The organism is uncultured Sphingomonas sp. (assembly GCF_937871615.1).
Lineage (GTDB): Bacteria > Pseudomonadota > Alphaproteobacteria > Sphingomonadales > Sphingomonadaceae > Sphingomonas.
This window is the reverse complement of the sequence record NZ_CALMPA010000026.1, coordinates 1-55,003: the sequence shown is the minus strand read 5'-3', so window position 1 is coordinate 55,003 and position 55,003 is coordinate 1. Positions and strand designations below refer to the sequence as shown.

48 protein-coding genes and 2 pseudogenes are annotated in these 55,003 nt (G+C 63.8%); 31 read left to right on the top strand and 19 right to left on the bottom strand.

The window, feature by feature from the left end; all coding sequences use genetic code 11:
* Nucleotides 1-62: 62 nt before the first annotated feature.
* The 8 genes from Q0316_RS07665 (at nucleotide 63) to Q0316_RS07630 (ending at nucleotide 9,696) form a co-directional block, all read left to right on the top strand.
* Entirely contained in the window at nucleotides 63-842 is a 780-nt protein-coding gene (locus tag Q0316_RS07665; protein WP_298671019.1) for a fumarylacetoacetate hydrolase family protein, read from the top strand.
* Nucleotides 839-1,270, top strand: coding sequence for a RidA family protein (locus Q0316_RS07660; RefSeq protein WP_298671017.1), 432 nt, complete (start codon nucleotides 839-841; stop codon nucleotides 1,268-1,270). The genes Q0316_RS07665 and Q0316_RS07660 overlap by 4 nt, the downstream gene beginning before the upstream one ends.
* Nucleotides 1,267-1,806, top strand: coding sequence for a 3-hydroxyanthranilate 3,4-dioxygenase (locus Q0316_RS07655; protein ID WP_298671016.1), 540 nt, complete (start codon nucleotides 1,267-1,269; stop codon nucleotides 1,804-1,806). Before Q0316_RS07660 ends, Q0316_RS07655 begins: the two co-directional genes overlap by 4 nt.
* Nucleotides 1,807-2,030: 224 nt before the next feature.
* Nucleotides 2,031-4,301 (top strand): TonB-dependent receptor, encoded by a 2,271-nt coding sequence (locus tag Q0316_RS07650; RefSeq protein WP_298671014.1) that lies wholly within the window; start codon nucleotides 2,031-2,033, stop codon nucleotides 4,299-4,301.
* A 108-nt stretch (nucleotides 4,302-4,409) separates the two neighbouring features.
* Entirely contained in the window at nucleotides 4,410-5,786 is a 1,377-nt protein-coding gene (locus Q0316_RS07645) for an amidohydrolase family protein (protein WP_298671012.1), read from the top strand.
* Nucleotides 5,783-7,558, top strand: coding sequence for a hypothetical protein (locus tag Q0316_RS07640; RefSeq protein ID WP_298671010.1), 1,776 nt, complete (start codon nucleotides 5,783-5,785; stop codon nucleotides 7,556-7,558). The genes Q0316_RS07645 and Q0316_RS07640 overlap by 4 nt, the downstream gene beginning before the upstream one ends.
* A gap of 111 nt (nucleotides 7,559-7,669) precedes the next feature.
* On the top strand, nucleotides 7,670-8,683 hold the full coding sequence (locus Q0316_RS07635) for a bile acid:sodium symporter family protein (RefSeq protein ID WP_298671009.1): 1,014 nt from the start codon (nucleotides 7,670-7,672) through the stop codon (nucleotides 8,681-8,683).
* A 155-nt stretch (nucleotides 8,684-8,838) separates the two neighbouring features.
* Complete coding sequence (locus Q0316_RS07630; protein WP_298671007.1) at nucleotides 8,839-9,696, top strand: discoidin domain-containing protein; 858 nt, start codon at nucleotides 8,839-8,841, stop codon at nucleotides 9,694-9,696.
* Here Q0316_RS07630 and Q0316_RS07625 read toward each other — a convergent pair.
* Complete coding sequence (locus tag Q0316_RS07625) at nucleotides 9,693-9,905, bottom strand: hypothetical protein (RefSeq protein ID WP_298671006.1); 213 nt, start codon at nucleotides 9,903-9,905, stop codon at nucleotides 9,693-9,695. The two genes, Q0316_RS07630 and Q0316_RS07625, sit on opposite strands and share 4 nt — an antisense overlap.
* A 35-nt stretch (nucleotides 9,906-9,940) precedes the next feature.
* Nucleotides 9,941-10,801, bottom strand: a complete 861-nt coding sequence (locus Q0316_RS07620) for a CapA family protein (RefSeq protein WP_367179658.1) — start codon at nucleotides 10,799-10,801, stop codon at nucleotides 9,941-9,943.
* Between the two features lie 362 nt (nucleotides 10,802-11,163).
* On the opposite strand from Q0316_RS07620, the gene Q0316_RS07615 reads away from it, so the two are divergent.
* From Q0316_RS07615 to Q0316_RS07590, 6 genes are all read left to right on the top strand, one after another.
* Entirely contained in the window at nucleotides 11,164-13,998 is a 2,835-nt protein-coding gene (locus Q0316_RS07615; protein WP_298671005.1) for a TonB-dependent receptor, read from the top strand.
* 28 nt (nucleotides 13,999-14,026) lie between these two features.
* Nucleotides 14,027-15,427, top strand: coding sequence for a hypothetical protein (locus Q0316_RS07610; protein WP_298671004.1), 1,401 nt, complete (start codon nucleotides 14,027-14,029; stop codon nucleotides 15,425-15,427).
* Nucleotides 15,428-15,429: 2 nt separating this feature from the next.
* Entirely contained in the window at nucleotides 15,430-17,277 is a 1,848-nt protein-coding gene (locus tag Q0316_RS07605) for a CocE/NonD family hydrolase (protein ID WP_298671002.1), read from the top strand.
* 3 nt (nucleotides 17,278-17,280) lie between these two features.
* Nucleotides 17,281-18,210 carry a LysR substrate-binding domain-containing protein gene (locus Q0316_RS07600; RefSeq protein WP_298671000.1) on the top strand — a complete coding sequence of 310 codons (930 nt, stop codon included), beginning with the start codon at nucleotides 17,281-17,283 and terminating at the stop codon, nucleotides 18,208-18,210.
* Nucleotides 18,211-18,748: 538 nt separating this feature from the next.
* Complete coding sequence (locus Q0316_RS07595; protein WP_298670998.1) at nucleotides 18,749-19,018, top strand: Arm DNA-binding domain-containing protein; 270 nt, start codon at nucleotides 18,749-18,751, stop codon at nucleotides 19,016-19,018.
* Between the two features lie 11 nt (nucleotides 19,019-19,029).
* On the top strand, nucleotides 19,030-19,638 hold the full coding sequence (locus Q0316_RS07590; RefSeq protein ID WP_298670996.1) for a hypothetical protein: 609 nt from the start codon (nucleotides 19,030-19,032) through the stop codon (nucleotides 19,636-19,638).
* Here Q0316_RS07590 and Q0316_RS07585 read toward each other — a convergent pair.
* Complete coding sequence (locus Q0316_RS07585) at nucleotides 19,596-20,522, bottom strand: LysR substrate-binding domain-containing protein (protein ID WP_298670995.1); 927 nt, start codon at nucleotides 20,520-20,522, stop codon at nucleotides 19,596-19,598. The two genes, Q0316_RS07590 and Q0316_RS07585, sit on opposite strands and share 43 nt — an antisense overlap.
* Nucleotides 20,523-20,641: 119 nt before the next feature.
* On the opposite strand from Q0316_RS07585, the gene Q0316_RS07580 reads away from it, so the two are divergent.
* From Q0316_RS07580 to Q0316_RS07560, 5 genes are all read left to right on the top strand, one after another.
* Nucleotides 20,642-21,508, top strand: a complete 867-nt coding sequence (locus tag Q0316_RS07580) for a pirin family protein (RefSeq protein WP_298670993.1) — start codon at nucleotides 20,642-20,644, stop codon at nucleotides 21,506-21,508.
* 125 nt (nucleotides 21,509-21,633) lie between these two features.
* Complete coding sequence (locus Q0316_RS07575) at nucleotides 21,634-22,512, top strand: pirin family protein (RefSeq protein WP_298670992.1); 879 nt, start codon at nucleotides 21,634-21,636, stop codon at nucleotides 22,510-22,512.
* Nucleotides 22,509-23,465: a zinc-binding alcohol dehydrogenase family protein gene (locus Q0316_RS07570; RefSeq protein ID WP_298670990.1), complete on the top strand. Its 957-nt coding sequence runs from the start codon at nucleotides 22,509-22,511 to the stop codon at nucleotides 23,463-23,465. The genes Q0316_RS07575 and Q0316_RS07570 overlap by 4 nt, the downstream gene beginning before the upstream one ends.
* A gap of 26 nt (nucleotides 23,466-23,491) precedes the next feature.
* Nucleotides 23,492-23,830: a GNAT family N-acetyltransferase gene (locus tag Q0316_RS07565; protein ID WP_298670988.1), complete on the top strand. Its 339-nt coding sequence runs from the start codon at nucleotides 23,492-23,494 to the stop codon at nucleotides 23,828-23,830.
* Nucleotides 23,827-24,387: an NADPH-dependent FMN reductase gene (locus Q0316_RS07560; protein WP_298670987.1), complete on the top strand. Its 561-nt coding sequence runs from the start codon at nucleotides 23,827-23,829 to the stop codon at nucleotides 24,385-24,387. The genes Q0316_RS07565 and Q0316_RS07560 overlap by 4 nt, the downstream gene beginning before the upstream one ends.
* A gap of 210 nt (nucleotides 24,388-24,597) precedes the next feature.
* On the opposite strand, the pseudogene mobQ reads toward Q0316_RS07560, so the two are convergent.
* Nucleotides 24,598-25,098, bottom strand: a pseudogene (mobQ, locus tag Q0316_RS07555) (MobQ family relaxase); the annotation flags it as partial.
* 152 nt (nucleotides 25,099-25,250) lie between these two features.
* Here mobQ and traD point away from each other — a divergent pair.
* From traD to Q0316_RS07510, 9 genes are all read left to right on the top strand, one after another.
* A complete protein-coding gene (gene traD / locus Q0316_RS07550) occupies nucleotides 25,251-25,556 on the top strand; it encodes a conjugal transfer protein TraD (RefSeq protein WP_298670985.1) in 306 nt (101 codons plus the stop codon).
* Between the two features lie 381 nt (nucleotides 25,557-25,937).
* Nucleotides 25,938-26,936 (top strand): MBL fold metallo-hydrolase, encoded by a 999-nt coding sequence (locus tag Q0316_RS07545; protein WP_298670983.1) that lies wholly within the window; start codon nucleotides 25,938-25,940, stop codon nucleotides 26,934-26,936.
* A gap of 10 nt (nucleotides 26,937-26,946) precedes the next feature.
* The gene (locus Q0316_RS07540) at nucleotides 26,947-27,888 is read left to right on the top strand and encodes a fumarylacetoacetate hydrolase family protein (RefSeq protein WP_298670982.1); all 942 of its coding nucleotides are present in this window, start codon (nucleotides 26,947-26,949) and stop codon (nucleotides 27,886-27,888) included.
* Entirely contained in the window at nucleotides 27,885-28,763 is an 879-nt protein-coding gene (locus Q0316_RS07535) for an SDR family NAD(P)-dependent oxidoreductase (protein WP_298670981.1), read from the top strand. The genes Q0316_RS07540 and Q0316_RS07535 overlap by 4 nt, the downstream gene beginning before the upstream one ends.
* A gap of 20 nt (nucleotides 28,764-28,783) precedes the next feature.
* Complete coding sequence (locus Q0316_RS07530; protein ID WP_298670980.1) at nucleotides 28,784-29,605, top strand: TIM barrel protein; 822 nt, start codon at nucleotides 28,784-28,786, stop codon at nucleotides 29,603-29,605.
* The gene (locus Q0316_RS07525; RefSeq protein WP_298670978.1) at nucleotides 29,602-30,498 is read left to right on the top strand and encodes an enoyl-CoA hydratase; all 897 of its coding nucleotides are present in this window, start codon (nucleotides 29,602-29,604) and stop codon (nucleotides 30,496-30,498) included. The genes Q0316_RS07530 and Q0316_RS07525 overlap by 4 nt, the downstream gene beginning before the upstream one ends.
* A complete protein-coding gene (locus Q0316_RS07520) occupies nucleotides 30,495-31,562 on the top strand; it encodes a nitronate monooxygenase (protein ID WP_298670976.1) in 1,068 nt (355 codons plus the stop codon). The genes Q0316_RS07525 and Q0316_RS07520 overlap by 4 nt, the downstream gene beginning before the upstream one ends.
* 18 nt (nucleotides 31,563-31,580) lie before the next feature.
* On the top strand, nucleotides 31,581-32,783 hold the full coding sequence (locus Q0316_RS07515; protein WP_298670975.1) for an acetyl-CoA C-acyltransferase: 1,203 nt from the start codon (nucleotides 31,581-31,583) through the stop codon (nucleotides 32,781-32,783).
* Entirely contained in the window at nucleotides 32,780-34,345 is a 1,566-nt protein-coding gene (locus tag Q0316_RS07510; RefSeq protein ID WP_298670973.1) for a FadD3 family acyl-CoA ligase, read from the top strand. Before Q0316_RS07515 ends, Q0316_RS07510 begins: the two co-directional genes overlap by 4 nt.
* On the opposite strand, the gene Q0316_RS07505 is transcribed toward Q0316_RS07510, so the two are convergent.
* The 7 genes from Q0316_RS07505 to Q0316_RS07475 form a co-directional block, all read right to left on the bottom strand.
* Entirely contained in the window at nucleotides 34,346-34,801 is a 456-nt protein-coding gene (locus Q0316_RS07505) for a nuclear transport factor 2 family protein (protein ID WP_298670971.1), read from the bottom strand.
* Entirely contained in the window at nucleotides 34,798-36,351 is a 1,554-nt protein-coding gene (locus Q0316_RS07500) for an AMP-binding protein (RefSeq protein ID WP_298670970.1), read from the bottom strand. The genes Q0316_RS07505 and Q0316_RS07500 overlap by 4 nt, the downstream gene beginning before the upstream one ends.
* Complete coding sequence (locus Q0316_RS07495) at nucleotides 36,348-38,186, bottom strand: acyclic terpene utilization AtuA family protein (RefSeq protein ID WP_298671021.1); 1,839 nt, start codon at nucleotides 38,184-38,186, stop codon at nucleotides 36,348-36,350. The genes Q0316_RS07500 and Q0316_RS07495 overlap by 4 nt, the downstream gene beginning before the upstream one ends.
* Before the next feature lie 23 nt (nucleotides 38,187-38,209).
* On the bottom strand, nucleotides 38,210-40,345 hold the full coding sequence (locus Q0316_RS07490; RefSeq protein ID WP_298670968.1) for a TonB-dependent receptor: 2,136 nt from the start codon (nucleotides 40,343-40,345) through the stop codon (nucleotides 38,210-38,212).
* A gap of 116 nt (nucleotides 40,346-40,461) precedes the next feature.
* The gene (locus Q0316_RS07485; protein WP_298670966.1) at nucleotides 40,462-41,406 is read right to left on the bottom strand and encodes an alpha/beta hydrolase; all 945 of its coding nucleotides are present in this window, start codon (nucleotides 41,404-41,406) and stop codon (nucleotides 40,462-40,464) included.
* 1 nt (nucleotide 41,407) lies between these two features.
* Nucleotides 41,408-42,235: a Coq4 family protein gene (locus tag Q0316_RS07480; protein WP_298670964.1), complete on the bottom strand. Its 828-nt coding sequence runs from the start codon at nucleotides 42,233-42,235 to the stop codon at nucleotides 41,408-41,410.
* The gene (locus tag Q0316_RS07475; RefSeq protein WP_298670962.1) at nucleotides 42,228-44,060 is read right to left on the bottom strand and encodes an acyclic terpene utilization AtuA family protein; all 1,833 of its coding nucleotides are present in this window, start codon (nucleotides 44,058-44,060) and stop codon (nucleotides 42,228-42,230) included. The genes Q0316_RS07480 and Q0316_RS07475 overlap by 8 nt, the downstream gene beginning before the upstream one ends.
* Nucleotides 44,061-44,179: 119 nt before the next feature.
* On the opposite strand from Q0316_RS07475, the gene Q0316_RS07470 reads away from it, so the two are divergent.
* Entirely contained in the window at nucleotides 44,180-45,499 is a 1,320-nt protein-coding gene (locus Q0316_RS07470; RefSeq protein ID WP_298670960.1) for an MFS transporter, read from the top strand.
* Nucleotides 45,496-46,284, top strand: a pseudogene (locus Q0316_RS07465) (SDR family NAD(P)-dependent oxidoreductase). The gene Q0316_RS07470 and the pseudogene Q0316_RS07465 overlap by 4 nt, the downstream one beginning before the upstream one ends.
* A gap of 3 nt (nucleotides 46,285-46,287) precedes the next feature.
* Here Q0316_RS07465 and Q0316_RS07460 read toward each other — a convergent pair.
* The 4 genes from Q0316_RS07460 to Q0316_RS07445 are packed head-to-tail and all read right to left on the bottom strand — an operon-like array spanning nucleotide 46,288 to nucleotide 50,395.
* Nucleotides 46,288-46,764, bottom strand: coding sequence for a nuclear transport factor 2 family protein (locus Q0316_RS07460; protein WP_298670958.1), 477 nt, complete (start codon nucleotides 46,762-46,764; stop codon nucleotides 46,288-46,290).
* A gap of 3 nt (nucleotides 46,765-46,767) precedes the next feature.
* Nucleotides 46,768-47,922 (bottom strand): NADH:flavin oxidoreductase, encoded by a 1,155-nt coding sequence (locus Q0316_RS07455; protein WP_298670957.1) that lies wholly within the window; start codon nucleotides 47,920-47,922, stop codon nucleotides 46,768-46,770.
* Nucleotides 47,919-48,707 (bottom strand): SDR family oxidoreductase, encoded by a 789-nt coding sequence (locus tag Q0316_RS07450; protein ID WP_298670955.1) that lies wholly within the window; start codon nucleotides 48,705-48,707, stop codon nucleotides 47,919-47,921. Before Q0316_RS07450 ends, Q0316_RS07455 begins: the two co-directional genes overlap by 4 nt.
* Nucleotides 48,704-50,395: a class I adenylate-forming enzyme family protein gene (locus tag Q0316_RS07445; RefSeq protein WP_298670954.1), complete on the bottom strand. Its 1,692-nt coding sequence runs from the start codon at nucleotides 50,393-50,395 to the stop codon at nucleotides 48,704-48,706. The genes Q0316_RS07450 and Q0316_RS07445 overlap by 4 nt, the downstream gene beginning before the upstream one ends.
* A gap of 134 nt (nucleotides 50,396-50,529) precedes the next feature.
* Between Q0316_RS07445 and Q0316_RS07440 the strand changes: the two genes are divergently transcribed.
* Nucleotides 50,530-51,408: an amidohydrolase family protein gene (locus Q0316_RS07440; RefSeq protein WP_367179657.1), complete on the top strand. Its 879-nt coding sequence runs from the start codon at nucleotides 50,530-50,532 to the stop codon at nucleotides 51,406-51,408.
* Between the two features lie 43 nt (nucleotides 51,409-51,451).
* On the opposite strand, the gene Q0316_RS07435 is transcribed toward Q0316_RS07440, so the two are convergent.
* Genes Q0316_RS07435 through Q0316_RS07420 form a run of 4 tightly spaced genes read right to left on the bottom strand, consistent with a single transcriptional unit; the run spans nucleotide 51,452 to nucleotide 54,937 of the window.
* Nucleotides 51,452-51,916, bottom strand: coding sequence for a MaoC family dehydratase (locus Q0316_RS07435; RefSeq protein ID WP_298670952.1), 465 nt, complete (start codon nucleotides 51,914-51,916; stop codon nucleotides 51,452-51,454).
* On the bottom strand, nucleotides 51,913-52,689 hold the full coding sequence (locus tag Q0316_RS07430; protein WP_298670950.1) for an SDR family oxidoreductase: 777 nt from the start codon (nucleotides 52,687-52,689) through the stop codon (nucleotides 51,913-51,915). The genes Q0316_RS07435 and Q0316_RS07430 overlap by 4 nt, the downstream gene beginning before the upstream one ends.
* An 8-nt stretch (nucleotides 52,690-52,697) precedes the next feature.
* The gene (locus Q0316_RS07425; protein WP_298670948.1) at nucleotides 52,698-53,888 is read right to left on the bottom strand and encodes an acyl-CoA dehydrogenase family protein; all 1,191 of its coding nucleotides are present in this window, start codon (nucleotides 53,886-53,888) and stop codon (nucleotides 52,698-52,700) included.
* Nucleotides 53,879-54,937, bottom strand: a complete 1,059-nt coding sequence (locus tag Q0316_RS07420) for an acyl-CoA dehydrogenase family protein (protein WP_298670946.1) — start codon at nucleotides 54,935-54,937, stop codon at nucleotides 53,879-53,881. The genes Q0316_RS07425 and Q0316_RS07420 overlap by 10 nt, the downstream gene beginning before the upstream one ends.
* Nucleotides 54,938-55,003: the final 66 nt, after the last annotated feature.

Here is a 55,003-nt window from a genome sequence, read left to right as displayed (position 1 = left end):
GGCGGCCAGGAAGACATGATCGTCGATGTCGCACTCGATATGCTCAAGGAACGGGGGGAAGCATGAGCGATATTGCCGCACTCGCCGCCACGCTGGACGATGCGGCCGTGCGATCGAGCGCGGTCGCCCAGCTATCGGTGGGGCATCCGACGCTCGGCGTGGCCGACGCTTATCGTGTTGCGCGCGCTTCGATCGACCGGCGCGTCGCGCGTGGTGAGCGGATCGTGGGGATGAAGATGGGCTTCACCAGCCGCGCCAAGATGGCGCAGATGGGGGTGGACGACCTGATCTGGGGCTGGCTGACCGATGCGATGATGCTGGACGACGGCGGCAGCGCGCCCGCCACCCGCTTCATCCACCCGCGCATCGAGCCGGAACTGGCGGTGCGGCTCAAGGCGCCGCTCGCCGGCCAGGTCACCGCGCTGGAGGCATGGGCGGCGGTCGAGGCGGTCGCGCCGGCGCTGGAGATCATCGACAGTCGTTACCGCGATTTCCGTTTCTCGCTGGCGGACGTGGTTGCGGACAATGCCTCATCCTCCGCATTCGTGGTCGGCGGGTGGCAGCGGCCCGATATCGACGTCGCCAACCTCGGCATGGTGATGAGCATCGACGGCGCGCCCGTGCAATTCGGATCGAGTGCCGCGATCCTCGGCCATCCGCAACGCTCGCTGGTCGCCGCCGCGCGACTGGCGGGGGAGGCGGGGTTCGTGCTTGAGGCGGGGTGGACGGTGCTCCTCGGTGCGGCCACTCCGGCGGAGGCGATCCGCGCGGGCAATCGCGTGCGGCTGGAGACGCAAGACATGGCGACGGTCGATATCGCGCTGGAGGGCGTGGCGGCATGAGCGGCGAGGGCCGCGTCATCCCCGGCAAGGCGACGCCGCGCGGGCGCTTCCCGCATTTCCGCCGTGCGGGGGATTTCATCTTCGTTTCAGGTACTTCATCGCGCCGACCGGACAATAGCTTCGTCGGCGCGGAGGCAGACGGGATGGGCACCGTCTCGCTCGATATCCGCGCGCAGACCCGCGCGGTAATCGAGAATATCCGCGACATTCTGGAGGACGCGGGCGCGACGCTGGCCGATGTGGTCGAGGTGAGCAGCTATCTCGTCAACATGAACGATTTTGGCGGCTACAACGCTGTATATGCCGAATATTTCAACGAGAGCGGCCCGGCGCGCACCACCGTCGCCGTCCATCAATTGCCGCATCCGCATCTGCTGATCGAGATCAAGGCGGTCGCCTATGCGCCGCGACAGGGAGGAGCCCAATGAGCGAGGTTCTGCGTTACGGTCGTCCGTTCGATTTCAAGGGCTGGATCGAGGCGCATCGTGATCGGTTGAAGCCGCCGGTCGGCAATGCGCAAATCTGGCAGGATAGCGATTTCATCGTCACCGTGGTGGGCGGTCCCAACCAGCGCACCGATTATCACGTCGATCCGCTGGAGGAGTTCTTCTACCAGCTTCAGGGTGACATGATCCTGCGATTGTGGATCGACGGCAAGCCGGAAGACATGCCGATCCGCGAGGGCGAAATCTTCCTGTTGCCGCCCTTCGTTCCGCATTCGCCGCAACGTCCGGTGCCGGGCAGCATCGGGCTGGTGATCGAGCGCCAGCGACCGGAAGGGATGATCGACGCCTTTCAATGGTATTGCGGCAGTTGCGGCGAACTGGTCCATCGCGTTGAGGTGCGACTCAGGAGCATCGTCGCGGACCTGCCGCCACTGTTCGACGCTTTCTATGCCAGCGAGGCGTTGCGCACCTGCGGCAAATGCGGAACGGTGCATCCGGGGCGTGCGGCGGCCAAATAGGCTGAAACATTATATAAAAGCGAAAAAAATACTGAAAGGCGTCGTGCGCGGGCTACGCGCGCGGCGCTTTCCGGCGTACCGCGATCACGATCGCCCGACGCCGATCGAATATGACAATTCAGTTATATCAGCAACTCGATCTACTATTTGCTGATAATAGGCGTCTCTTTCAGATTTGGCTCAGGCCTTACCAGGCAAATACGGGGGCGGGGAGGATGAGCGAAATGAAACACAGGGTGAAATCGTCGTGGTTCTTGTCCACGGCAATCCTTTCCGGGCTTGGCGCTATTGGGGCGACTCCGGCCTTCGCGGAGGAGCAACCGGTGGCGACGCAGAGCCAGCCGGATGAGGCGGCTGCCGCGAAACAGGGCCAGGTCAGCGATATCATCGTGACGGCGACGCGGCGGGAGGAAAGCGCCCAGCGCGTCCCGGTCGCGATCACCGCGCTGTCCGCCGCCGACCTTCAGGCGCGGGGCATCCAGGGCACCAACGATCTGCAATTCCAGGTGCCGGGCCTGCAAATCTATTCGACCCAGGTTGGCATCACCAATTACACGATCCGCGGCCTCGGCAACGCCAACAACCGCTCGGCGACGGCGGACGGCGCGGTCGGCGTGTTCGTGAACGAGGCTTATATCGGCCGGCCGTTCCTGGTGAACACCGATTTCATGGATATGGAGCGCGTCGAGGTGCTGCGCGGTCCGCAGGGCACGCTCTTCGGGCGCAACACGATCGGCGGCGCGATCTCGTTCTACAGCACCAAGCCGGGACCGGAGACGCGCGCCGGCGGCGAGGTGACGATCGGCGATTACAACCAGCGCGATGCGGGCGGCTACATCTCCGGCCAGATCGCCGACAACGTCTATGCCAAGGTGGCGGTGACGACGCGCAACCATGATGGCTATGACTATAACACCACCACCCACACGCGGGTCGACGATCAGCGCTCGACCGGCGTGAGTGCCGCGCTGCGCTTCACGCCGACGAGCAATCTGGATATCACGCTGAACGTCGACACGACGGTCCGGCGCGGGATGGGATCATGGTGGGTGACCTGGGTGCGCGGGCCTTATTCGGGCGCACCTTATGCCGATCCGCGCGTCGGCAACGGCGCGAACGATAACGGCTTCGGCAATATCAACAATTCGGGCGGCAGCCTGAACGTCAACTGGTCGACGCCGATCGGCGATTTCACCTCGGTCACCGCCTATCGCTATGGCACGCTGGACTCGCGCGCGCCGTCGACCGGCACCATGCCGGCGCCTCCGGGGCCGCCGGCGGTGAATTCGGCGCTGAGCAATATCCTGTTCACGCAGGAGGATGATTACCGCACGCGGCAATATTCGCAGGAATTCCGGCTCGCATCGAACGGCGATTCTCCGTTGAAATGGTTGCTGGGCGCATATTATTTCCATGAAAAATCGGATCACACCGCGATCGTCGATTTTCAGTTCAACAATTACTACGGATATTCCGGCCGATCCCGTTATGATTCGATCGGATCGGCGGATGCGTTCGCACTGTTCGGGAACGTAAGCTACAACATTACCGAAAAGCTCAAGGTTCAGGCCGGTGTTCGCTGGAGCAGCGATCACAAGGAATCGATCGAAACGGTATCCGGCAAAAGCTATGGCGCCGGATTCAAGATCAACGGAGTTCCCGCTCCGAACGGATGGACCGGCAATGGCGCCAAGACCTTCCAGGCGGCGACGCCCAGCTTCACGATCAATTATCAGGCGACGCCGGCGGTATTCCTTTATGCCACCGTGTCGAAGGGCTTCAAGAGCGGCGGCTTCAACGATGTCTCGGACGAGAAGTTCGCGGCGCAGACCCCGTATCTGCCGGAAACGGTGTGGAATTACGAGGCCGGTTTCAAGGCCGACCTGTTCGATCACCATGCGCGCCTGAACGTGTCCGCGTTCCGGCTCAATTACACCAACCTTCAGGTATCCGAAGTCGTGCCCGCATTTGCGGGGGGGCCGAATATCGTCATCACCGCCAATGCCGGCAAAACCCACAATCAGGGTGTGGAGACCGAATTCCAGATCTATCCGGTCAGCAATTTCCAGCTTTACGGCAATTTCAGCTATCAGGATTCGAAGGTCGACCAGCTTTCGATGGTTGTTAGCGGGGTGACGCTCAATCAGGCCGGCAACAAGCTGCCGCTGGTGCCGAAAACGAAATGGATGCTCGGCGCGGCCTACACGTTCCCGATCGGCGACACGATCGATACCACGCTGCGCGGGGCCTATAGCAAGACGGGTGCCTACTTCGGCTATATCACCAATAACCCGCTCGAACTGGTGCCCGTTCAGTCCGATCTGACCGCGTCGTTGCTGTTCCAGCCGCGCGACAGTCACTGGAATGTCGAATTGTGGGGCAAGAATCTGGAGAACAAGCTCAATATCTCGCAGCTTTTCCAGATCTTCGGCGCTTCCTATGCCAAGCTCGGCACGCCCCGGACATGGGGTTTGACGGTGCGCTACAAATATTGAAACGATCGGGCGCCCTCGCCCAGGTGAGAGAGGGCGCCCAAAAACAATTTTCGCAGCGGAGTGTGCCGCGTTCCGCCGGCTTCGATTGGATTTCAGGAGGAGGACGGAATGCCGGCTGACCGATACCGTGCGGGTCTTGCCGGCGTTGCGGCCTTCGTCGCTCTATCGGGGTCGCAGGCGCTCGCCCAGGCAGCGGTTCCCGTTCCCGTTGCGAAAGAGACGGAAACCATCGTCCATGCCGGGCATCTGATCGACGGGGTGTCCCGGAATGTTCGGGACAAGGTTTCGATCGTCATCCGCGATCGCCGCATCGTTGCGGTCCAACCCGGTTTCGTCACGGGTTCGCCGGGCGCGACGACCATCGACCTTTCCAGTGAAACCGTGCTGCCCGGATTGATCGACGCGCATGTCCATCTGACCGAAGCGAATGGTGGCGGGAACCGGATCGCGAAAAGCGTGACGATGACCCCGCTCGATATCGCGCTGCACGCGGTTCCTGAGGCGCGCCGGGAGCTGGAGGCGGGATTTACCTCGGTGCGTAACCTGATGGCGCCGGCGGGAGCCGATATCGCGCTCAAGAAAGCCATCGATGACGGCACGATCGCAGGCCCGCGTATGTGGGTTTCGGGCATGGCGCTCAGCGCGACGGGCGGCCATGCCGATCCCGCCGGCGGCCTGATTCCCGAACTGGCCCGCGCCGACATGACCGGCGCCTTCGAGCGCGAAGCGGTGGTCGACGGGCCAGACAGTGTTCGTCGCGCGGTGCGGTTGCAGCACATGCGCGGGGCGAATGTCATCAAGCTGATGGCAAGCGGCGGGGTAATCAGCCTTGGCGACGATCCCAACGCGCAGTTGATGGACGATGACGAGATCGCCGCTGCGGTGCATAGCGCGCACGAACTGGGCATGAAGGTTGCCGTCCATGCGCATGGCAAGCGCGCGATCGACGCGGCGGCCCGGCTGGGCGTAGATTCGATCGAGCATGGCAGCTTCGCCGATGCGGAAAGCCATGCCCTGATGAAGGCGCACGGCACCTATCTGGTGCCGACGTTGCTCGCGGGGGTGGCCGGGGTGGAGTTCATGGACAGCCATCCGGGGGTGTTCGAGCCGGCCAGCGTCGCCAAAGCGAAGGCGGTGGCCCCGGTGATGGTGCGCAATCTCGCGGCGGCCTATCGCGCCGGGGTGAAGATCGCCTTCGGCACCGATATGGGGCCGCACGGCCCCAATCAGGCGCGCGAATTCCAGATCATGGTGCGGCAGGCCGGCATGGCGCCGATCGACGCGATCATGGCGGCGACGGGCAACGCCGCCGATCTGCTCGGCGCGGCGGATGATATCGGCTCCGTCCGCGCTGGCAGATATGCCGATATCGTCGCGGTCCGCGGCGATCCGCTCGCCGATATCGGCCTGTTGCAGCACATCGGTTTCGTGATGAAGGGCGGCGCGGTCGTGATCGACCGGCGCCAGGGAAAGGTTGTGGAATGAGCAAGCGTCCGATCTGGTTGTGTGGCGTCGCGGCGGCGTTATTGATGACCGCGCAGGCGGGTTCGGCTCAGTCGAACGCGGGGCAGGCGGAGAAAACGTCGCCTTCCGCCGTTCCGGGCGCGCCGGGGCCGGAGATAAAGGATCCATGGCTGGCCGGGTGGCTTCGCCTCACGCCCGATCGCAAGCCGAAGCCGCTCGTCGCGGGGCGCGACTATGGCATGGATATGGCGACCGGCCAGTTCATCTGGCCCAAGGCGACGCCGGAGGTGCACGAAGGCCAACCCTTCCCCGGCGAGATGAAGACGTGGGACCAGAAAAGCTACGCCAAGAATGTCGATGTGCTCGGCTTTTATCGCGGGGTGGATTCGCCGTTCCACGCCTGGGCCAATATCGCGGATTTCGGCGGCAAGCGTTATCTCTACATCCACGATCGTGATTATCTGCGCATTCTCGATGTCACCGATCCGCGCCATGGCAAGATCGTTTATTCCAAGGGCGCGGTCTGGGGGCCGAAGGGCGGCAGCGAGAAATTCGACGCCAATAACGTGCACGACTATCTCGGCGGCGCGACGATCGTGTGGAATGCGAAGCTCGGCAAGCCGATCATGGTCGCGTCGTTCGAGATCGGCCGTTATGGCCTGATGACCGAGAAGATGGAGCAGCCCGACAAGGTCGCCGCGCAGCGCCATTACAATTCGCTCAAGGGTTTCAAGGTCTTCGCAATGGATGGGCCGTTGCCGAGCCAATGGCGGCTGCTCGCGACGCGCACGACCGATTATCAGCACCCGAACGCGCCGATCGGTGAGCAGCAAGGTTCCGGTTCGCTCGACTCGCCGGAATATTATGGCGGAAAATACATGATCCTGTCGGCCGCGCCGGACGATAGCTATGCGCTGACGGAATATGCCAATTATCTCTATTCGCCGGGTTATCAGGTCTGGGACATGTCAGATCCGGCTGATCCGAAATTCGTGTCGCAGATCACGGTGCCGGGGCAGATCCTGGGCAACAAGGCGCATGAGAACGCCTATCTGATGAATCCGCGCGCCGGCAATCGCACGTCGTGGATGGGATCGCGGATGCCGATCTTCCTGCCCAAGCCATTGGAGGAGGGCGGCAGAATCGGATTCGGTGCGATGGGCGGCCTGGGGCTCTGGTCGTTCGACCTGTCCGATCCGGCCAATCCGCGTGCGCTGGGCAATGTCAATACGCCTCCCGCCTTCGCCGGCACCGAGTTCGATAACGCAGACGTCAGCCAGTATGAGCGCACCGGCTATGTGCTGACCAGCGGCTACCCGATGAACCGGGACTGCTACGAGCCGTACAAGGACATTTTCGTGGTCGACGCGCGCGATCCGGCGCATCTGAAGGTCGCGGCGAAATTGCCGCAACCCGCAGTGCCTGAAGGCGCGCCTTTCACGCATTTCTGCCAGCGCGGCGGAAATTTCGGGCCGAAGCGTTCGAACTCGATCGGGCAGCCCGGCACCTGGCGGCAGGGGATCATTCCCTATTCATTCTACAATGCCGGTGTGCAGCTATTCGATGTCAACAATCCCGCCGATCCGAAGATCGCGGGCTATTTCATCCCGCGCCTCGCCGATACGACCGAGTTGCCCGAATATACGCTTGGCAAGGGCGTGTTGGCGATCTTCACCGAATATGATCGCAACATCATCTGGGCGTTCACCGAGAACGGGGCCTATGCCTTGTCCAGCCCGCTGCTTGGGGCACCGGTGTTCAAGGCGCCGGCAAAGGCATGGCCGCCGCGTTGAATTCCGGGCCGCCGACCGGGCGGTGCATGGGCCTGGCCTTGTTTGAACCTGCGTGACGGCGCGCCGGTGCGCGGTCGCGCGCGGGTTCGATGCGAATGAATGGGATGCAGCATGAAGATCGACGGTTTCCTGTTGGCGATGCTGGGGGCGATCGTGCTTTCGCTCATCGCGCCCGGATTGGGCACCCCCGCCGGGCCGCTGCACATGGGGCTGGTGACGACGCTGGGGATCGGGCTCGTCTTTCTCCTCCACGGGGCGAACCTGTCGCCGGATGCGCTGAAGGCGGGCGCCACCAACTGGCGCATTCACGCGGCGGTGCAGGGGAGCACTTTCGTGCTGTTCCCGCTGATCGGCTTCGCGATCTTCTTCGGGCTGCAATCGGTGCTGAGCTATGAGGTGCGCCTCGGCTTGTTCTTCTTGTGCGCGCTCCCCTCAACAATCTCGTCTTCGGTCGCGATGACCAGCATGGCGCGCGGCAATGTGCCGGCGGCGGTGTTCGACGCGTCTTTCTCCGGCATCATCGGCATGGTCATCACGCCGATGTTGATCGCGACGGTCGTGGCGGTCGGCGGCAAGCCGTTCCCGGTGTTGCCGGCGATCGCCGATATCGCGATGACGTTGCTGCTGCCGTTCGCGGTTGGGCAGGTGATGCGCCCGCTGATCGCGCGGTGGCTCATGGCCAACAAGCGCGTCATCAACCTGCTCGATCGCGGAGTGATCGTGCTGATCGTCTATTCGGCCTTCTGCGAATCCACCGCCTCGGGCCTGTGGTGGAACTATTCCCCGTGGGTGATCGGCGAGATCGCGTTGATCGCCGCCGCGCTGCTCGCGTTGGTGTTGTCGATCACCGCCGCAGTGGCGCGTGCCTGGGGATTCTCGCTGCCCGACGAGGTGACGACGGTGTTCTGCGGGTCGAAGAAGAGTCTCGCCAACGGCGCGCCGATCGCCAAAATCCTGTTCGCGGGCAGCCCGGCGCTGGGCATGATAATGCTGCCGATCATCCTGTATCACCAGTTGCAACTCATCGTCTGCTCGGTCCTCGCCCGCCGTTATGCCGCTCGTGCCGCAGGGGCGGCGGAGCACGCGGGAAAGAGCGCGGAGCCAATGCGCACCAAATTCAACTGATCGCGAACGCCGGGAACACCGTGAAGACAGCGGCGGCACCCGATCGTCGCCAATCGACAGTTCGATTGCCAATTACCTGAAGGGGATATGCCGAGATGAATCGCTTATTGTCCGCCAGTGCGATCGCCCTGATTTTCCTGGCCTCATGCGGGAAGGTGGAAAAGGAGAAGGCGGCGCAAACCCCGGCCCCCGCGGATGAAAACAATATCCTGCACATTAGCTGGGGCGGGATCGCAACGCCGGATTCCGGCGAGGAAAAGCGTCATTGGTCAAACTGGACGATCAACCTGCTCGACGGCAGCACGGCTTATGGGTGGACCTCGGACAAGAACATCACCTTCCCACATGACCTCCAGTTCGAATTGGCGGGAATCGGCAAAATCAAGGGTTTCGTCGTCGACACGCGCTTTACGCCGGTATTGCGTGAGGACGGTTCTTCCTCGCAAAGCGCCGAAGGTTCGCCGGTCCGCAAATTCGCGATCCTCGGTTCCACCGCGGGCGCCGACGGCCCGTATACGACCATCTTCCAGGGCGAGGCCAAGCCCGACACCCGCAATGAATTTACGCTGCCCAAGGAAATTTCGACGCGTTGGATCAAGCTGCAAATCGACAGCAATTGGGAAGGGAAGGGCGCGGCGAGGCTCGCAGAGTTCGAAGCGCTCGGCACGCTGGAGCAGCGCGGCGTGACGGATACCGCGGATGCGTCCGGGGTTTACTCGCACGAATATGGCCCGATCGCGATCCGCCAGAAAGGGAACGAAATCTTCGGCTGCTACAATAACGGCATGGGGACGTTGCGTGGCACGATCTATGGCCGGATCATGCGGCTTGCGTGGTTCTCGTCACAGGAAAAGAGCATCGGGGCGGCGACGCTCGTTCCCGCGCACGATCGGCTATACGGGTTCTGGTATCGCTACAGCGACAAGATGGGCAGCCCGTGGAACGCCTCGAAAATCGGCGGCCTGGAGAAAGCTGACCCCGCTTGCAGGAAGGCGCTGTATCCCGAAAGCTAGCTGTTGACCGTTTTAGGATTGGCAATGTTATAGACCTCGACCGGCGCCGGTGCGGTCGGACCGCAGCCGGCCTGACCGCCCTGGACGCGTTCGAGCAGAGACTTTAGGGGCCGGCAATATCCGGTCGAAGGACAAAATTCGGAAACCGATTCGCACAGCGGCGGGAAAATGCGCTCAAAGCCAGGTTGCTTGCGACCGTCTTTTTGCATCGGTTCGCTTGGCCGGAGATCGTCCGAGGGAACTCTCACGTGGTGCTTGCAGCGGTGATGGTCGGCACCCCCCAGGAAAATCCATCGCGCCTTGCTGCCTCCAATTGGATCTGGTGGAGCCGGAAGTCGATAAGGCGCCCTTCCGCGAAGCGCGCGTCGACGATCATCGAGCGCCACGTATCCGCACCATAAGCGCCATCCTCCTTCCGGGTCTGGAAGATGAAATTGCCGAGGCCGTGAAACAACGGTGCGCCACGATAGAATTCGTGTGCCTGCATCACGGGCGTGCCGTGTCCGACGAATGCCGATGCGCCCGCATCGATGCAGGCGCGTGCAAAATCCTTCTGCCACGCCGGCGTATCGCTTTGTACCGGCTCCCAATGGTGATTGTGGAGGCACATCAGCACCGTCGCGCCCGTCGCCCGTGCAGCGCCGATCGCGGCCAGCACGCGATCGACGTCTGCCGGTTCGAGCGTGCCGTCAGCGCGCCGGCGCAACTCATTGATCCCGGCGTGCTCGGTTGTGGCTGCTGCGCCTGGCCGGATTGCGCCTGCCGCGGCGGCGGCCAGCGCGAAATCGCCAGCGGGCGTGCGCTGGGTGGCTGAAGCGGCAGCCACTGCGAGATTCCGGCCCGATCCGGCATGGACGATGCCGCGTTGGTCCAGCGCCTCGATCGTTGATCCGATCCCGCCGGTGCCGAGATCCCAAGCATGGTTGTTGGCGGTCGTTACCATCGTGACGCCAAGCGATTTCAGGCAATCGATGACCGTCGCTGGCGCGCGGTGGAGCGTGGCGTCCGATCGTGTCGGTTTGCCTGCGCTGGGGCCGTCGATTGGCGTTTCGAGATCGGTAAATACCACATCCGCCCGCCGCAGCAGCGCGGCGATCGCGGTCATGCTGGGCCAGCCTTGGCGACATATTTCGCGCTGGATTAGCGATTGGCCGAGGAGCATCACGCGCATCGGGCGGCGACCGCGTGCTAACGCCACGGGCGGAAATAACGCCGTCGCGCCTATCGCCCCAATAACTCTACGCCGATTAATATTGCGCCACATCGCTATGATTTTCTCTCTGGTTCCGCGGCCATAATTGGCTCGCGTGCGATAACGGCAACCATATACCGATTTTGATATGGGGTGATGAAGTTACGCCATCAGCTATCGCGGCGCATCCGATCCGATAGGAATGCCGCGAATCGGTAAAAAATATGGGGGCTTTGGCCATGATCGAACGGGGAACTTCGAGGCGCGCGGGTGCGATGCTGCTGGGCGCGAGCCTGCTGACGATCGCGATGATCGCACCAGCTCAGGCACAGGAACTGCCATCGAGCGAAGGCGTGGCAGCGGCTGAAGACATCGTCGTCACCGGCTCGCGCATCCAGCGGCGCGACGCGGCGGCAGTCGGTCCCCTGCTCACCATCACGGCGGACGATATCGCCAAGTCGGGCAGCGTCAGCGCGGGCGATCTGTTGCAGAAGCTGCCGTCGGCGGGCGTCAGCCTGAATTCGAACGGCACACAGGGCACCTCTTATGGCGCCTCGTCGATCAACCTGCGTTACCTCGGTGGGAGCGAGGGCAGCGGCAACCGCGTGCTGGTGCTCGTCGACGGGCACCGCTGGGTCGATGCGGTCGGCCAGCGCGGCTTTCGTGATTTCGTCGATCTCAACACGATCCCGATGGGGATGATCGACGGCATGGAGGTGCTGAAGGATGGCGCTTCGGCGATCTACGGCGCGGATGCGATCGCGGGGGTCGTCAACATCAAGACGATCCGGCCGTTCGACGGCATTCGCGGTTCGACCCGCATGGGCGTAACCGACAAGGGCGACGGCTCAGAATATTCCGCGACGTTGAACCTCGGCAAGCGTTTTGGCCGTGCCTCGATCATCCTCTCGGGCAGCTATTACCAATCGCAGCCGATCCGCACCGACGCGCGCCCGCTCACCACCACCTCGCTCGTGCCGGTAACGACGCCGGGCACCAGCCCTTCCGGCCTCTATATCCTGCCGGGTCTCGCCTCGAATGGCTATTTCGGAACGCCCGCCGGGTTCGCCGGATCGAGCGCGCCGATAGCGCTCAATTCGCCGGGCACGCTTTTTGGCCCCGGTGCGAGCGCTGACAATGCGTTCCACACCGCGTCGCTGCCGGGTGATTATTACAACACCCAGGCGCAGGGCATCTATTCGGCCGGTCCGTCGCAGCGTTACGGCATCTACGGTCGGTTCGACTATGAACTCGCCGACAATATCAACTTCAAGTTCGAGGGGATGTATAACGAGCGCAAGTCGGATCAGCTTTTCTCGCCGGTGTTGCTCGATATCGGTGGGACCGCGGGTACGGTGCGCGGCTTCTATATTCCGAACAATCAGGCGTTCAATCCGTTCGGCACCGCCAATGGCGTGCCGGCGGCCAACGCGCTGGGCTTCGCGGCCAATTCGGCGTTTCGCGTCCGCAAGGTGATGAGCGATATCGGCAACCGCGACAATATCCAGAACGTCCAGACCTGGCGGATCGCTGCCGGGCTCGACGGGTCGTTCAGCCTGTTCGGCAACAACTGGCATTGGGACGCGTTCGGCAGCTATTCGAAGAACCATATCGATTCGACCGCGCTGAACGGCATCAACTACGACAATCTGTATCTGGCGCTGGGCAATCCGGCGACCTGCGCGGCGACGGCGGGCTGCGTGCCGGTCAATCTGTTTGGCCCGATGACGGCGGCGCAGGCGAACTATATCCGCTTCACCACGCGTGAATCGAACTATACCGAGTTGCTGAACGGCACCGTCAACGCCACCGGCACCCTGTTCAATCTGCCGGCGGGCGAGGTCGCACTCGCGGTGGGTTATGAATATCGCCAAAATCGTGGCGTTGACAATCCCGATCCGATCGCCAATGCGGCGTCGCTCTACCTGAACAACGCACTCTATACCAAGACCACCGCGCAGACCCGCACCGCGACCAGCGGCCGCTACGATCTGCATGAAGTTTATGGCGAATTGTCGGTGCCGGTGTTCAAGGATTCGCCGATCGGCAAGAGCCTCGACCTCAGCCTCGCGGGGCGTTATTCACGTTATTCGACGGTCGGCGGCAAGGCGACGTTCAAGGGCGGCGCGGGCTATCGTCCGATCGAAGGCGTGCTGCTGCGCGGCACCTATGCGCAGGGCTTCCGCGCACCGTCGATCCTCGAGCTTTATCAGGGCGCGCGGCAGACGAGCTTCCAGGGCAGCGATCCGTGCAATGGCGGCGCGGCGGCCCATGCCGGGCTGCCGGGATGCGCAGGCGTGCCGACGGGTTACAATCAGGCCAATTACAACCTCAACGGCCTGATCCCCGGCGTGATTAGCGGCAATCGCAACCTGCGACCGGAAACCTCCGACAGCATCAGCGCGGGCATCGCGCTGACCCCGCTTCGCGGGCTTTCGCTGACGGTCGATTATTACAACATCAAGATCAAGAACGCGATCGCGGCACAATCGGCGACACAGATCCTGCAACTCTGCGCGCAGCGTGCGGGCGTGTTCTGCGATCTCGTCCAGCGTGATGCGGGCACGGGAGCGATCCTGAACCTGTTGCAGGGGTCGCAGAACCTCAATTCGATCAAGACCGACGGCGTGGATGCGACACTGCGTTATGATTTCCCGACCTCGATCGGGCGGATCGGCGCGATGATCGACGCATCCTATCTTCACTCGTTCCGCACCGTCTCGCCCGATCCGGCGACCGGCGGCACCATCATCGATGAACGGGCCGGCAAGGGCGACCAGCCTCGCGCGACCTATCCGCACTGGAAGGGCGCGGCATCGCTCAACTGGGACGGCGAGGGCGCGAACGCCACGCTGCGCGCGCGCTATATCGGCGGCAGCACCGATGTCGTGAACGCGGTGAAGGACGCGCATACCAACGCGGTGACCTATATCGACGCGGAGATCGGCTTCGACGTGGCGGAGGGGCGCACGCGCTTCGGCATCGGCGTGAACAACCTGTTCGATACCCAGCCGCCGGCATCCTATGCCAACGCGCCGATCAACTACGACATCTACACTTATGACGCGCGCGGTCGGTTCCTCTACGCCCGATTCTCGGTGAAGTTGTAAGCGAGAACGGCAGCGGGGCGCTGATACGATGACGGGACCGGCGGCAGGCGGGCAGGGCAGGCATCACGGATCGCTCGATCCGGTGCTGATGATGCTGGCGGCGATGATCCTCGCGATCGCGCTGACCTGGATCATTCCCTCGGGCGAGCATCAACGCGTTTCCGACAAGGAAAACGCGCCGGTGATCGCGGGCACCTATCAGGGGCTCCCCAAGCCGGTGGGGCTCGACAGTCTGCTGCCGGGAAAGCCCCGCGAAGGCGAGGCGCGGCCGGTCAGCCCGGTTGCGCTCGCCACCTCGATCCCGGCGGGGCTGAAGAAATCCGCGCCGCTGATCTTCATGATCCTCGCGCTCGGCGGGATGTTTGGCGTGATGCGCTCCACCGGCGCGCTTGACGCGGGCATCCAGCGGCTGATCGGCGTCAGTCGTGGGCGGATGGTGATCCTCGTGCCGGTGCTGATGCTCGCCTTCTCCGCGGGCAGCACCTTCCTCGGGATGATTTCCGAATATCTGCTGCTCATCCCCGTCATGATCGCGCTGGCGGAGCGAATGGGGCGCAGCCCGATGTTCGGCTTCGCGCTGCTGACACTCGCGGCGAAGGTGGGATATCTCGCCTCGGTGACGAGCCCCGTGGCGTTGCTGATCGCGCAGCCGATCGTCAACGTGCCGGTGTTCAGCGGGCTGGGGTTCCGGCTTGCCATCTGGGTCAGCTTCCTGACGATCGCGATGCTCTATGTGTTGCGAGAGGCGCGCGTGGTTTCGACGCCCGCACCGATCGAGCATGAGCGGCTGTCCTCGCGGCATCTGTCGATCCTGCTGATCGCGGGCGCGACGCTGGTGGCGCTGGTGGTGGGGTCGCTCAAGTTCGGCTGGCACGATGGCGAGTTCACCGCATTGTTCATCACCGCCGCCGCCGTGATGTCGGTCGCCGCGCGGCTTTCGGCGCGGGCCGGCGTCGCGCTATTCGTCGATGGGATGAAGGCGATGATGCTCGCCGCGCTGTTGGTGGGCATGGGCCGCGCGGTGGAGGTGATCCTGCGTGACGGCCAGATCCTCGATACGATCATCGAAGCGGTGTCGTCGGGTATCCACGGCATGTCGCCGGTGATCGTCGCGCCGATCGTGATGGGCGTGGAGATGATCCTCACGCTGCTCATCCCATCGACCTCCGCCAAGGCGGCGCTCAGCATTCCGGTGCTTGGCCCGATCGCCGCGTCGGCGGGCGTGTCGGGGCAGACGACGGTGCTTGCGTTCCTGCTCGGCAACGGGCTGGTCAACATGCTCGCGCCGACCTCGGGCATGTTGCTCGCCTATCTCGCGGCGGCGGGTATTCCGTATAACCGCTGGTTCCGTTTCGCGGCGCCGCTGTTCGCGCTGCTGGCCCTGCTCTCGGTCGTGGCGCTGATGATCGCCGTGCTGATCGGATATTGACGATGACGGCGATTCCGCGCGCCCGCGAACTGGGCGATCGCATGGTGGCGATGCGCGACGGCGTGCATCTGGCGACGGACATCTATCTGCCAGAGGGGGAGGGGCCGTTCCCGGTGCTGCTGGAGCGCACGCCTTATGACAAGCGCGGCACCAACCACGGCGATTTCACCGCCGACAGCCGCGAGACGCGCTCCAAGCCGGAGATTGCGCGCTGGTTCGCACAGGCGGGCTATGCCTTCGTGTTGCAGGATTGCCGTGGCCGCTTCCGCTCGGAAGGCGTGTTCACCAAATATCTCCGCGAGGCGGAGGACGGGGCGGATACATTGGAATGGCTGCTCGCCCAGCCGTGGTGCGACGGGCGTATCGGTACGCTCGGCCTGTCCTATGGCGCGCATGTCCAGAACGCGCTGGCTTGCCTCGATCCGCCGGGGCTGGCGGCGATGTTCCTCGATTCCGGGGGCTTTTCGAGCGCCTATCACGGCGGCGCGCGGCAGGGCGGAGCGTTCGAGCTGAAACAGCTCACCTGGGCGCGCAAACACGCATTGCAGTCCCCCGAAACCGCCGCCGATCCGGCGCGGCGCGCGGCGCTGGAGCGCGAGACGATCGAGGAATGGATCAGCCGCCGCTGGCGCATCGGCCATTCGCCGCTGACCGCCGCGCCCGAATATGAAGCCTATATCGTCGAGCAGTGGGACAATGACCGGCTGACCGATTTCTGGAAGCAGCGCGGCATCTATGCGCTCGACAGCTACGATGATTATGCCGACGTGCCGGCGGTGCACATGTCGAGCTGGTACGATCCCTATTCGCAGACCGCGATCGACAATTTCACCGGGCTCGCGCCGACCAAGCGCGGGCCGATCAAGCTCGTGCTCGGGCCGTGGACCCATGGCCAGCGATCGGTAACCTATTCGGGCGACGCGGATTTCGGCGCCGCAGCGACGCTCGATGGGAATGCCGGGCCGGATTATTTCACGCTTAGGCGCGACTGGTTCGACCGGCATATGCTGGGCCGCGCGGATGCGCCCGAGCATCTGCCCGCGCCGGTCCGCATCTTCGTGATGGGCGGCGGCAGCGGACGGCGCACGCCGGAGGGGCGGCTCGACCATGGCGGCCGCTGGCGCGATGAACAAGAATGGCCGCCGGCGCGCGCGCGCGACGTGGCGATGTTCATGCATCGAGATGGCATCTTGCGCATGGTGCCGCCGGACGTCGGTGCGCCGCCGCTCTGCTATGATTTCGATCCAGCCGATCCAGTGCCGACGATCGGCGGCGCGATCGCGTCCGGCGCGCCGGTGATGTTCGCCGGCGGATACGACCAGCGCGAGACGCCCGAACTGTTCGGCGCGCGCCATCCCGGCCGCGCGCTCGCTGCGCGTGAAGATGTACTGGTTTTCGAAACCGCGCCGCTGGCGCGCGATACGGAGGTGACGGGCAGTATCGTCGCGCATCTTCACGTCAGCTCAACCGCTGTGGATACCGATTTCACGATCAAGCTGGTCGACGTCTATCCGGCGAACGAGGATTATCCTGAGGGCTATGCGCTCAACCTCGCACATGGCATTCTGCGCGCGCGTTTCCGCAATTCGTTCGAACATCCGCAGCCGTTGGAGCCCGGGAAGGTCCATGCCGTCACCATCCGCGCGTTTCCGACCAGTAACCTGTTCCGCGCCGGTCATCGCATTCGCGTCGAGGTGTCGAGCAGCAACTTTCCGCATTTCGACGTCAATCCGAACAGCGACTGGCGCGTGCCTGACGCGCCGGCGCAGATCGCGCGCAACAGCATCTACGTCGATCGCAATTATCCGTCTCGCATCGTCCTGCCGATCATGCCCGACGCGGAGGGGTGAGCGATGAGGCCGGAGGAGCGCCGGCCACTCGCTACGCTGGGGGTGCGTGCGCTCGAAACGCTGGCGGAAGTGATGCGGACTGGCTCGGCCACCGCTGCCGCTGCCAATCTCGGCATGACCCAGCCGGGGGTCAGCCGCACGCTGGCGCAGCTTGAGCGCGCGATCGGCTTCGATCTTTTCTACCGCGATCGTGGCAAATTGGTGCCGACGAAGGACGGCCGGCTGCTCGCGGAGGAAATCGAGTTCGCGCTGGCCGGGTTGCAGCGCGTGTCGAACCTCGCCGCCGATATTGCCAATTCGGCCGCAGGCGAGTTGAGCGTCGTCGCACCGCCCAGCTTTTCCGAAGGCGTGCTGCCGATGATCGTCGCCAATTTCCTGCAAAAACACCCCGGCGTTCGCTTCAACCTCGATACGCGCAGCCTGGAGACGAGCCGGGCGATGATCGCCACCCGCGTCGTCGATTGCGGCTTCATGAAGATGCCCATTGCGGGCGACGATATGCATTGCGAACCGCTGGTATCAAGCGATTCGGCGTGCGTGTTGCCCGCGCACCACCCGCTTGCGGCGCATGAGGCGCTGACGCCGGATCTGCTGCGCGACGAGCCGCTGATCCTGCTCGGTTCGGGGCGGCAATGGCGCATCCAGGTCGATCAGGCGTTCGCCGGCTATAACCTGTACCCGATGGTGGCGGTGGAGACGCACACCCACGGTTCAGCTTGTGCGCTTGCTGCGCGCGGCGTGGGGATCGCGCTCGTCAATCGGCTGCTTGCTCGAAGCTATGTCCGCGACGGTTTGGTGATGCGCACTTTCTTGCCATCGATCACGCACCAATATGCCTTCGTCACATCCGTCAATCGGCGCGGGTCGCGATTGGTATCCGCCTTTTTAGAGGAAGCCAGGGCCGTGCTTTCGAAAAACACGGCCATGGACTGATTATTCCGGTTCAAGAACTGGTCGCTACACGAACAAACCTACCGCGGCCATTGGGAATGGCCAGGCTCTGGTCGAACGACCGGGATTGCGAAGGATGCCAGGTGTGAATCGGCCTCAGCGCTGGACACCGATCGGCACGAATAACCCCTCGAATTCAACGATCGTTAGGAGGGTGGAGTCCGATACACACTTCGCATCCACCTTCGCGTCCCCAGAAGGGGCGGTTCGTCGCTGATATCTGGGGGGAATGGTGCTGCCGGTGAGGATTGAACTCACGACCTCAGCCTTACCAACGCGGAGCAGCCTCTTTTTCGTCGACGGTCGTTCGTATCCGAGTGCAAAATAATATAATAAAATCATTTGTTTACTATAATTGTGGCCATCCTTTATATATCCGATTGTAGCCGTCCATTCGATTTCGGATGGATGCGAATTGGATTTGCATGTTCCAGATTGCCCACGAATTTCGAGACCGGTAGCAGATGTGGCGGACGTATTGGAGACCAGGATAGTTGAACCGAGACGTTTGACGAAGCGCATGATCGATGTCTGTGCGCCAGTGAAAGGGCGGGCGGTCTTCCTCTGGGACGGAGAGCTGCGTGGCTTCGGATGTAAGGTCGAGGGCGCCGGCACGAAATCCTTCGTCCTTCAATATCGCAATGCCGAACGCGGAAAGCGGCGTTTGGTCATAGGGCGCTACGGCGTGGTGACTCTCGAGCAGGCGCGGGACGATGCCCGGATCAAGCTTGGGCAGATCGCCAAGGGCGAGGATCCCGCCGACATCAAACAGGCGTCCAAAATGGCCTGACCGTGGGCGCCGTGTGCGACTGGTATCTGACTGAGGCCGAAGCCGGCCGGCTGCTGGGTCGGAAGCGTCAGCCCATCAAAGCATCGACGCTCTATATGGATCGCAGCCGCGTCGAGACGCACATCCGGCCCCTGCTCGGCAGCCGATTCGTCGCCGCGCTGATTTTGGCGGACATCGAGAAGATGCAGACCGATATTGCCGCCGGGAAGACCGCGAAGCCGCGTGGCGAAGGTCGCGGGCGCGCGACCGCTGGCGGTAAGGGCGCGGCCTCGCGCTCGGTGACAACCCTGCACAGCATCTTCGCGCATGCGATGCGGCACGGTTTGATCGAGAGCAATCCGGCAACCGGCGTACGCAAATTCCCCGACCAGAAAAAGACGCGCCGCTTGAGCCGGGCCGAAATTTTTGAGTTGAACCAGGCGCTTAGGGAGTTCGAGCCGGTCGGGCATCCGGTCGGGCATCCGGTCGGGTTGGCGATCGTTCGCCTGCTTGTGAATCGGCTTCGAGATTGGGCGCCGATCGGCACGAATAGTCTATCGAATTCAATGATCGTTGCGGGTCAAGATTGGGATCCGATTCACACGTGGGCTCGCAGGACAGTGTCGGCAGTGCTCCGTTGAAGCGCGCATTCCCGGACGAAGAAATCCAGAAGCGCCCGAACCGAAGGCAGGAGCCCCCGGCGTGACGGAAATACTGCGTGCACGATGCCAGCCGGCGGTCGCCAATCCGGCAGTATGTGAACCAGGCGCCCTGCCTGGATATCCGGCCAGATCAGCAAAGTCGGGAGTTGTACGATCCCCAGCCCTTCGATCGCGGCTGCGCGCAACGTCGCCATATCGTCGGTGACGATGCGCGGTGAGTACGGAACGCTTGCCTTCTGGCCATCGGCACTTTCAAGTTCCCATCGATAATCGGATCGCGCCGGGCCTAGATCGAGGCTGGGAAAGGCGTTCAGGTCAACCGGCGATTTGACGGGGCCTGAGACAAGTTCGGGGCTTGCGACCAGGCATTGCCGGCTGTCGTCAAGTTTACGCATGACCAGGCCGGTATCGTCGAGGGGTGGGAAGCGGACGCGGATCGCGAGATCGAACCCTTCCGCAATCACGTCGACGGGCCGATTGAAGGTCTTGAGATGCACCTCGACAGCCGGGTTCGCCTTCACGAAGCGGGCGATCAAGCCGCTGAACTGGAATTGCAGAAGGCCAACCGGGCAGGCCATTCTGATCACTCCACGCGGCTCAGCCTGAAGTTCGGCGATGGCCCGCTCGGCCGCGTCGGCCTCGACCAGCATGGCGACGCAGTGACGATAGAACTCCTGGCCAACCTCGGTAACGGAGAAGCGGCGCGAAGAGCGGTTGAGCAGACGAACACCGAGCCGGTCCTCCAGCCCCCCGATCCGCCTGCTGAGCTTTGACTTCTGAAGGCCGGTCGCGCGGGCGGCGGGAGCAAAACCCCCATGATCCACGATCTGGACGAAGTAATAGAGGTCGTTCAGATCCTTCACCGTTCTATCAATAGAACGCTGCGTCCGAGATCACAATCTTTCGGACCCAGCGATGCAGGAGCACGTTCCTCGCAAGTCAGGAGCGGCTCGCCTGGAGTCGTTCCCCCAGGAGATGAACGATGAACAAGACAATCCTCGGCCGCTACGGCAATGAGCGCGGGCATTGGGTAGGCGATGGTTTCCCTGTCCGCTCGCTCTTTTCCTATAATTCACTCGATCGGCACATCAGCCCCTTCCTGCTGCTTGATTATGCGGGGCCGCATTATTTCGCGCCCACGACCGATCGGCGCGGCGTCGGCCAGCATCCGCATCGCGGGTTCGAGACGGTCACCATCGTCTATGACGGCGAGGTCGAGCACAAGGATTCGGCGGGCAATGGCGGCGTCATTGGCCCCGGCGATGTCCAGTGGATGACGGCCGCCCGCGGCCTCCTCCACGAGGAATATCATTCGGCCGCCTTTGCGAAGACCGGTGGCCCGTTCAAGATGATGCAGCTCTGGGTCAATCTGCCTGCAAAGGACAAGATGGCGCCCAGCGGCTATCAGGGCATCACCAATGCTGACATTCCGGTGGTCGAACTCGCCAACGGTTCCGGGGTGGCGCGCGTGATCGCCGGGGACTTCGGCGGCGTCAAAGGTCCAGCCAAGACCTTCACGCCGATCAATGTCTGGGACCTGCGGCTTACCCGCGACGCGGACATGACACTGTCATTGCCTGAAGGGCATACGGCGATGCTGGTGGTCCTCGGCGGGAAGCTGACCGTCGAGGGCAAGCAGGACGTCGGCGAGGCGGAAATGCTGATGCTGAGCCGCGAGGGCAGCGAGGTGCATCTGCGCGCCGATGGGGACACGACCATATTGGTCCTGACTGGCGAGCCGATCGATGAGCCTGTCGTCGGCTATGGCCCGTTCGTGATGAACACCGAAGCGGAAATCCGCCAGGCGATAGACGACGTCAACACCGGCAGGTTCGTACAGGCTGCTTGACCGAGGGCCCGGCTCCTTTCCACCAGGGAGCCGGGCTTGTTGGGGCTCTACGCCTCACGTCCATGTCGAGCGGGGCGATATCGTCGCAGGACAGTCGATTTCAGAACCAAGGGAATGCCGAAACCATGACGATCGAACGCATCATCGACAAGCGCGAACGCGATCTGGGCGGCGGCTTCGTCGTCGGACGGGTTTTGCCCTTCCACGCACGACGGATGGTCGGGCCATTCATCTTCTTCGACCATCTGGGGCCGCTCGAACTGGCGCCAGGCATCCCGCGCGAACTGGATGTGCGCCCCCATCCGCATATCGGCCTTTCGACCGTGACCTATCTCTATTCGGGCCGGATCACCCATCGCGACAGCCTGGGTTCCGAGCAGGAAATCCGCCCCGGCGAGGTCAACTGGATGGTCGCGGGCAGCGGTATCACGCACAGCGAGCGGCTTGAATATGCGCGCGCCAACGGTGCCAACATGCACGGCATACAGGCCTGGGTGGCGCTGCCCGTCGATGCGGAGGAAAGCGATCCCAGCTTCCACCACCATGAAGGGGCTGACCTGCCCGAATGGGAAGAGCATGGCGTCAAGGGGCGGTTGATCGCGGGCAAGGCCGATGGCCTTTCATCGAACGTGAAGGTACATTCCCCGCTCTTCTATCAGCACTGGGATATGCAGGCCGGTGCACGCCGCAGCGTCACCACCGCTTATCCCGAACGCGCGGTCTATTGCGCCGCTGAACGAATCGAGGTCGGCGGAACGGCGCTGGGCGCAGGGCAGATGGCGGTCCTGAACGGGCGCGACGGCGCTGATGTCGTCGCGAACCAGCCCTCCACGGTGATGGTGCTGGGTGGTGAGCCGATCGGGGAGCGCTTCCTGCTGTGGAACTTCGTTTCCTCCAGCAAGGAACGGCTCGAACAGGCCAAGGAGGATTGGAAAGCCGGGCGCATGAAATTGCCCGACGCCGACCATGCCGAATTCATCCCGTTCCCGGAGGGCGGGAAATGAGAGCTGCCGTTCTCGAAGCCATCGGGACGTCACCAATCTGCCGAGAGTTTCAGGAACCCGATGTTCGGGCGGGCGAGACACTCGTCCACGTCCGCGCGGCGGCCGTGAAGCAACTCGAACGGCTGATCGCATCGGGCAAGCATTATTCCAGCCCGACATCGCTGCCGATCGTGCCCGGGCTGGATGGTGTCGGCCACCTCGACACCGGCGAGCGCGTCTATTTCATGGCGCAGCGCCGCCCCTTTGGCGCGATGGCTGAGCGCGCGCCCGCGAGCCTGACCGTGCCGGTGCCCGATGCGCTAGATGACGCAACCGCAGCGGCGGTAGTCAACCCTGGACTAGCAGGTTGGCTGCCGCTGGTAGAGCGGGGCCGGATGGGGGCGGGTGAGACCGTCCTTATCCTCGGCGCCACGGGCACTTCGGGTCGCATGGCGGTGGCCATCGCGCGACATCTGGGCGCGGGCCGGATCGTTGCATGTGGGCGCAGGCAGCCCGTGCTCGACGCGCTGGGCGCGGATGCGACGATCAATCTTGACGCTTCCGAAGCACAGATTTCAGGCGCCTTCGCGCGGGAAGTCGAACGTGGTGTGGGAGTCGTCGTTGATTATCTCTGGGGCCGCCCCGCGGAACTTCTGATTGGCGCGATCGCCCGGCCGGACCTCCACAGTAGCGCGGAGGATGCGGCCATTCGTTTCGTGACGGTGGGCGCGATGGCTGGGCCTGACATAGCCTTGCCGTCCAACGCGCTGCGTGGATCGCGCCTCGAACTGATCGGTAGCGGCACCGGCAACTTCCCGCATGGCGAGACGATGCGTCGCGCGATCGCGGCGGTGCTCGATCTTGCTCGCGCGGGAGACCTGCCGGTTGATGCCCACGCCGTGCCGCTGGAGAATATCGCGGAGGCTTGGGCCGTGCCGGAAAACCCGGATACACGGGTGGTCGTAACCGTCTGATCAGCAGGAACGAGGGAGGTGCAGCTATGGCCGACGTGACGATTACCAAGGAAGATGACGGCCGCCACGGCCGCTACGTGGCCCGGGTCGCCGGGATCGTTGATGAAGCCGAGCTGACCTTCACCCATCGCGGCCCTGGCCTCATCAGCGCGGATCATACCGGCGCGCCCGAGAGCATGCGGGGCACGGGCGCAGCGGCGGCGCTGGTTGACTTCCTCATCGCCGATGCACGGGACAGCGGGTTCCGCATCATTCCGCTATGCCCCTATGTCCGCGCGCGATACGAGAAATACCCGGCCTGGCAGGATGTGATGACCGTCGGCCCCGGCGAGAAACCGAGCATCCCCGTCAGGCCACAGGCGTGATCCGCCTGCTTGGCATTTCGGGAAGTTTGCGGGCAGGCTCGTTCAACACCGCCCTGCTACGCAACGCAGCCGAGTTGATGCCGGCGGGTGTATCGCTTGAGATTCGCACGCTGCACGGCATCCCGCTCTACAATGCGGACGAGGAGGCGGCGAACGGCCCACCCGACGCTGTGATCGATCTGAAAGAGGCGATCGCCTCAGCCGATGGCGTCATTCTGGCGACGCCTGAATATAACAACGGGATACCCGGCGTGTTCAAGAACGCGATCGATTGGGCCTCGCGCCCGCCGGGCGACATCGCGCGGGTGTTCGGCGGGCGACATTTTGCGATCCTCGGCGCATCGCCGGGCGGGTTCGGCACCGTGTTGGCGCAAAATCACTGGTTGCCGGTCTTACGTACGCTCGGCGTGAACCTGTGGACCGGCGGTCGGATGCTTGTCTCGCGGGCATCCGGGGTGTTCGACGAGAATGGCGCGATTGGCGACCCCGCCGTCCGCAACCAGCTAGAGACGTTTCTTGCTGGCTACACCAGCTTCATTCGGCAAAAGGATAACTGAAACGGTGGTGCAGCAAACCATGGCAAATGTTTCCGATGCTCAGGGCAGTCCCCTCGCCGTCACCATCGAGGTATCTGGCCATCATATCTTCGGGGATGAACCCGTAGCCAAGGGCGGAAAGAATTTTGGTCCGTCGCCCTACGATCTTCTCACCGCGGCGTTGGGCGAATGCACGGCCATTACCGTTCGTTGGTATGCCATGCGCGAAGGCTGCCCGAGCAGCGCCGTCGCGTTCCACTCGCGTGCCTTCGCCCCGAATCCGTCAGGGCCGACCTCGCGCAGGCTGAGCATGACGTGCGCGTGGGGTTTCGCCTCGCCATCGGTGCTGACGTCCCAATGCACATTGAGATCGGCGACCATGCCGCGTGTCACAAATTCACGGGCCACGAACTCGCGGGCGAGCGCGATGCCCTGCTCCTTCGTCATCTCGCGGGGAATGGCGAACTCCACCTCGCGGGCGAGCTGCGCGTCCTTGCGTTTTTCGGTCGCCTCGACCTCGTTCCACAGCGCCTCCCGGTCGCGCATCCGCTCAGGCGCGCCCTCGGGGAGCATGATCTCCGAGTGGACGACACCCGCTTTGTTGGTGAAGTCATGATCGCGCCCGAGCCGCTCGTCATGGAGCCGTGAGGCCGAGCGATAGGCAGCCGCAGCGCCCGCGCTCCGGCCCGCGGCGCGCGAGATGATCTTTGCCGAGAAATGGTAGATCGCCATGACGGCAAACCATTTACGCCACAGGCCGCGCTGTCGGAACGACGTATAAGCGCGCCCTTCTACGCTGGACTACGATGAGGGATGTGAGCCCATTGAACCGGGCCACGGGCGAGCCAGATCGCGGGCATCGACAGCAGACACGGAGATGCGAAGTGCGCAAGGTCCGGGATTTCGACGCCGAATTGAAGGCGCTCAGCGAGCGCGCTAAACTGCTGCAACAGCGCAAGGTCCAGCAGTTCGGTGAGCTGGTCGAGGCGACGGGGACCGACGCGCTCGATCCCGATGTGCTCGCCGGCGCGCTGCTGGCAGCGGTCGCCGAGAAGGACATGGCGACGATCGCCGCCTGGGGGAAAAAGGGCGCGCAATTCTTTCATGACACGAGCCGGAAATCCTCGCGCCGCGCTCGTGGCGGCGGCGAGGGCGGTGCGGCAGTTACGCCAGGCGCGGAACAGGCTTGATGCGGCGCGGGTGTGAATCGGATTTCAATTTTGATCCTCAACCATCGTTGAATTCGTAGGATTATCCGCGTCGATCGGCGCCCGATATCGAAGCCGATTCACAGGCCGGGCTATGATTGCGGGGTGGTCGTTTGCTCATCTCTACTCCTGTCACGCGGCCTTCCTGGCCGCCGGCAGGCAGAAAATCCACTTAGCCCCGTGTGCAGTTTTGCAAGGCCACCTCTCTTATGCTGATTGACTTCCGCGCTATCTTGATTGGCCCGCTACATGTAAATTCGTTGCTCATTGGGCAGATCACCATATGAGGGTCGCGTGCCGCATACCCGCTCCGCTATTTTCAGGATTGACTGTCGATAGAAGCAAACCGAGAGGCGGTATTCAATGGGCGCGTGGGCATACCGCAAAGGGTTGCACGATCTCGGGAATGGTGTCTGGGCCTATCTTCAACCCGATGGCGGATGGGGATGGAGCAATAGCGGGTTCATTGCGAGCGGCGGCGAGAATTTGCTTGTCGACACATTGTTCGATCTGCCTCTCACTGCGGAGATGTTGCGGATCCTGCGCGCGTCAATTCCGGGCGCGGATCGGATCGGTGCGATCATCAATACGCACAACAATGGCGATCACACGTTCGGAAACCAGCTTGTAGAAGGCGCGCGCATCATCGCTACGCGGTCGGTCGCCGAGGGAATGGAGTATGAAAGCCCGGATCGGTTGCTTCAGGTGCTCGCCGATCCTGACGCGCTCGGCGACGGCGGGCGTTTCATGGCCGAGATTTTCGGTCGGTTCGATTTCACTGGGATCAAGCTGCCTCCCGCCACGGACCTGTTCGAGGGCACGCTGGACCTGAAAGTCGGCGATAAGGATGTCAGACTGGTCGATGTGGGGCCGGCACACACGGCCAGCGATCTGCTGGTGCACGTCCCCGGTGATAAGCTCGTCTACACCGGCGACATCATGTTTCATCAGGGACATATCGTGATCTGGGCTGGTCCGATCACCAACTGGATTCGCGCGTGCGATCTGATCCTCAGCTGGGATGTCGAGACGATCGTTCCCGGTCACGGGCCTATCGCCAGCCGCGAGGACGTGCGCAACTTCCGCGAATATCTCCAGTATCTGCACGATGAGGCGCGCGCGCGCTACGATGCGGGGATGTCGTTCCAGGAAGCCGCGTTCGATATCCGCTTCGGCAAATTCGATCATTTCGGTGATGCCGAGCGGACGGTGATTAACGTCCATGTGCTATACGGCGAGTTCGCCGGAGAGCGCCCCGTCGTGCAACCGGGTGAAATCTGGAACTTGATGGCGCGCTACGCGAAGGAGCGGCAGGCGCGGAACGGATGCGCTGGGTGCAGCGATCCGGCTCACCGGCATTGAGGGGCGCGCGATGAAGCTCGTCACCTTCGCCTATGCCGACGGGCGGCACCACATCGGGGCGCTGCGCGCTGGTGAGCGGGAGATCGTCGACTTCACCGCCAGCGGCGAGGCGATGTTCGCCGACATGTTGTCGCTTATCGACGGCCACGATGCCGCGCTCGATCGGGCACATGTGCTGTTGCGGCGGGCAGAGGCGGTGGTCGAGGCCCGCGCTGTGGGCCTGCTCTCGCCAGTTCCGGAGCCGCGGTCGATCCTCGATTGCCTATGCTTCGAAGAGCATCTGATGAACGCGGGCCGCTACGCCCATGTCGTCACGAATGGGCCGCCGCTGGTGAACAAGGCTGATGGGCCGCCGCCGATCTATCGCGAACTTCCGGTATATTACAAAGGCAATCGCTTCAGCGTCGTTGGCGCGAACGCTGATATTGTTTGCCCGCGCTACAGCCGCTTTCTGGACTATGAGTTGGAATTTGGTGTCTTTCTCGGGCGTCGCGGGCGCAACTGGACCGTTGATGAAGCCGAGGACGCGATTTTCGGTTATGCGATCTTCAACGACGTCACCGCCCGTGACCGGCAGATGCGCGAGATGCGCGGGATGCTTGGCCCGGCCAAAGGGAAGGATTTCGATACCGGCAATGTGATCGGCCCGTGGCTGGTTACGAAGGATGAAGTGCCGGTCGGACGCGGTTTGCGGATGCGTGCGTGGATCAATGGCGATCTCGTGACTGACGGAAGCAGCGCGGCGATGATGCACAGCTTCCCCGAAATTATCGCTTATGCCTCCGAGGATGAGACCCGGCAGCCGGGAGAGTTCATCGGCTCCGGTACGGTGGGCGGCGGCTGCGCATTGGAGCACGGCCGTTTCCTCCAGCGTGGCGACATTCTGGAACTGGAGGTCGAGGGGCTGGGCCGACAGCGCAATCGCATTGTGTTTCAGGATACTGCCGCGTGAACGAACTGACCGGACGGATCGCGCTGGTGACCGGCGCAAGCCGGGGTATCGGTGAGGCGACGGCAGAGCGGCTGGCGTCGGCTGGCGCAACGGTGATCGTGGCGGCGCGAACCGTCGGCGATATCGGCGTGCCGGTGCCGGATACGTTGGCCTGGACGGCCGCGCAGATACGCGCCCGAGGCGGCGATGCGCATGCGTTCGTGGTCGATCTGGCGGATCCTGCTTCCCGCGCAGCTTTCATGGACGAGGTGCTAGAGCGGTTTGGTCGGGTTGACCTGCTCGTCAACAATGCCGGCATCGCGGGGCTTGGCGCGCGTAGCTGGGAAACGCCGGAGAAGCACTTCCGGCGCGTATACGAGGTCGATGTCTTCGCGCCGCGCGATCTGATGATGTGGGCTGTGCCGGGAATGATGGCGCGCGGTTACGGCCGGATCGTCAATGTTTCTTCGACCGTGGCGGACCGCGCTGCGCCTAATCCGGAGGGGCCGCCGTTTCTCGATTTTCACCGCAACGCCGGTGTGTCGGCCTATTGCTCGGCTAAGAGCGCGCTCAATTTGTTTACACGCGCGGTCGCGGCAGAGGTGCATGGCAGCGGTGTATCGGCGAATGTGGTTTCGCCGGTCAATTCGGTGCTGACGCGCGGAACGCGAGAGCTGATGGCACGCGGTGTGGTGAAGGCAGAGCGAGTGCAGGCGCCCGAAGATCCGGAAACCATGGCGGAGGCGATCCTTGCATTATGCCTTGCCGATCCGGAAGCGGTGAACGGGCGGACGACCTATAGTGGGCAGTTTCTCGCCGAGATCGGGCGCGAGGTGCGTGGCCGTGATGGCGGAGTGTTTACGGGGACTGTTGCCGTCCAATCGGTCAGATACTGAACGGGACGATGCGGCGCGGTATGATCCTCGATCATCTGACGGTGTTGTCCGCGCGCCCGCTCGATCTCGTCGCGGCGGCCAGCGAGGCCGGATTCGACGGGGTCGGGCTGTTTCTGCGCGGCATGCACGAAGTGGCCGGGATGCCCGATTTCGATCTGACTGCCGATGTTGTCTCGAGGCGTGATTGCCGGCGAGCAGCGGCGGATGCAGGATGCCGGATCGCGGTGGCCTATCCCTTCACGGTGACGGGCGCATCGCGGCCGGACGACTTCCTTCCTGCGCTCGACGCCGCAGCGGAGATCAGGACGGAAAGTATCAATATCCTGGCGTATGACAGTGAAACCGCGCGTTGCGGAGAGGCGATCGCGTCGCTTTGCGCCGCTGCTGCTGCGCGGGGATTGTCGGCCGCGATCGAATTCTTTCCGATTTCTGCGATCAGGTCATTGGACGATGCGATCCGGCTGTGCGAAGCCGTTGATAAGGGGTTGAAGGTCAACGTCGACCTGCTGCATCTCGCGCGTTCCGGGAGCGATATCGCGCAAGTGCGTACGCACCGCGATCTTATATCCCTGGTGCAGCTTTGCGACGCACCGCATGCCGCGCCGGCCGATTTGTTCGCCGAAGCGTCGCATCAACGCCTGCTGCCCGGAGATGGTGAACTCGATTGCCTCGCGCTGATCGAGGCGTGCGGCGATGACGTGCAGATGAGCATTGAAGCTCCGACGGCAGATGCTGTCGACCTTCACCCAGTGGTTGTGGCGAAACGGGCTTACGCTGCCGCGGATCGACTGTTTCGATGCGACCTCCCTCTGTCCTCCCCCATAGCCCGGAGTATGTCATGAGCGATCTTGTCGCGCCCTATCCCAAGAATCATGTCTACGAGACGGATGAGCCGGTCCGCTATGAAGTGGATGGCGCCGTCGCGCACATCATCATGAACCGGCCCAAATACAATAACGCCCAGAACAATCAGATGACCTATGCGCTGGATGACGCGTTCCGCCGGGCGGTGGACGACGACGCTATACGCGCAATCGTGCTACGCGGCGAAGGCAAGCATTTCTCCGCGGGCCACGACATCGGAACGCCGGGGCGCGATCTTGGCGCGTCGTGGGAGAGGCGTCATCTCTTTGCGGATCATGTCAATAAGCCCGGCGCGGAATTCCTCTATACGCGGGAGCAGGAAGTTTATCTCGGCATGTGCCGGCGGTGGCGGGAAATTCCCAAGCCGACCATCGCGGCGGTCCAAGGTGCGTGTATTGCGGGCGGGCTGATGTTGGCATGGGTATGCGATCTGATCATCGCGACCGACGACGCATTCTTCCAGGACCCCGTCGGGCGCATGGGTATTCCGGGGGTCGAATATTTCGCGCACGGCTTTGAATTGCCGCCGCGGGTGGCAAAGGAATTCATCCTGCTTGGAGAGCGTATGCCCGCGGCGCGGGCATACAATTTCGGTATGGTCAACCGGCTGTCGACCCGACAAACGCTACTCGCCGACGTGAAGGCAATTGCGGATGAACTGGCGAGCCGCAACCGGCTCGGCAACTGGCTGACCAAACAGGCGCTCAATCACGTCGAGGATTTGCGCGGCAAGCGCACCGCGATGGATGCGGTGTTCCATATGCATCATTTCGCCCATGCACAGAGCGATCTCGTCAACGCAAACAATCTTGGCGGGATGGATGCCAAGTCGATGGCGGCGGCGAACAAGAAGCAGGTGGGGGAAGCGTGAGTGGTGCGCTGAACACGCCCCTTACGGAACGGCTCGGTTGTCGCGCGCCGGTGATCCAGACCGCGATGGGCTGGGTGGCGGAGCCGAGCCTCGTCATCGCGAGTTCGGAGGCGGGGGCGTTCGGCTTTCTCGGTTGCGCGGTGATGACGCCGGATGAGGTGGCAGCAAAGATCAGGACGGTTCGCGACGGCACGGCAAAGCCGTTCGGTGTGAACTTCCACAGCTTCCAGCCCGGCGCCGACCGGATTGTCGACCTGATCCTGGCGAACAGGGATCAGGTTCGCGCCGTGAGCTTCGGGCGTGGTCCGAACGCCGGGATGATTGCCCGCTTCCGGGACGCCGGCATCCTTTGCATCCCAACGGTAGGGGCGGTGAAACATGCGGTGAAGATGGCCGAGCTTGGCGTTGACATGGTGACGGTACAAGGCGCTGAGGGCGGCGGACATACCGGCGCAGTGCCGACCACGGTGCTGCTGCCGCAGGTGTTGGATGCGGTGAAGGTGCCGGTGATCGCGGCAGGCGGCTTTGCCGACGGACGCGGGCTGGCCGCCGCGCTTGCCTATGGTGCCGTGGGGATCGCGATGGGAACACGCTTTTTGCTCACGCGGGAAAGCCCTGTCCCGGCGATCAGCAAGCAGGTCTATCTGCGCGCGGGAACCGATGACATTTACGTCACCACCCGACTCGATGGCGTGCCCCAACGGATGGTCCGCACCGCTCTGATGGACCGGATCGAGCGTTCCGGAACGATCGGCATGTGGTTGCGTGCACTGGAGGCAGGGCTGGCGATGAAGCGGCAGACTGGCGCGTCCTGGGGCGAGTTGCTGCGCTCCGCGCGCGCGATGACCGCGCACGGGGCCATGCCGCTGCGCCAAGCGATGATGGCGGCGACCATGCCGACTCTGATCCGGAAGGCGGTGGTCGACGGGGACGTTGACCACGGGGTCATGGCTACCGGAATCGTGGCTGGTCGCCTCGACGCCTTGCCGAGTTGCCGGGAATTGATCGACGAAATCCTTACCGAGGCGCAAGGGCGGATCGACGCCCTGTGCGTGGCGAACTGACTGGAAGGCAGAAAACCGATGCGTGAAGCCGCCATTGTTTCCACCGCGCGCACTGGCGTGGCCAAGGCCTATCGTGGTGCGTTCAACGATACCGAGGCGCCGGTCTTGTCGGCGCACGTCGTGAATGCCGCAATCGAGCGCGCGGGCATTGATCCCGCACGGGTCGATGATGTCTATCTGGGGGTCGGGAATCACTGGAGCACGCAAAGCTACAATCTCGGGCGGTTGACGGTGCATGGCTCGGTACTGCCGAATACCACCGGCGGCTTCACCATGGACCGCAAGTGCTCGTCCGGGCTGAACGCGCTTGCGTTCGCCGCGCGGACGATCATGGCGGATGAGGTCGATGTAGCCGTGGCGGGCGGGATGGAGAGTATCTCGCTCACCATCAACAAGCATGCGCCCGCCTGGCGCAACCGTTCCGCCTTCGTGAAGCAGCATGATCCTTATGCCTATATGGCGATGATCGAAACAGCAGAGATCGTTGCCGATCGCTATCGCGTCTCGCGCGAGGATCAGGACCGCTTCGCCGCGCTCAGTCAGCAGCGCGCCGCAGCGGCACAGGAGGCCGGGCGGTTTGCCGGCGAGATCGTGCCGATCACGGTCGACAAAGCCTTGTTCGACAAGGAGGGCAACCGGACCGGCACGGAAACCGTGATGCTGGCGAGCGACGAAGGCATCCGGCCCGGCACCACCTATGAGGCGCTTGCGGCGCTGAAACCGGTTTTCCGCGACGGACTGGTGGTGAAGGACGGGAATCACGTCACCGCCGGCAACGCCAGCCAGCTGTCAGACGGCGCATCGGCGCAGGTGGTGATGGATCTGGCGACCGCGCAGAAGGAAGGGCTGCCGATTCTGGGCATCTACCGTGGTTTTCAGGTCGCGGGGTGCGGCGCGGACGAGATGGGGATTGGGCCGGTCTTCGCGATTCCCAAGCTGCTCGACCGGTGCGGGGTGAAGATCGAGGATATCGGCCTGTTCGAGATCAATGAGGCGTTCGCCAGCCAGGCGCTCTATTGCCAACGCGCACTCGGCATCGATCCGGAGAAGCTGAACGTCAACGGCGGCGGGATCGCTATCGGTCATCCGTTCGGCATGACGGGCAGTCGCCTTGTCGGCCATGCGCTGATCGAGGGGAAGCGGCGCGGCGTTCGCTATGTCGTCGTCTCGATGTGCGTTGCGGGCGGCATGGGGGCGGCCGGCCTGTTCGAGGTCGCATGATGGCGATCGAAGGCGAAGAAGACGTGTGGCCGGAAACGATCGTGGCGGCTGCTGCTGCGGCGGCCGAACGCTGGCCTGTCGCGCCCGCGTTGATCGAAAACGGCGTGACGAAGACGTTCGCCGAATTGTGGCGCGAAACGCGCGCGGCGGCCTCCGCCTTTCTTGCGCGCGGAGTTAAGCCAGGGGATCGGGTCGCGATCTGGGCGCCCAACATCGGCGCGTGGATTCTCGCGGCGCTTGGGGCACAAGCATGCGGCGCGGTGCTGATTCCGCTCAACACTCGCTACAAGGGCGAGGAAACCGGGGAGATATTGCGTCGCGCCCGCGTGATCATGCTATTCACGATGCGCGATTTCCTGGGCACGGACTATCGCGCGCTGTTGAACGGCCAGTCGCTGCCGGATCTGCGTGAGACGGTGACGTTTGAGGATTGGGAGGCTTTCGTCGCTTCTGGCAATGGGGCGGACGATCGCGCGGTCGATGCGGCGCTGACGGATCGTCACGGCGACGAGTTGTCGGATATCATCTTCACCTCGGGGACGACCGGTGCGCCCAAGGGCGTGATGACGGTTCATGCGCAGGTGACGCGCATCTTCGGGGATTGGGCGGTGCGCGTGGATCTGCGTGAGGGAGATCGCCACCTGATCGTCAATCCGTTCTCCCACACCTTTGGTTATAAGGCGGGATGGGTGGCTTGCCTGTTGCGCGGCGCGGCGGTGGTCCCCCAGGCGGTGTTCGATGAGGCGGAGACCGCCCGGCTCATCAGGGCGCACAAGATCACGTTCATCCCCGGGCCGCCGGCGATCTATCAATCACTGCTGCTTGCCCGGCAGAACTCGGAAACTGCCGATTTCTCCTCGCTGCGCGTCGCGGTTACTGGCGGCGCACCGGTGCCCGAAGTGCTGGTCGAGCGGATGAGGGGCGAGCTGGGGATGCGCAATGTTGTCAACGGCTACGGCATGACCGAACATGGCGTGATCACGATGACACGACAGGGCGACGCGCCCGAGGTTGTGGCCACGACATGCGGCTTTCCCTTGCCGGGTGTAGAATTGCGCATCGTCGATGATGAAGGCTGGGATCGCCCGGTTGGCGCGACCGGCGAGATACTGGTGCGGAGCCACGGCGTGATGCGCGGCTATCTCGACGATCCGGAGGCGACGGCAAGGGCGGTAGATGGCGATGGCTGGCTGCATACCGGCGATATCGGCGCCCTGGATGACAACGGTTATCTGAAAATCACTGATCGCAAGAAGGACATGTTCATTTCGGGTGGCTTCAATTGCTATCCGGCGGAAATCGAAGCTCTGCTGTCGCGCCATCCGGCGGTAGAGATGGCGGCGGTGATCGGCATGCCGGATGAACGGATGGGGGAGGTGGGCAAGGCGTTCATCGTCCTGCGGCCGGGGATACGGATTTCGCCGGAAGAAATCCGTGCCTGGGCGCGCGATTTCATGTCGAACTATAAGGTGCCGCGCTCGATCGAGATCGTCGCGTCGCTCCCGCGCAACGCGGCGGGCAAGGTGCTGCGCGCCGTGCTTCGCGGCGAAGCCGGAGGGTAATCAACGATCGTAGAAGCCGGGAGAATGATCGACCCGCAAGCGCGACAGGCGGCGCCAGGCGATCAGCCATCGGTCATTCACCCGGCGATAGTGTTCGTGATAATGGCCATAGCCGTGCAGCCATTCCTCGCGCCTGCCTTGGCTCCACCAGAGATGATCCTCCATCGGCCAGATGCCGGTGGCTTCATCGTTCGAGAGGAATTCGATCTCCGGTGTATGGGCGTGGTGGACTGAGGTGATCGGGGCCGGCCCACCGGTCATGAACTGTTCGATTGCCGCCGCGATCGCCTGCGCGCCGGCGATCGGCGCGGTTCCCCGCGAATAGGTTTCGGTGATCGCATCCTCGGTATGAAGGTCCGCGTATAGATGCCACTGGCCGGTATCCATGTAGCGGAGCCGACGGGCGAACAGTGTCTTTATCTCCTCGATCGCGAGCAGCTTCGCACAATCGTTCATCCTTCACTCCCGAAATGCGCGCGCAGTGCCTTTTTGTCGGGCTTGCCCAGCCCGGTGCGGGGGAGTGTATCGACCAGATGGAGATGCTTTGGCGCATGAAGCGCGCCTTTGTGTTCGCGAACAGCCGCGATCAACGCTTCCGGGTCGATTGTCGCGCCGGCGTGGGGAACGACCACTGCCGTCACCGCCTCGCCCCATTTCGGATGCGGCGTGCCGATCACCGCCGCGTCGGCGACGCCTGGTTCGGCCGTCAGCACATCCTCGATCTCACGCGGATAGACGTTGAATCCCCCGGTGACGATCATGTCCTTCTTGCGATCGACGATGCGCAGAAATCCGTCGGCGGTGCGGATCGCTACGTCGCCGGTGTGCAGCCAGCCGTGCGCGAACGCCTCCGCGGTTTCGTCGGGCCGGTTCAGGTAGCCAGTCATCACCATCGGCCCGCGCACGCAGATTTCGCCCGGCTGGCCGTCAACGACGGCGCGCCCCTCATCGTCGAGCAGCGCCACCTGATTCCACGGCGTCGGGCGCCCGCAGCTGCCCAGCCGTCCAGGAATCGCGGGATCGTGATCCTCCCGGCGCAACAGCGCGATCGACATCGGTGCTTCAGCCTGACCATAGAATTGGAAAAATACCGGGCCGAATGCGCGGATCGCCTCTTCCAGCCGGGGCGGGCTGATCGACGATGCGCCGTAATAGATCACCTCCAGGCTGGAAGTGTCGCTGGTGACGCGTGCCGGATGATCGAGCAGCGCATAGATCATCGCCGGGACGAGCAGGATCGCCGTGACGCGGAATCGCTCGATTGCCGCGAGCACGGCTCCCGGTTCGAAACCTGGCAGCACGATCAGCGACCCGCCCCGCAGCAGAGCTGGCATCAGCGCCGAGCCGCCCGCGTGGCTAAGCGGCGAACAGACGAGCTGGCGCAATTCGCCGGGCCAATCCCACTCCATCAACATGATCTGGAGCATGGTCATCGTGTAACGCTGCGATCCCATGATCGCTTTGGGGCGGCCGGTGGTGCCGCCCGAATAAGTCAGCCGGATGATCGCATCGGGATCGGCCGGAGGAGCGACGAGCGGCGCATCGGGATATAAGCCGGCGAGGGTGATCAGATTCTCGCCCGGCCCTGGCCCGAATGCGAGCAAGCGCAGGCCCGGCCGTTGCTCGCCTAGCGCCTCCGCGACGTGGGAGAAGCCGTGCGGATCGAAGATCAGCGCGGCAAGGTCGGCGTCATTGGCGATATAGGTAAGGTCGTCCAGTGCGGCCATCGGGTGCAGTGCGACGAGGCAGAGATCGGTGAAGGCGATCGCCGCCTGCACGTATAGCACCTCGACTCGATTGCGCGCGATCAGCCCGACACGGGCGCCTCGATCGAGTTTCAAGGCATTGAGTGCTGCGGCATAGCCGACGATGTTCGCGCGAAAATCACGCGCGCTGATCGTCGCGCCGCCGTCCGCGAACTGCACGACCGGACGATCGAGATCATGCGACAGCGCGTGCAGAATGACATCAGCCGGGCCGGTGAAGGCTGTAACGCCGCTGTTCATGAAAGTAGGTGGACATGGCCGGCCGAGCCCATCGCGCGGCGCGCCCGATCCGCGAGTGCCGCAGGCAGCGGAATGTCGATTGCGAGCAACTGCTGTCCCATCCCTTTGGCGTTGGGATCGAAGCGCATGCCGGATGTCTGCCCGCCGCCTAGCGCATCGAACACGATGAGATTGATGCAGTGGAAACCCGGTGCGTCATAACGCTCCACCCGGGGAGGCTGGCCATTCGATGTAGTGTGGCTGAACCAGTCGGCGATCCGGTGCTCGGTCAGTGCGGCGGAGAGGTAGGGCAGATAAACAGGGTCGCGTGCGATGACGCCGATATTGAACATGTCAGCCTTATCGCCGCTTCGTGCCCAGGCGAGCGCGATCAGCGGCAACGTATCATCGCAAGTATCGGGATCGGCGGCGGGGAAGCGTGGCCGCGCGAGCGTCGCGGAATCGAATCCTCCACCGGAGGTGATCGGAACCGGTGTTGGCGCGCCATTGTCGATGGAGAGCGAGATCGGCACTTTCGCTTTGTCGAGCAGAAAGCTGTACAGCGCCAACACCGGAGCCACAGTCGCCGGTCCAAGCCCGGTCGATCCCTGTGCCATCGTGGTCATCACGCTTCGCCCTTCATCGGCGATAAGCTCCGCGCCGGCGCGATCGGCGTGGCGCGCGACGATGCGGCACACCACCTCGCGGGAGTCATGGCGCGTCGTGCGTCCGGCGAGGCTCGCCTCGCTGCCCAGCACATCGACGCGGATATCCGCGAAATCAGCCAGATTACGATCCCGTAACATCAAGCGACAACGACGCACCAGCGCGTCCCCCATGTGGGCGGCGCGTTCAGCCGCATCGAACCCGGTTACGGCGAACAGCGCGGTCGCGCGCCAGCCGTCTTTGAAGGTTGCCGCGACTTTGTAACTGGCAGTCGGTGCGCGCCCGCCGATTCCGCTGACGTCTACGCGGTCCGGGCTGACCTGACGCACGATGGCGGTCGAAAAGTCACATGCGACGTCGGGTACCAAATAGGCTTCGACATCCTGCACCTCGTAGATCAGTTGCTCGCTGACCGTGCCGACGCTGACCAGCCCGCCGCTTCCGGCCGGCTTGGTCAGGACGAAGCCGCCATCGGCGCGGCACTCGGCGATTGGATAGCCGGGCGTGGCCCAATCCGGCACCTGCCGCCAGTCGGTGAACGTGCCACCCGTCGCCTGCGCCCCGCACTCCAGCAGATGGCCGGCGGCGGTGCCGCCGGCGAGAGCGTCATAATCTTCCGCTGACCAGCCGAATTCATGGATCAGCGGGCCGAGCGTCAGCGCACTGTCCACATTGCGGCCGGTGACGACGATATTTGCACCGCGTGCGAGCGCATGCGCAATCGGGAAAGCACCGAGATAGGCGTTGATGCTGGTGATGTCGTCCGGGAGTGGTTTGCCCGAATAGAATTCGCGCGGATCGAGCGCCCGTATCTCGTCGATGCGCGGGCGCAGATCGTCGCCGGTCACCACGGCGATGCGCGGGTATTGCCCGATGGCCTGCGCCGCGCGGCGGATCGCCGCCGCCTGACCGTGCGGATTGAGGCCGCCGGCGTTCGTAATGACCTTGATCCCGCGATCAAGGATCGTGGCGAGATGCGGTCCTAAATGGATATCGACCAGGTGCGGGGAGAAGCCCGAACCTGGCTCGCGTTCCTCGTCGGCCGCCAGCCAGGCCATAATACCTTCGGCCAGATATTCGAAGATTACATAGTCCAAATCGCCGCCGCCAGAGAGCAGCTGCGCGATTCCGAGCGCGGAATCGTTGACGAAGCCGGCACCGCTCCCGATCCGGATGATTCGATCCGACATGGTGCGGTGCCCAGCTTCGGACATCAGAACTTGAAGCTCGCCGCGACGCCATAGCTGCGCGGCGGGGCATAAGCGGCGGCGGTGGCGAATGTCGTCACCGAGGTGCCCATTGAATAAAGCTCGTTGGTCAAATTCTTGCCGAACACCGAAAGACGGAAGTTTTTCCCGTCCGGCGACCAGCCGAGTTGAGCGTTGACGAGCGAATAGCTCGCCTCTCTGTAGCGGTTGTCGAACGTCCACGAGAAGCCCGAGTTGTAATAATAGTCGGCGCTGAAATCGACCTTGCCCGATCCGACCGCCGTTTCGTAACGCACGCCCGCCGTTGCGGTCCATTTCGGCGTGCGAACCAGCGGATTGCCGGTCGCGTCGCCGACGGAGGTGGTGTTGCCCGCGCCGGGGACCGGTGTGAAGAACGGGGCGCTGGTGAAATCCTTGTATTTCGAATGCGTGTAGGCACCGGCCAGACGGAGCTTCAGCCCCTCGGCGACCCGCACTGAGAGGTCGGCGTCGACGCCGTAGATTTCGGCGCTTGCCGCGTTCAGCAGCGTCTGCAGGCCCGCTGGCGTGCGAGTTGTGACCTGCAACTCTTTGTAGTCGTAATAATAACCAGCGAGGGTGAAGCTGGTGGGGCCGCTGGAGAGCTTGTAGCCGACTTCATAAGAGTTCAGCGTTTCCGGCTTCACCGCAGGCGCGTTGAAGGTGGCGGCGGGAAACAGGCCGCTCTTGAACCCCTTAGAATAGGTCGCATAGACATTTGATGCAGGGTTGATCGCATAGATCAGCGATAGGCGTGGCGTCCAAGCATCAGCGTTGAGCGACTGGAAGGTGCTTTGTACCGCGCCGGTCGAGCGGCGGGACAGGAACGTGCGCTCCTCCGTACTGTAGCGAATGCCGGCGGTGAGCTTCAGCGCGTCGGTCAGTGCATAGGTGCCTTCGCCGAACAGCGCATAGGCATTGACCTGAAGGCGCGCATTGTTGAGCAGCGTGGTCACGTTTGAATAGGTCGGGTTCTCGACCGTGTCACCGTAATAGAATGCACCGGCGATCCACTGGAACCGGCCGGGCTTCGAATTGGAAACCGTCACTTCCTGCGTGAAATAATTGTCGCGGATTGTCGTGTCGATCCGGCTGATCGGATTGGCGACGCGATCTTGATCGGTCAGCGAGTAGTTTTTGGTCTGTCGGTAAGCTGAGAGCGATTTGACGGTAAACGCATCGAAATCGTGGGATATCTCGAGGCTGACGCCGCCGCCTTCGGTAATGGCATAGGGGTCGAACGACAGCGCTAGTTCGCGCGGGTTCGTCGGCACCAGTGCTCCCGGCGTGGACGAAGTGGCGATCGGGCGGATCGCGACCGCTGTCTCGTCACGAATGCGGCCATAGTCGCCGATCAGCATAACGCTGGTGGCGTCGTCGGGCTTGAACAGCAGCTTGGCGCGGACGCTCTTGTCTTCGTAGGTGGCCAGCTTTGTGTTGCGCAGCACGTCGCGCGCGTAACCGTCGTTCTTGTGATAATTGGCAGCGACATCGAAGCTCAGCGATTCCGTGATCGGGCCGCTGATGAAGCCGCCAATACGGTAATCGTTGAAATTGCCGTAGCTGGTGGTGAGGCTGCCGGTGAAATAGTTCTGCGGCCGCGACGTGGTCACCAGAATGGCGCCGCCCGTCGCGTTGCGGCCGAACAGCGTCCCCTGCGGCCCCTTCAGAACCTGGATCGAATCGATGTTCGCCAGATCGAACACGGCGAAATACTGGCCGGCGACATAAACGCCGTCGATATACAGTGCGACCGGCGATTCCGAGTTGCCGCCCACCACGGTGTTGCCCACCCCGCGCACGGTTGCCTGAGCGGCGGCACCTGTCGTGTTGATGTTTACACCTGGCGCGAGCAACGCGAGTTCGCGGGAGCCGGTCACGCCGCTTTGCGCCAGTTGGTCGCCGGTAACGGCCGTGACGCTGATCGGCACGTCCTTGAGCTTTTCCTCGCGGCGCTGCGCGGTGACGATGATCTCGCCGTCATTGCTTGCGGCGGGGCTGTCCGCCACCGTGCCGTCCTGTTCTGCGGGTCGAGCATTCTGGGCATGCGCCGCGCCCGGCATCATCACCGCGAACGCGAGAGCCGTGCTGGCCAGCAGACGCCTGTGCGCCGAAAATTGCATGTTCTTCCCCTCCCTGCAGGGCCCATTCGGGCCTGTCATTAGTATGTGGCACTATATTTGGCGCCAGTTTGGTTGAATATCCCGGTCTGTAACGCAGCGATGATCCCCATTTGAGGTTATCGGGGGGCGCTTCTGCCTTTTTTCCGGCCGAGCCACCGACGCGCGCATTCTCCCGCCCGCGCAAGCGCGTGGTCGGCGCGATCGAGCAAGCCGGCTTGGCTGCAAAAGCCATGCATCATATCGGCAAAGTCGTCGAGCTTGACGGGTACACCGGCCTGCTTGAGACGTTCGCAGAATGAGACGCCTTCGTCGTGCAGCGGATCCCACCCGCCGACCGCGACATAGGTGGGGGGCAAATGATCGACGCGCGGTGCGCGAAGCGGCGAGGCGAGCGGGTTCATCCGGTCGGCCGATGATCGGGCATATTGGTCCCAGAACCACCGCATGTCCGCAGTGGAGATAATTCGGCCGGCATCACCGAGCGCACGATAGGAGGTCGTCTCGAAATCATGGTCGAGTACCGGGTAGAGCAGGATCTGGCCCGCGATGGTGGCATCGCCGCAGTCCGCGAGCATCAGCGCCGCCGCCGCAGCCAGATTGCCCCCAGCGCTGTCGCCGGCGACGACGACGCTGGCCGGGCCGTTCGCCAACGCTCTCACTGCCGCCGCGATATCCTCCAGCGCGCCGGGAAAGCGCGTTTCCGGCGCCAGCCGATAATCCACCGATATCACCGGGCATTGCGCGGCGACCGCAAGCCAGCTGCACAGCGGATCGAACAGTTCCGGCGCGCCGAACACCCAGCCGCCGCCATGCGCATAGACGATGGCGCCGTCCGCAGTCGTCTCGATCGGCGTGTAGCGGCGGCAGGTGATCGGCGCGACCGCACCGGGCACGGCGATCGTCTCGATCCGGGCGATTCCCGGATGCGGACGCGGCGCCACCGCGCGGAGCCGCGCGGAAACGTCGGCCCGGGCCTCCTGTGGTGTGGAGAGATGATAGGGCGTCTGGCCAGAGGCCGCGATCGCCTCCAGCGTGGCTACCGCGATCGGATGCAATTCCATCTCAGGCGTCGCCGCGATCGTCGAAGATGCGTGAGGCTTCATCGGTATCCAGATCTTCGGCATGGCGGATGCCGAGCGCCTCCCTCGCCTCGATCGGTGTGAGGTGTAACACATCCTCGAACCGCGCCATGAAGATCGGTGTTGATTCAAGGCCGATGCGGATACCGCGCTGCACGATGTCCAGCACGGTCAGGTAAATCTCCGGATAGTGCAGCCCTGCGCGAACGGGAAAGCGATAGCCGCCCAGCACGTAGAATTTGGTCAACTCCCCCGCCAGCGCCGGCGACAGGTGGCGATGCACATTCGCCAGGCGCACGAAATAAGGCAGCAGTTCGCCCAACGTGTTGAAGCCGCCGCCGGTGACGAGATGTTCGAAATCGTGGATCTGCCCCATGCGAAAGCGGATGAACTCATAGGGCGTTCGCGGTTGGAGTGTGCCCCGTCCCAGATTGACCTGAAAGCCGCGATTGACGAGGCAGTCATGGTAGATGCCGCCGATCGTTCCGGGCCGATATTCCGCGAAATACTCCACGCTGTGCGGGCCGATATAGGCTTCGTCGATCCACGCGCGGAACACGGGATTGCGTTCACGTTCATTGGCGATCAGGCGTTCGATCTCGTCGGTATCGGTAAGCTGCGCCAGCGCGGAGATCAGCCCGTCGGCCGTATCCCCTTCGTTACCTCGGTCGGGTCCGTTGCGGCGCAGGAAATGGGTGGCGATCCAGTCGCGCAGGCCTGCGTGATTGAGATATTTGGACGTGCTGGTGAGCACACTGCTCCCCGTCTGAACGGGTTTCACCCGCTGCATCAGATAGTCGAGGTTATCCATGGTCTAGACCTCCGCGAGGGCCGGTGCCTTCATGCAGCAGCGCCGCCAGTTCCGCCGGCACCGCGATCGGAAAATCGAGCAATTGCTGGCCGTTCCCCTTGCCGGGAGAATCGAAGCGAATATTCGCGGCGAGGCCGCCGCCCATGGTTCCGCGAATGACGAAATTGAGCGCGGAAAGGCCGGGCGCATATTGGCGTTCGACCGGGTGGTGCGCGCCTTCAACCAGATGGGCATAACGTTCCGCGATCGCCTCCGGCGGCAGCGCTGCCGTGAGATAGGGCAGGAAGCGCGGCTTGCGCGCGATCACCGCGAGGTTGAACAGATCCCCCTTGTCGCCGCTGCGGACCCAGGCAAGTGCGACGAGCGGGACGCTCGCTGCAAGAATTTCGCCGGGCGCCGGCAGGGGCGGGGCCTCGCGTGCGATGGCGGTGGAATCGAAGCCGCCGTCCGCCGGGACGGCAACCGCGACCGTCTTTCCGTCGATCGAGACGGTGGGGGACAGCATCTTTTTATCCACCAGCGCGCTGCGAAGATGCTGCACCTTGATGACCTGCTGCGTTAGCGGCATCGTCGCTCCCGCGACAACCATCAGCGATGCGGCTGCCTCGGCAAGGAACAAGTCCACCGCTTCGCGTTGGTTATGTTCCACGGCGAAACGCGCGACGACCTCGCGCGATCGCGGATTGTTCATGCCATAGGCAGCGTCGGCGCCGATCACTTCGATCGCGGTCCGTGACCAGCCGCTCCAGTTGCGCTGGCGCAGCATCTCGCCGGTGCGTTGCAATAGCGCATTGCCCAGCATCCGTGCGCGCTCGCCGGCGTCGGGGCCGATGATCGGAATTGCATAAACGCCGCGCCAACCTGCCTCATAGGTCAGGCATGCCTTGTATGTCGTCGGGCGGGAACGGCCGCGCGCGCCTGTTACTTCAACACGGTTCGGCGCTTCCTGGCGCAACCCGACCGCGCGGAAATCGCACGCGACATCGGGCACGAGATAGGCCGCGACATCCTCCACCTCATAAAGCAATTGCTCGGCGACCGATCCGATCGACACCACGCCGCCGGTGCCGGGCGGTTTGGTGATGACCGCGCTTCCATCGGGCCGGCATTCCGCGATGGGATAGCCGATGTTGGCCCAGTCGGGCACCTCGCGCCAGTCGGTGAAAGTACCGCCGGTCACCTGGGTGCTGCATTCGATCAGGTGGCCGACCAGCGTTCCTGCGGCGAGAAGATCGAAATCGTCCGTGCCCCAGCCGAATTCGTGGATCAGCGCGCCCAGCGTCGTCGCGCTATCGACGATGCGGCCGGTGATGACAATGTCTGCCCCGCGCCCCAGCGCGGCGGCGATCGGCAGCGCGCCCAGATAGGCGGTGAGCGCGAGGACGGGTTCAGCTTCGGCCAGCCCGTCCGCGAGCGTGCCACGACCGAACATCTCCGCACTGCCAGCGAGCGCGGGGAGCAGCGGGGTCATGTCTGCGCCATCGACCACCGCGATCCGCACCGGCACTCCCAGTTGGTCCGCCTTGCGCTGAAGCGCCTGTGCGCAGCCGCGCGGATTAACGCCGCCAGCGTTGGCGATCAACCGGATGCCGCGTTCGCGGATGTGGCGCAGCTGTGGTCCCACCAGTCGGTCGACGAACGCGCCGACATAGCCCGTCTGCGGGTCATCAAGTTTCTGGCGGGCGAGGCGGCCCACCACGGATTCCGCTAGCAAATCGAACACCATGTAATCGAGCTGGACGTCGTCGCGCAGGAACTGCAGCACGCCCATGCCGCTGTCGTTGATCGCGGCGGTTGCCCCACCGATGCGGACGACCCGCTCCATCTCCGCTCCTCTCCGCCCGTCTTTCTGATGGCTTGACAACATGGCAGTTCGCCGCGTCGGTGGGTGGGCGCAACCCCCGTACGGTGGTTGCTGTCAAGGGCGATGGCCATAAGTCTGGGATGACCAAGCGACGCCAGAGCGCGGGGCGGGAGAGTGGAATGCTGATGGGAAGTGGTGCCGATGATCTGAAGGGGACGTCGACGGTGAAGCCCGGCGCGTGGAAAGCGTTGATCCTGTTGACCGCGATGATGACATTCAATCAGATTGATCGCCGTGTCGCGTCACTGGTGATCGAGCCGCTGAAGCACGAATTCATGCTGAGCGATGCGCAATTGGGCATGCTGACCGGCCTCGCGTTCGGCCTGATCTATGCGGTGACATCCATTCCGCTCGGGTTGGTGGCCGATCGCGTCAACCGCAGCCGGATGCTGGCGATCGTCGTTGCGGTGTGGAGCGCGATGACGGCGATGGCCGGTATCGCTTTCACATATGGGCATCTGCTGTTGACCCGCGTCGGTGTCGGGGCAGCGGAATCCGGCGCTTCGCCGACCGCCACCTCGATTATCACTGATCTCTTTCCGCGTGATCGGCGCGCCTCGGCGGTGGCGATCTACCAGACGGGTATCCCGCTTGGATCGCTGCTCTGCTTCATCGCCGGCGCGTGGATCGTCACCCATTATGGCTGGCGTGCGGCTTTCATGGCGGCGGGGCTGCCCGGCGTTCCGCTCGCTCTGCTGATCTGGCTATTTCTGCGGGAGCCAGTTCGAGGCGCTTTCGATCAGAAGGCGCCCGCCTATGACGCGCCATGGAACAAGCGGCTGGCCGATGCCTTTCGCTTCATCGGGCGGGATACCCGGGTGCTATTGCTCATGATCGGCGCGGCGTTGTTGTCCGCCGCGAATACGGGTGTGACGGGCTGGTTCGTGCCGTTCCTGATGCGCGAACATATGATGTCGATTCAGGGGGCGGGCATGGTGATCGCCTTCGCCTCCGGGATTTGCGGGGGCATCGGCCTGATCTTCACCGGCACGTTGGCCGACCGGCTGGCGAAGGGCGAGCCCAACAGGATGCTGATCCTGTGTGGCTCGATCGCGTTGCTGACGATGCTGTTCGCCGCCGGCGCGCTGATGGCCCCGAGCATTGCACTGACCGTCCTCGCGATCTCCGGCTACAGCCTGTTTTGCTATTCCTTTCTCGGCATCAGTTACGGCGCGCTCCTTAATCTCACGCCGGCCAGTATCCGCGGCACGGTGATCGCGGTAGAAATGGTGATGGCGAATCTGTTCGGCTATGGCGGCGGCCCCTTCGTCGTGGGACTGCTCAGCGACACTTATGGTGGCCCGCATTCGCTCAAATCGGCGATGCTCACGCTCAATCTGTTCTATCTGGCCGGTGCGGTCTGCTTCATCGCGGCCGGGCGTCTCCGGAAGACGGCATGAGCGCAGCCGGCCGCTTGGCGGGCCGCGTCGCGATCGTCACCGGTGCCAGCCGTGGGGTCGGCCCAGTGCTGGCGTTACGGTTCGCGCGTGAAGGCGCGAAAGTGGCGCTGGTGGCGCGGAGCGCGGAGGGAGTGGAGCAAGCCGCGCATACGATCGGCGCGGATGCGATCGCGATCGTCGCGGATTTGACGCGTGAGGAAGACGTTGTATCCGCTGTCGCCCGCACGGCTGAAGTTTTTGGGCGGATTGATATTCTCGTCAACAATGCCGCCGCGCCGGGAGAGGACCGCTTTATCTGGGAGCAAACGCTCCAGAACTGGAACGCGACGATCGCGATTGATCTTACCGCGGCAATGCTATGCACTCGCGAGGTGCTGAACCGCTCGATGCTCGCGTAGCGTGGAGGCGCGATCATCAACCTGTCGTCGACCGCCGGTTATGCCGGGTTGCCGCGCAAGAGCCACTATGCGACCGCGAAGGCTGCGCTACGCACCTTCACCAAGAGTGTCGCGATCGAGGTGGGGAAATACGGCATCCGCTGCAATTGCATCGTGCCTGGGCGTATTGACACACAATTGTATCGCGATTGGATCGCTCGGCTCGCCGCCGAGCGGGGGATGGATGCCGGCGCGGTGGGCGCCGCGGAACTGGAGCGGCTGCCGCTGGAGACATTATCGACGCCGGACGATATAGCCGCGCTCGCCTTGTTTCTCGCGAGCGACGAAAGCCGGACAATCACTGGCCAGTCAATCAATTGCGACAGCGGCGCGGTGATGCCTGGTTAGAACCTAGGATCGGTCCGCGTGCTCCAGCAGCGCCTGTGCTTCGGCGGAGCCGTCCAGCACGCGATTTACCCGCTCCACGATCCGCCAGCCTTGTTCCGTGCGCGCCAATATCCAGTGGTTGATAGATGCCCGTAGCAGCTTGAATTCATTGCCGGCATTCAACGCCAGCACCGAATAGCCGACCGCCTCCGCCCGATCGCCGTGGAGGCTGATCTGCGCGGGCGCGGTCATGTGCATCGAGCCGCGTTGGATCAGGCTTTGATGACGTTCGCCATGATAGATCTCGACCAACGCTGTCCGCCCCTCGGCTCTGGAGACGCCACCGGGATCATAGGCGCCGTCATCGGTCCACAGCGCGGCGGCCCGTTGGCCCAGTCCGGCGTCGGCCAGCGGGCCGTAGCTGGCCAGCAGACGCTGGATGGCGAGTTCGTCCTCGATCAGGGCCAGCCGGCGTTCTAGGGGGGCAAGAAGGTCGTCCATGGTTCAGGCAAGCCTTTGCAGATTGGTGCGATCGAAGGGGAGGAACGGGCGGCCATCGCGCAGACGGGCGATCCATTCCGAATCGTTGAGGAGCGCCCGGCCGACCGCAACCAGATCGAATTCGTCGGCCTCCAGCCGCTTGGCGACGCGATCGAGATTGTCGCCGGCCTCCATCGGCCGCTCGACACCCAGCGGATCGCGCGGCGCATGCATGCCGATCCCACCAACGGTCATGGCCGCCACACCGGTTAGCCGTTTGGCCCAGCCAGCGAGGTTCAGCGGTGATCCGGGGAAGGCGGGCTGTTCGAAATGCCGTTGACTAGCGTCGAACAGATCGACCCCCGCATCGGCCAGTGGGCCGAGCAGGGCAGCCAGTTCGTCCGGCATGTCGGCCAGCCGCGCGAGATAATCCTGCATCTTGAATTGGGAAAAGCGGAACAGGATCGGCCGATCTGGTCCGATCTCCTCGCGCACCGCGCGGACGACGGCAGCGCCGAAGGCCGCTCTGCGCGCCATGTCTCCACCCCAGCGATCGTCGCGCCGGTTCGTTTCGTGCCACAGAAAGCTATCGATCAGATATCCGTGCGCGCCGTGAATCGCGACGCCGTCGAACCCGGCGGCGACGGCGGCGCGTGCGGACCGCGCGTAGGACAGAATGATGTCGCCGATCTCACTGTCACTCGCCGGACGGGTTTCGGCGAGCATCCGTGCGACATAATCCGGATCGAGCGAAACTGTGCCGTTCGCCCGACCCCATATGCCGGACGGGCGAACGCCGGCGATCGCGGGATTATCGCTCACGAGCGGATCGCGTACGGGCCCCTGATGCCAGAGCTGCGGGACGATCAGTCCTCCGGCGGCGTGCACTTTCGTCACCACGTTGCGCCAACCCGCCAGCGCGGCCTCGCCATGCAATTGCGGTGTTTCGGGATAGTCGACGGCCGCCTGATGATCGGTCGCTACCCCTTCGGTAACGATCAGGGCTACGCCGGCCTGCGCGCGCCGCGCATAATAATCGGCGACATCATTGCTGGGGACGCGACCGGGGCTGAAGCGCCGCGTCATCGGCGACATCACCACGCGATTTGGCAACGTGAGATTGCGTAGCCGGAACGGTGTGAACAACGCCGCTGCGTTGCGCCGTATCGACGTGCTCACGCGAGCCAGCCGCCGTCTACGGCCAGCAGCGCCCCGGTGACGAACGAGCCTGCGTCGCTGGCGAGCATCAGCGCCGGGCCGATGATCTCCGCCGGATCGGCGACGCGCTTTTGCAACGTGCCAGCAGCGCTCTTTTCCATCAGCGCATCTCCGCCGGACGTGACCATCCGCGTCGCCATCGGGCCGGGCGCGATCGCATTCACACGGATGCGATCCGTCGCGAACGCGGTGGCTAGCGAGCGCGTGATTTGCCAGAGGGCTGCCTTGGAGGAACTGTAGCCGATCTGCGACGAAGTGCCAAAAAACGCCCCGACCGTGAGAATGTTGATGATCGCTGCGCCGCCAGCCTGCGCGGCCGGGGAAGCGGCGAGCAGCGGACGCAGTTTCTGCGCTAGGAACAGCGGCCCGCGCGTGTTCACGGCATAGCTCTTTTCAAACAGTTCCGGCGTTGCCTCGTCGACGCCGTAGGGCAAAGCGGCGCCCGCATTGTTCACCAATATATCGAGTTGCCCGCATTGCGCCTGGATTCCCGCGACCAGCGCCTCCACCGCGCCCATGTCGCCGACATGCGCGGTGATGGCGCGTGCGTCGCCGCCGATGGCGCGGATCGCCTCCGCGGCGGCTTCGCAATCATGGGCCTTGCGGCTGGAGACGATCACGCGCGCTCCCGCCGCCGCGAAGCCGCGCGCCATTTCGAAACCCAGCCCGCGCGATGATCCCGTGACCAACGCTACCCGACCGCGCAGATCGAACATTGCCTTCAGATCGGGTAATGTCGTCGTCATGCCTGCTCCCTCATTTCGCGCAGGAACGTCCCGCGGTCGATCTTCATCGTCGGCGTGCGCGGCAGCGGCGTCGGGCGAACCGTGATGTCGCGCGGAACCTTGTATCCCGCCAGTTTCGCGCGCGCGTAACCGCGCAGTTCCTCGGTATCTATCGGGGCTCCGCCGCGCGGGACCACGGTGGCCGCGATCCGTTCTCCCAGCCGTTCGTCCGGACGGCCGTAGGCGATTACCTCTGCCACCAACGGATGGCTGCCGAGCACCCTCTCCACCTCCGCGCAATAGACGTTCTCGCCACCAGAAATTATCATGTTCTTGCGCCGATCGGCGAGATAGAGCCTGCCCTCGCTATCCATCCACCCGTTGTCGCCGGTGCGCAGCCAGCCATCGACGATCGTCTTCGTCGTCGCGGTGGCGTCACCGATATAACCGCGCATCATCCCAGTGCCGCGCATGCAGATTTCGCCGTGTTCGCCGATCGCAGCGTCCGCGCCATCGTCGCGCCGGATGCGAACTTCAACCGTGGGGAGGACATAGCCGGCGGATTCCGGATGCTCGATATAATCCCGTCCGCAGATGGTCGAGACCCACGCGGCGGATTCGGTTTGCCCGTAGGTGTTCGAAACCATCACCGTGGGCACCACCTGGCGCACGCGCTCGACCAACTTGAGATCGAGCGCCGCCGCGCCGTTGGCGAGCACCATCAGCGTGCCGAGATTGTCCGGTCCGACGCGGGGCGAGGCCAGCATGTCCGACAGCATCGTTGGCACGAAGCCGAGCCGGGCCAGCGGCTCGCGCTCCATCAGTTCCAGCGCGACCTCCGCGTTCCACTTCGTGAAAACGAACAACGGCGCGCCGAAAAATGCTCCGCGCAGGAACGGCATGATGCCGGAGAAATGGAACACCGGCCCGGCGATGATCGTCGCGGATTCGGCGGAGCCGCGCCCAGGAGGAATCTTCCGGCCGAACTCCATCTGGTAGCGTTGATCCTGGATCGCGCCGGCAAGCCCCGCGACGCCGACGGCATGTGTCATCGCCGCGTCATCGAGGCGCACGGCTTTGGGGCGGCCTGTTGTGCCGGAGGTGAACAGGACGATCGCGGCGTTGTCCGAAGCGCGATCAACCGGATCGAACGATATCTCAGACGCTTGGGCGAGGATGGCTGCGAGATCGCGGTCCTTCTCGCCGCGCACGCGATCCGGCGCGCCCGACACGATCATCCGCCACCCTTGCGATGCCTGCTCGGTTTGCAACGCCGCTGCGCGGAGGCCATCCGCGATGACGAGCCTCGCCCCCACCTGACCGATGGCGTGAATCATCTCGTCCGGTGCGCAGCGCGTGTTGACCATCGCCGCCGTCGCGCCGACCGCATGAACCGCGATGAAGCAGGCCATCCACTCGACACCGGACAGCATCGCCATCGCGACATAATCTCCGCGCTTCACGCCGAACTCATCGGTCAGCGCACGAGCCACGCGCGCGGCGAACGCGAAGACGTCGTCATAGCTGTAGGCGACCTGCTCGGTCTGGAGCATTCGCCGCGCGCCATGGCGCTGCGCTGCGCGATAGAGATCGCTCAGATTATGAGGAATGTTGCGGAACACTTCCCCGTTCGTGCCGCGGACCGTTTCAAACGGCGCGCCCGGCGCGGTGAGGGCGAGCGCGACAGGATCTATACATCGGTGAATCATATGTCCTCCCCCATCGCCTTCGCGCGGTTCCGGTCGCCAAACAAGCAATCCGCGTCGTTCGAGGCGACCGCCATTTGGTGACACGCTTCAACCGCGCAACCCGTTAAGGGAGGTGAAACGGGTAGAGGAATAGAATGATGCCGATGCCGCATGGGCTGCGCGTGATAGATACGCATGTGAACATTCCGTGGAGCCAGCACGATGCCGCGCGATACGGCGCGTTCCGGGGGCTTCAGCGAGATCGCGAAAGCCTCGACAGTTTCAAGATGCCCGCGCAATATATGTTCCGGGGCATTCCTGATCTGGGCGACGACACCAGTACCTATGTCGCGCGGGTGCTGGAGGCGATGGACCGACATGACGTTGCCGTTGCGCTGATCCCGGTGGGAGACGCCGCCGCCTATCCCGAAATTATCCGCGATCACTCGGATCGCTTTGTCTTTCAGGCGGCGGTGGACCCGAACAAGGGGATGGACGAAATTCGCCGTATCCGCGCGCTGCATGCCGAATATCGCTTAAGCGGCCTGAGCTATTTCGCCGCCGGTTCGATGCCGCAGGTGGCGATCAACGGGAAGGAGATGTATCCCTTCTATGCGCTGGCGTGTGAACTGGAACTGCCCTTCTTCCTCAACGTCGGCGTGCCGGGACCGCGCATCCCGCTCGCGACGCAGAAGGTGGAATTGCTTGACGAAATTTGCTGGTTCTTCCCGGAGTTGACAGTGGTGATGCGCCACGGGGCGGAGCCGTGGGAAGATATGGCGGTCAAGCTGATGCTGAAATATCCAAATCTCTATTATTCAACCAGTGCATTCGCGCCGCGTCACTACCCAAAGGCGATTGTCGACTATGCGAACACGCGGGGAGCGGGCAAAATAATCTATGCTGGATATTTCGCGGCTGGCCTGTCTCTTGATCGGATCTTCAGTGAACTGAAAGATGTGCCGTTTAAGGACGAGGTGTGGCCGAAATTCCTGCGCGAGAATGCGGCGAAGGTGCTGAAGATTCCTCTTTGATCCCGCGCGGCGAAGGGCCGGGTCGGCCGCCCTTCGTTCTGCCCTAATCCGCGGGGAAATAACGGCTGATCGTGTCGATCACACATGCCGGACGCTCGGAGCCGTCCAGTTCAACCGTCACGCGGATCGTGGCTTGAACTGCGCCCTTGACCTCTTCCGCCGCGATGATCTCGCCACGCCCCCGCAGACAGCGGCCGGCGGGGACGGGAGCGAGGAAGCGAAGCTTCTCCGCGCCGACATTCACCCCCATCGCGATGCCCTGAACGTCGATCATCTCGGGCAGGAAATGATTGACGAGGCTTATCGTCAGATAGCCGTGTGCGATCGTACCCCCGAACGGGCCGGCCTTGGCGCGCTCGATATCGACGTGGATCCACTGATGGTCGCCGGTCGCGCGCGCGAACAGGTCGATCATCTCCTGCGTCACCGTCAGCCATGTGGTCGGGCCGAGCGTGGTGCCTTCCTGCCCGATCAGGTCGCGCGGATGCTGATAGACGCGCGTGCTCATGCTCGCTGGCTCGATACCGACACGATCTCGCCGGTCATGTAGGACGATAGATCGGAAGCGAGGAACAGGATCACGTTGGCGACTTCCCAGGGCTCGGCGAACCGCCCCATCGCCTCGCGCGCGGTGAGTTCCTCCAGCAAACCGGACGGGGTAACCTTGCCCAGCGCGGCATGCATCGCGAGGCTCGGCGCGACGGCGTTGATGCGCACCCCATGCTCCGCCGCTTCCATTGCCGCGCAGCGGGTGAAGGCCATCACCCCGGCCTTGGCGGCGGCGTAATGCGCCTGAAGTTTCTGCGCGCGCCAGCCGAGTACGGAGGCGTTGTTGACGATAGCGCCGCGCTGCCGCGCATACATGTGTGGCAGCATCGAGCGGGTCATGCGGAACACGCTGGTCAGGCTGACGTCGAGCACGCTGGACCATTGCTGGTCAGTCATCTCAACGATTGGTGCAGCACCGCCCAGCCCGGCATTGTTGACGAGCACGTCGATATGGCCGAGCTGCTCGACAGCGGTCGTGACGGTCGCCTGAACCTGCGCCTTGTTGGTCACGTCGCATACCATCACGAACGGGCGGTCGTGGCCGGCGTCGGCGATCGCGTCGGCGGTTTCGTTCAGGCGGCGTTCGTGCGTGTCGGAGAGAAACAGCCGCGCGCCCTCCTCGGCGGCGCGGCGGGCGGTGGCGCCGCCGATGCCACTGCCGGCGGCGGCGGTAATCAGCATAGTCCGGCCGGTCAACATGCCGGCAGGCGTGGGATAGGCGGGGGCGGTCATCGTGTCGTTCAGCCTCTCAGGTTGCCGCGCGGCTCGCGGGGCAGGCCGAGCGCGCGCTCGGCGATCAGGTTGCGCTGGATCTGGTTCGAGCCCCCGTAGATCGTGTCCGCGCGGGACCCGAGGAACAGTTCGGTCAGCAGCGGCATGGTATAATCACTGTGCGGCAGCGCGGGCGCGACTTCGCCGGCCTGGCCCAGTACGTCCATCGCAAGTTCGCCGAGCGAGCGTCGCCAGTTCGCCCACTGGATCTTGTAGGTGACTGCCGCACCGGTGCCCGCGCCATTTTCCTGCGTCAGCATCCGGAGCGCGCCGACGCGCATCAGCCTGAGACCGATCTCGGCCTGCGCCAGCCGCTGCCGGATCAGCGGATCGCGCGCCGCGCCATTGGCGCGCGCGGCGTCGACCACCGCCTCGAGTTCGTTGCGGAACGCCATCTGCTGCCCGAGCGTCGATACCCCGCGCTCGAACCCGAGCAGCGCCATCGCCACGTGCCAGCCGTCGCCCGGCGCGCCGAGAATATTGTCGGCGGCGGTGCGCGCGCCGTCGAAAAATAGTTCGTTGAACTCGCAATCGCCGGTGATCTGGCGGATCGGGCGGCGTTCGATGCCCGGCTGATCGAGCGGAACGAGCAGGAAGGTCAGTCCCTTCGGGCCGACGCTGCCCGGTTCCGAGCGCGTGAGGACGAACGCCCAGTCGCAGAATTGGGCGAGGCTGGTCCACACCTTCTGGCCGTCAATGATCCATTCGTCGTCATCGAGGCGCGACCGGGTGCGCACCGCCCCCAGATCGGAACCCGCGCCTGGCTCCGAATAACCCTGGCACCATATGGCGGAGCCGGCGGCGATCGGCGGCAGAAAGCGATGCTTTTGTGCAGCCGTACCATAAGCGAGGACGGTCGGCCCGAGCAGTTCGACGCCAATGTGGTTGAGGCGCGGAGGGCCACCGGCGGCGGCATATTCCTCGGCGAAGATCACCCGTTCGGCCATGGCGGCATCGCGGCCGCCGAATTCATCGGGCCAGCCGATCACGCTCCAGCGCGCTTCGCCCAGTCGTTGCTCCCATTCCAACCGGCGCTCGGGCGCGGAACTGCGGTTATTCAACCCACGCAGATCGGCAAACTCACCGGACATCTGATCGCGAAGCCAGTCGGCCGCCTCAGCCCGGAAGGCGATTTCGCTGTCAGTGTAGATCAGGCGCATGCGACGTCCAGCGACATGGCCCGCGCGATCTGCTCGCGATGCCACGCGGGAGCGCCCAACAGCGACATGTCGGCGCGCGCGCGTTTGAAAAACAGATGCACGTCATGCTCCCAGGTGAAGCCGATTCCGCCGTGGAGCTGGATCGCGTGGCCAGCGCATTCGGTATAGGTGTCGCAGGCAAAGCTCTTGGCGGCGTGAGCGGCGAAACGCGCGTCGGCGCTGTCCGCGTCGATCTCACCGGCTGCCCAATAGACGGCCGAGCGCGCCTGCTCGATCGCTATGAGCATGTCGGCGAGCCGGTGTTTGATTACCTGGAAGCTGCCGATCGTGCGGCCGAATTGCGTGCGTTCGCGGACATAGGCGACGGTGCGGTCGAGCGTCGCTTGGGCGCCGCCCAGCGCGTCGGCTGCGAGGGCTGTCCAGCCGATCGGTTCGATCGCGCGCCAGTCGAGCGCGGGAAGGGGAACCGCCTCCGCTCCTGTCAGGGTCAGTGCAGCGAGCGGACGGGTCTGGTCCAACGATGTCCGTGCCGCGAGGCTGACCTCCGGTGCGTCGGTGGGAACGAGGAATACGGCTCCGCCGACCGGGACAATGATGGCGTCCGCGATCGTGCCATGCGGAACGAAGGCGGCATGGCCGCTCAGGTACCGGCCATCATGCATGAAATCGCCGTCGGCGAAGGTGACGATCGCGCTGCCGTCGGCGAGGCGTGGCAGCCATGCGGCGCGCAGCGCATCGTTTCCACCAAGGAGAATTGCGCGGGTGGCAAGAACGGCGCTGGCAAGCCACGGAACGGCGGCGACATGCGCGCCGAGCGCCTCGCTGACGATCGCTGTCTCCACCGCGCCGAGCGCCGAGCCGCCATGGTCTTCCGGTATAGCGATCCCGGTCAATCCCAGTTCGCTGGCCATCGCTCCCCACAGCAACCGGTCGAAGCCGGAGCCGTCCGCCATGGCGGCGCGCGTGCGTTCGCTGGTGACGGTGTCGGCGAGGAATGCCGTCACCGCATCACGGATCGCGAGTTGATCGTCCGAAAAGGCGAAGCGCACCCCCTCAGCTTCCCCACACTTTGCGTGGCGCGATGCGGGCCGCGAGTAGTTCGGTCACCGCGGCGC

What these genes read in the sequence shown, in the direction of transcription:
- Q0316_RS07665 (WP_298671019.1), top strand. Translation starts at nt 63, where the DNA reads ATGAGCGATATTGCCGCACTCGCCGCCACGCTGGACGATGCGGCCGTG.
- Q0316_RS07660 (WP_298671017.1), top strand. Translation starts at nt 839, where the DNA reads ATGAGCGGCGAGGGCCGCGTCATCCCCGGCAAGGCGACGCCGCGCGGG.
- Q0316_RS07655 (WP_298671016.1), top strand. Translation starts at nt 1,267, where the DNA reads ATGAGCGAGGTTCTGCGTTACGGTCGTCCGTTCGATTTCAAGGGCTGG.
- Q0316_RS07650 (WP_298671014.1), top strand. Translation starts at nt 2,031, where the DNA reads ATGAAACACAGGGTGAAATCGTCGTGGTTCTTGTCCACGGCAATCCTT.
- Q0316_RS07645 (WP_298671012.1), top strand. Translation starts at nt 4,410, where the DNA reads ATGCCGGCTGACCGATACCGTGCGGGTCTTGCCGGCGTTGCGGCCTTC.
- Q0316_RS07640 (WP_298671010.1), top strand. Translation starts at nt 5,783, where the DNA reads ATGAGCAAGCGTCCGATCTGGTTGTGTGGCGTCGCGGCGGCGTTATTG.
- Q0316_RS07635 (WP_298671009.1), top strand. Translation starts at nt 7,670, where the DNA reads ATGAAGATCGACGGTTTCCTGTTGGCGATGCTGGGGGCGATCGTGCTT.
- Q0316_RS07625 (WP_298671006.1), bottom strand. Translation starts at nt 9,905, where the DNA reads ATGCAAAAAGACGGTCGCAAGCAACCTGGCTTTGAGCGCATTTTCCCG.
- Q0316_RS07620 (WP_367179658.1), bottom strand. Translation starts at nt 10,801, where the DNA reads ATGACCGCGATCGCCGCGCTGCTGCGGCGGGCGGATGTGGTATTTACC.
- Q0316_RS07615 (WP_298671005.1), top strand. Translation starts at nt 11,164, where the DNA reads ATGCTGCTGGGCGCGAGCCTGCTGACGATCGCGATGATCGCACCAGCT.
- Q0316_RS07610 (WP_298671004.1), top strand. Translation starts at nt 14,027, where the DNA reads ATGACGGGACCGGCGGCAGGCGGGCAGGGCAGGCATCACGGATCGCTC.
- Q0316_RS07605 (WP_298671002.1), top strand. Translation starts at nt 15,430, where the DNA reads ATGACGGCGATTCCGCGCGCCCGCGAACTGGGCGATCGCATGGTGGCG.
- Q0316_RS07600 (WP_298671000.1), top strand. Translation starts at nt 17,281, where the DNA reads ATGAGGCCGGAGGAGCGCCGGCCACTCGCTACGCTGGGGGTGCGTGCG.
- Q0316_RS07595 (WP_298670998.1), top strand. Translation starts at nt 18,749, where the DNA reads ATGATCGATGTCTGTGCGCCAGTGAAAGGGCGGGCGGTCTTCCTCTGG.
- Q0316_RS07580 (WP_298670993.1), top strand. Translation starts at nt 20,642, where the DNA reads ATGAACAAGACAATCCTCGGCCGCTACGGCAATGAGCGCGGGCATTGG.
- Q0316_RS07575 (WP_298670992.1), top strand. Translation starts at nt 21,634, where the DNA reads ATGACGATCGAACGCATCATCGACAAGCGCGAACGCGATCTGGGCGGC.
- Q0316_RS07570 (WP_298670990.1), top strand. Translation starts at nt 22,509, where the DNA reads ATGAGAGCTGCCGTTCTCGAAGCCATCGGGACGTCACCAATCTGCCGA.
- Q0316_RS07565 (WP_298670988.1), top strand. Translation starts at nt 23,492, where the DNA reads ATGGCCGACGTGACGATTACCAAGGAAGATGACGGCCGCCACGGCCGC.
- Q0316_RS07545 (WP_298670983.1), top strand. Translation starts at nt 25,938, where the DNA reads ATGGGCGCGTGGGCATACCGCAAAGGGTTGCACGATCTCGGGAATGGT.
- Q0316_RS07540 (WP_298670982.1), top strand. Translation starts at nt 26,947, where the DNA reads ATGAAGCTCGTCACCTTCGCCTATGCCGACGGGCGGCACCACATCGGG.
- Q0316_RS07530 (WP_298670980.1), top strand. Translation starts at nt 28,784, where the DNA reads ATGATCCTCGATCATCTGACGGTGTTGTCCGCGCGCCCGCTCGATCTC.
- Q0316_RS07525 (WP_298670978.1), top strand. Translation starts at nt 29,602, where the DNA reads ATGAGCGATCTTGTCGCGCCCTATCCCAAGAATCATGTCTACGAGACG.
- Q0316_RS07515 (WP_298670975.1), top strand. Translation starts at nt 31,581, where the DNA reads ATGCGTGAAGCCGCCATTGTTTCCACCGCGCGCACTGGCGTGGCCAAG.
- Q0316_RS07510 (WP_298670973.1), top strand. Translation starts at nt 32,780, where the DNA reads ATGATGGCGATCGAAGGCGAAGAAGACGTGTGGCCGGAAACGATCGTG.
- Q0316_RS07505 (WP_298670971.1), bottom strand. Translation starts at nt 34,801, where the DNA reads ATGAACGATTGTGCGAAGCTGCTCGCGATCGAGGAGATAAAGACACTG.
- Q0316_RS07500 (WP_298670970.1), bottom strand. Translation starts at nt 36,351, where the DNA reads ATGAACAGCGGCGTTACAGCCTTCACCGGCCCGGCTGATGTCATTCTG.
- Q0316_RS07495 (WP_298671021.1), bottom strand. Translation starts at nt 38,186, where the DNA reads ATGTCGGATCGAATCATCCGGATCGGGAGCGGTGCCGGCTTCGTCAAC.
- Q0316_RS07490 (WP_298670968.1), bottom strand. Translation starts at nt 40,345, where the DNA reads ATGCAATTTTCGGCGCACAGGCGTCTGCTGGCCAGCACGGCTCTCGCG.
- Q0316_RS07485 (WP_298670966.1), bottom strand. Translation starts at nt 41,406, where the DNA reads ATGGAATTGCATCCGATCGCGGTAGCCACGCTGGAGGCGATCGCGGCC.
- Q0316_RS07480 (WP_298670964.1), bottom strand. Translation starts at nt 42,235, where the DNA reads ATGGATAACCTCGACTATCTGATGCAGCGGGTGAAACCCGTTCAGACG.
- Q0316_RS07475 (WP_298670962.1), bottom strand. Translation starts at nt 44,060, where the DNA reads ATGGAGCGGGTCGTCCGCATCGGTGGGGCAACCGCCGCGATCAACGAC.
- Q0316_RS07470 (WP_298670960.1), top strand. Translation starts at nt 44,180, where the DNA reads ATGACCAAGCGACGCCAGAGCGCGGGGCGGGAGAGTGGAATGCTGATG.
- Q0316_RS07460 (WP_298670958.1), bottom strand. Translation starts at nt 46,764, where the DNA reads ATGGACGACCTTCTTGCCCCCCTAGAACGCCGGCTGGCCCTGATCGAG.
- Q0316_RS07450 (WP_298670955.1), bottom strand. Translation starts at nt 48,707, where the DNA reads ATGACGACGACATTACCCGATCTGAAGGCAATGTTCGATCTGCGCGGT.
- Q0316_RS07445 (WP_298670954.1), bottom strand. Translation starts at nt 50,395, where the DNA reads ATGATTCACCGATGTATAGATCCTGTCGCGCTCGCCCTCACCGCGCCG.
- Q0316_RS07440 (WP_367179657.1), top strand. Translation starts at nt 50,530, where the DNA reads ATGATGCCGATGCCGCATGGGCTGCGCGTGATAGATACGCATGTGAAC.
- Q0316_RS07435 (WP_298670952.1), bottom strand. Translation starts at nt 51,916, where the DNA reads ATGAGCACGCGCGTCTATCAGCATCCGCGCGACCTGATCGGGCAGGAA.
- Q0316_RS07430 (WP_298670950.1), bottom strand. Translation starts at nt 52,689, where the DNA reads ATGACCGCCCCCGCCTATCCCACGCCTGCCGGCATGTTGACCGGCCGG.
- Q0316_RS07425 (WP_298670948.1), bottom strand. Translation starts at nt 53,888, where the DNA reads ATGCGCCTGATCTACACTGACAGCGAAATCGCCTTCCGGGCTGAGGCG.